Annotated in this window: 48 protein-coding genes and 2 pseudogenes (1 of these 50 cut by a window edge); 33 read left to right on the forward strand and 17 right to left on the reverse strand. The window is 69.5% G+C overall.

The genetic code is table 11. The annotated features are described in order from the left end of the window. The 3 genes from DLJ58_RS15360 to DLJ58_RS15370 all read right to left on the reverse strand — a co-directional run. On the reverse strand, positions 1–219 hold a 219-nt coding region (locus DLJ58_RS15360; protein WP_208741112.1), incomplete at its 3' end, for a hypothetical protein. A 227-nt stretch (positions 220–446) separates the two neighbouring features. Beyond that, the gene (locus DLJ58_RS15365; protein ID WP_124857017.1) at positions 447–1,685 is read right to left on the reverse strand and encodes an MFS transporter; all 1,239 of its coding nucleotides are present in this window, start codon (positions 1,683–1,685) and stop codon (positions 447–449) included. A 74-nt stretch (positions 1,686–1,759) separates the two neighbouring features. Beyond that, positions 1,760–2,425, reverse strand: coding sequence for a DNA alkylation repair protein (locus tag DLJ58_RS15370; RefSeq protein ID WP_208741114.1), 666 nt, complete (start codon positions 2,423–2,425; stop codon positions 1,760–1,762). 110 nt (positions 2,426–2,535) lie between these two features. Here DLJ58_RS15370 and DLJ58_RS15375 point away from each other — a divergent pair, with 110 nt between their 5' ends. Beyond that, positions 2,536–3,249 carry an alpha/beta fold hydrolase gene (locus DLJ58_RS15375; protein WP_124857019.1) on the forward strand — a complete coding sequence of 238 codons (714 nt, stop codon included), beginning with the start codon at positions 2,536–2,538 and terminating at the stop codon, positions 3,247–3,249. 66 nt (positions 3,250–3,315) lie between these two features. Here the strand turns inward: DLJ58_RS15375 and DLJ58_RS15380 are convergent, their stop codons facing one another. Next, on the reverse strand, positions 3,316–5,199 hold the full coding sequence (locus DLJ58_RS15380; RefSeq protein ID WP_158629592.1) for an alpha/beta hydrolase-fold protein: 1,884 nt from the start codon (positions 5,197–5,199) through the stop codon (positions 3,316–3,318). 225 nt (positions 5,200–5,424) lie between these two features. Here DLJ58_RS15380 and DLJ58_RS15385 point away from each other — a divergent pair, with 225 nt between their 5' ends. After that, positions 5,425–5,817 (forward strand): YybH family protein, encoded by a 393-nt coding sequence (locus DLJ58_RS15385; RefSeq protein WP_112588689.1) that lies wholly within the window; start codon positions 5,425–5,427, stop codon positions 5,815–5,817. 76 nt (positions 5,818–5,893) lie between these two features. Here DLJ58_RS15385 and DLJ58_RS15390 read toward each other — a convergent pair whose 3' ends face one another. Further along, positions 5,894–7,504, reverse strand: a complete 1,611-nt coding sequence (locus DLJ58_RS15390) for an alpha/beta fold hydrolase (RefSeq protein WP_158629593.1) — start codon at positions 7,502–7,504, stop codon at positions 5,894–5,896. Between the two features lie 69 nt (positions 7,505–7,573). Then, positions 7,574–10,402 carry an AfsR/SARP family transcriptional regulator gene (locus DLJ58_RS15395; RefSeq protein ID WP_158629594.1) on the reverse strand — a complete coding sequence of 943 codons (2,829 nt, stop codon included), beginning with the start codon at positions 10,400–10,402 and terminating at the stop codon, positions 7,574–7,576. 184 nt (positions 10,403–10,586) lie between these two features. Between DLJ58_RS15395 and wrbA the strand changes: the two genes are divergently transcribed. Next, complete coding sequence (gene wrbA / locus DLJ58_RS15400) at positions 10,587–11,195, forward strand: NAD(P)H:quinone oxidoreductase (RefSeq protein WP_124857027.1); 609 nt, start codon at positions 10,587–10,589, stop codon at positions 11,193–11,195. A gap of 92 nt (positions 11,196–11,287) precedes the next feature. Here the strand turns inward: wrbA and DLJ58_RS15405 are convergent, their stop codons facing one another. Further along, on the reverse strand, positions 11,288–11,890 hold the full coding sequence (locus tag DLJ58_RS15405) for a class I SAM-dependent methyltransferase (RefSeq protein ID WP_124857029.1): 603 nt from the start codon (positions 11,888–11,890) through the stop codon (positions 11,288–11,290). 53 nt (positions 11,891–11,943) lie between these two features. On the opposite strand from DLJ58_RS15405, the gene DLJ58_RS15410 reads away from it, so the two are divergent. The 4 genes from DLJ58_RS15410 to DLJ58_RS15425 all read left to right on the forward strand — a co-directional run bounded on the left by DLJ58_RS15410 (position 11,944) and on the right by DLJ58_RS15425 (position 14,668). Then, positions 11,944–12,741 (forward strand): hypothetical protein, encoded by a 798-nt coding sequence (locus DLJ58_RS15410; protein WP_124857031.1) that lies wholly within the window; start codon positions 11,944–11,946, stop codon positions 12,739–12,741. A gap of 77 nt (positions 12,742–12,818) precedes the next feature. Then, a complete protein-coding gene (locus tag DLJ58_RS15415) occupies positions 12,819–13,655 on the forward strand; it encodes an alpha/beta fold hydrolase (protein ID WP_124857033.1) in 837 nt (278 codons plus the stop codon). After that, positions 13,648–14,238: a TetR/AcrR family transcriptional regulator gene (locus DLJ58_RS15420; RefSeq protein WP_124857035.1), complete on the forward strand. Its 591-nt coding sequence runs from the start codon at positions 13,648–13,650 to the stop codon at positions 14,236–14,238. Before DLJ58_RS15415 ends, DLJ58_RS15420 begins: the two co-directional genes overlap by 8 nt. Before the next feature lie 115 nt (positions 14,239–14,353). Further along, on the forward strand, positions 14,354–14,668 hold the full coding sequence (locus DLJ58_RS15425; protein WP_124857037.1) for a chorismate mutase: 315 nt from the start codon (positions 14,354–14,356) through the stop codon (positions 14,666–14,668). On the opposite strand, the gene DLJ58_RS15430 is transcribed toward DLJ58_RS15425, so the two are convergent. Further along, entirely contained in the window at positions 14,629–15,528 is a 900-nt protein-coding gene (locus DLJ58_RS15430; RefSeq protein WP_124857039.1) for an IclR family transcriptional regulator, read from the reverse strand. The two genes, DLJ58_RS15425 and DLJ58_RS15430, sit on opposite strands and share 40 nt — an antisense overlap. A gap of 111 nt (positions 15,529–15,639) precedes the next feature. Here DLJ58_RS15430 and DLJ58_RS15435 point away from each other — a divergent pair, with 111 nt between their 5' ends. The 8 genes and pseudogenes from DLJ58_RS15435 (at position 15,640) to DLJ58_RS15465 (ending at position 24,362) form a co-directional block, all read left to right on the forward strand. Beyond that, on the forward strand, positions 15,640–16,887 hold the full coding sequence (locus DLJ58_RS15435; RefSeq protein WP_158629595.1) for an ABC transporter substrate-binding protein: 1,248 nt from the start codon (positions 15,640–15,642) through the stop codon (positions 16,885–16,887). Positions 16,888–16,963: 76 nt separating this feature from the next. Next, positions 16,964–17,917 carry a carbohydrate ABC transporter permease gene (locus DLJ58_RS15440; protein WP_124857043.1) on the forward strand — a complete coding sequence of 318 codons (954 nt, stop codon included), beginning with the start codon at positions 16,964–16,966 and terminating at the stop codon, positions 17,915–17,917. Then, positions 17,914–18,744, forward strand: a complete 831-nt coding sequence (locus tag DLJ58_RS15445) for a carbohydrate ABC transporter permease (protein ID WP_091399805.1) — start codon at positions 17,914–17,916, stop codon at positions 18,742–18,744. Before DLJ58_RS15440 ends, DLJ58_RS15445 begins: the two co-directional genes overlap by 4 nt. An 8-nt stretch (positions 18,745–18,752) precedes the next feature. Then, complete coding sequence (locus DLJ58_RS15450) at positions 18,753–19,934, forward strand: mandelate racemase/muconate lactonizing enzyme family protein (RefSeq protein ID WP_124857045.1); 1,182 nt, start codon at positions 18,753–18,755, stop codon at positions 19,932–19,934. Next, a complete protein-coding gene (locus tag DLJ58_RS15455; RefSeq protein ID WP_124857047.1) occupies positions 19,931–21,139 on the forward strand; it encodes a fumarylacetoacetate hydrolase family protein in 1,209 nt (402 codons plus the stop codon). Before DLJ58_RS15450 ends, DLJ58_RS15455 begins: the two co-directional genes overlap by 4 nt. Positions 21,140–21,141: 2 nt before the next feature. Next, a pseudogene (locus tag DLJ58_RS35145) lies at positions 21,142–21,556 on the forward strand (aldehyde dehydrogenase family protein); the annotation flags it as partial. A 30-nt stretch (positions 21,557–21,586) separates the two neighbouring features. Then, positions 21,587–22,465 (forward strand): aldehyde dehydrogenase family protein, encoded by an 879-nt coding sequence (locus DLJ58_RS34580; RefSeq protein ID WP_244218949.1) that lies wholly within the window; start codon positions 21,587–21,589, stop codon positions 22,463–22,465. A gap of 322 nt (positions 22,466–22,787) precedes the next feature. Continuing rightward, positions 22,788–24,362, forward strand: coding sequence for an alpha/beta hydrolase-fold protein (locus DLJ58_RS15465; RefSeq protein ID WP_124857049.1), 1,575 nt, complete (start codon positions 22,788–22,790; stop codon positions 24,360–24,362). A 109-nt stretch (positions 24,363–24,471) separates the two neighbouring features. Here DLJ58_RS15465 and arfA read toward each other — a convergent pair whose 3' ends face one another. After that, entirely contained in the window at positions 24,472–25,995 is a 1,524-nt protein-coding gene (gene arfA, locus DLJ58_RS15470; protein WP_124857051.1) for an arabinosylfuranosidase ArfA, read from the reverse strand. 726 nt (positions 25,996–26,721) lie between these two features. Here arfA and DLJ58_RS15475 point away from each other — a divergent pair. From DLJ58_RS15475 to DLJ58_RS15505, 7 genes are all read left to right on the forward strand, one after another. Next, positions 26,722–27,717 carry a LacI family DNA-binding transcriptional regulator gene (locus DLJ58_RS15475; protein WP_244218958.1) on the forward strand — a complete coding sequence of 332 codons (996 nt, stop codon included), beginning with the start codon at positions 26,722–26,724 and terminating at the stop codon, positions 27,715–27,717. A 171-nt stretch (positions 27,718–27,888) separates the two neighbouring features. After that, positions 27,889–30,072, forward strand: a complete 2,184-nt coding sequence (locus tag DLJ58_RS15480; RefSeq protein ID WP_124857055.1) for an alpha/beta hydrolase — start codon at positions 27,889–27,891, stop codon at positions 30,070–30,072. A 104-nt stretch (positions 30,073–30,176) separates the two neighbouring features. Further along, the gene (locus DLJ58_RS15485; RefSeq protein ID WP_124857057.1) at positions 30,177–31,517 is read left to right on the forward strand and encodes an ABC transporter substrate-binding protein; all 1,341 of its coding nucleotides are present in this window, start codon (positions 30,177–30,179) and stop codon (positions 31,515–31,517) included. Positions 31,518–31,680: 163 nt separating this feature from the next. Continuing rightward, entirely contained in the window at positions 31,681–32,535 is an 855-nt protein-coding gene (locus tag DLJ58_RS15490; RefSeq protein ID WP_244218950.1) for a carbohydrate ABC transporter permease, read from the forward strand. After that, positions 32,535–33,419, forward strand: a complete 885-nt coding sequence (locus DLJ58_RS15495; RefSeq protein WP_124857061.1) for a carbohydrate ABC transporter permease — start codon at positions 32,535–32,537, stop codon at positions 33,417–33,419. The genes DLJ58_RS15490 and DLJ58_RS15495 overlap by 1 nt, the downstream gene beginning before the upstream one ends. An 87-nt stretch (positions 33,420–33,506) precedes the next feature. Next, the gene (locus DLJ58_RS15500) at positions 33,507–35,234 is read left to right on the forward strand and encodes an IlvD/Edd family dehydratase (protein ID WP_124857063.1); all 1,728 of its coding nucleotides are present in this window, start codon (positions 33,507–33,509) and stop codon (positions 35,232–35,234) included. 112 nt (positions 35,235–35,346) lie between these two features. Continuing rightward, positions 35,347–36,333, forward strand: coding sequence for a LacI family DNA-binding transcriptional regulator (locus DLJ58_RS15505; RefSeq protein ID WP_124857065.1), 987 nt, complete (start codon positions 35,347–35,349; stop codon positions 36,331–36,333). 100 nt (positions 36,334–36,433) lie between these two features. Here the strand turns inward: DLJ58_RS15505 and DLJ58_RS15510 are convergent, their stop codons facing one another. The 3 genes from DLJ58_RS15510 to DLJ58_RS15520 all read right to left on the reverse strand — a co-directional run bounded on the left by DLJ58_RS15510 (position 36,434) and on the right by DLJ58_RS15520 (position 39,887). After that, positions 36,434–38,149: a cellulose binding domain-containing protein gene (locus DLJ58_RS15510; protein WP_124857067.1), complete on the reverse strand. Its 1,716-nt coding sequence runs from the start codon at positions 38,147–38,149 to the stop codon at positions 36,434–36,436. A gap of 175 nt (positions 38,150–38,324) precedes the next feature. Then, positions 38,325–39,260, reverse strand: coding sequence for a hypothetical protein (locus DLJ58_RS15515; protein ID WP_124857069.1), 936 nt, complete (start codon positions 39,258–39,260; stop codon positions 38,325–38,327). Between the two features lie 111 nt (positions 39,261–39,371). Beyond that, positions 39,372–39,887 (reverse strand): V-type ATP synthase subunit E family protein, encoded by a 516-nt coding sequence (locus DLJ58_RS15520; protein ID WP_124857071.1) that lies wholly within the window; start codon positions 39,885–39,887, stop codon positions 39,372–39,374. A 134-nt stretch (positions 39,888–40,021) separates the two neighbouring features. Between DLJ58_RS15520 and DLJ58_RS15525 the strand changes: the two genes are divergently transcribed. Beyond that, positions 40,022–40,924 (forward strand): SAM-dependent methyltransferase, encoded by a 903-nt coding sequence (locus tag DLJ58_RS15525; RefSeq protein WP_244218952.1) that lies wholly within the window; start codon positions 40,022–40,024, stop codon positions 40,922–40,924. Positions 40,925–40,996: 72 nt separating this feature from the next. Here the strand turns inward: DLJ58_RS15525 and DLJ58_RS15530 are convergent, their stop codons facing one another. After that, positions 40,997–41,521: a MarR family winged helix-turn-helix transcriptional regulator gene (locus tag DLJ58_RS15530; RefSeq protein WP_124857072.1), complete on the reverse strand. Its 525-nt coding sequence runs from the start codon at positions 41,519–41,521 to the stop codon at positions 40,997–40,999. A 144-nt stretch (positions 41,522–41,665) separates the two neighbouring features. Between DLJ58_RS15530 and DLJ58_RS15535 the strand changes: the two genes are divergently transcribed. Beyond that, positions 41,666–43,945 carry an LLM class flavin-dependent oxidoreductase gene (locus DLJ58_RS15535; protein WP_124857074.1) on the forward strand — a complete coding sequence of 760 codons (2,280 nt, stop codon included), beginning with the start codon at positions 41,666–41,668 and terminating at the stop codon, positions 43,943–43,945. A gap of 35 nt (positions 43,946–43,980) precedes the next feature. Here DLJ58_RS15535 and DLJ58_RS15540 read toward each other — a convergent pair whose 3' ends face one another. Then, positions 43,981–44,691 carry a DNA alkylation repair protein gene (locus DLJ58_RS15540; protein WP_124857076.1) on the reverse strand — a complete coding sequence of 237 codons (711 nt, stop codon included), beginning with the start codon at positions 44,689–44,691 and terminating at the stop codon, positions 43,981–43,983. A 264-nt stretch (positions 44,692–44,955) separates the two neighbouring features. Between DLJ58_RS15540 and DLJ58_RS15550 the strand changes: the two genes are divergently transcribed. Further along, positions 44,956–45,159 carry a hypothetical protein gene (locus DLJ58_RS15550; protein ID WP_099853302.1) on the forward strand — a complete coding sequence of 68 codons (204 nt, stop codon included), beginning with the start codon at positions 44,956–44,958 and terminating at the stop codon, positions 45,157–45,159. A gap of 237 nt (positions 45,160–45,396) precedes the next feature. Here the strand turns inward: DLJ58_RS15550 and DLJ58_RS15555 are convergent. The 3 genes and pseudogenes from DLJ58_RS15555 to DLJ58_RS15565 all read right to left on the reverse strand — a co-directional run. Next, a pseudogene (locus DLJ58_RS15555) lies at positions 45,397–45,498 on the reverse strand (alpha/beta hydrolase-fold protein); the annotation flags it as partial. Then, the gene (locus DLJ58_RS15560; RefSeq protein ID WP_124857080.1) at positions 45,499–47,550 is read right to left on the reverse strand and encodes an N-acetylmuramoyl-L-alanine amidase; all 2,052 of its coding nucleotides are present in this window, start codon (positions 47,548–47,550) and stop codon (positions 45,499–45,501) included. It abuts the pseudogene before it with no gap. Positions 47,551–47,569: 19 nt separating this feature from the next. Further along, positions 47,570–48,550 carry an FG-GAP repeat domain-containing protein gene (locus DLJ58_RS15565; protein ID WP_208741118.1) on the reverse strand — a complete coding sequence of 327 codons (981 nt, stop codon included), beginning with the start codon at positions 48,548–48,550 and terminating at the stop codon, positions 47,570–47,572. 244 nt (positions 48,551–48,794) lie between these two features. On the opposite strand from DLJ58_RS15565, the gene DLJ58_RS15570 reads away from it, so the two are divergent. The 8 genes from DLJ58_RS15570 to DLJ58_RS15605 all read left to right on the forward strand — a co-directional run. Then, on the forward strand, positions 48,795–49,922 hold the full coding sequence (locus DLJ58_RS15570) for a DUF4185 domain-containing protein (protein ID WP_124857082.1): 1,128 nt from the start codon (positions 48,795–48,797) through the stop codon (positions 49,920–49,922). A gap of 211 nt (positions 49,923–50,133) precedes the next feature. Continuing rightward, positions 50,134–50,667, forward strand: coding sequence for a hypothetical protein (locus DLJ58_RS15575; protein WP_124857084.1), 534 nt, complete (start codon positions 50,134–50,136; stop codon positions 50,665–50,667). Between the two features lie 63 nt (positions 50,668–50,730). Continuing rightward, the gene (locus DLJ58_RS15580) at positions 50,731–51,615 is read left to right on the forward strand and encodes a pyridoxal-phosphate dependent enzyme (RefSeq protein ID WP_124857086.1); all 885 of its coding nucleotides are present in this window, start codon (positions 50,731–50,733) and stop codon (positions 51,613–51,615) included. 189 nt (positions 51,616–51,804) lie between these two features. Next, positions 51,805–51,948, forward strand: coding sequence for a hypothetical protein (locus tag DLJ58_RS15585; RefSeq protein WP_208741120.1), 144 nt, complete (start codon positions 51,805–51,807; stop codon positions 51,946–51,948). Positions 51,949–52,046: 98 nt separating this feature from the next. Then, entirely contained in the window at positions 52,047–53,237 is a 1,191-nt protein-coding gene (locus tag DLJ58_RS15590; protein WP_124857088.1) for an MFS transporter, read from the forward strand. 65 nt (positions 53,238–53,302) lie between these two features. Continuing rightward, positions 53,303–53,932 (forward strand): VOC family protein, encoded by a 630-nt coding sequence (locus DLJ58_RS15595; protein ID WP_124857090.1) that lies wholly within the window; start codon positions 53,303–53,305, stop codon positions 53,930–53,932. A gap of 311 nt (positions 53,933–54,243) precedes the next feature. Continuing rightward, entirely contained in the window at positions 54,244–55,068 is an 825-nt protein-coding gene (locus DLJ58_RS15600; protein ID WP_124857092.1) for an AfsR/SARP family transcriptional regulator, read from the forward strand. A 33-nt stretch (positions 55,069–55,101) separates the two neighbouring features. Continuing rightward, on the forward strand, positions 55,102–57,265 hold the 5' portion of the coding sequence (locus DLJ58_RS15605) for a type 2 lanthipeptide synthetase LanM family protein (RefSeq protein WP_124857094.1). 1,154 nt of this gene lie beyond the right edge of the window; 2,164 of the gene's 3,318 nt are visible here — the first part of the coding sequence; it begins with the start codon at positions 55,102–55,104; its stop codon lies off the right edge, out of view.

The following is a 57,265-nucleotide window of genomic DNA, read 5'->3' on the forward strand; positions in this document are numbered from 1 at the left end:
CGGGTCCGTCGACGGTAGGGGCACGGGCAGGGGGACGACTGCGGTCGGCAGGGGAAGGGGGACGGTCGGCCGCACCGTGACCACGTCGGCCACCGAAACCTTGGTGGCCTCCGTCGAGGTGGTGACCCCCACCAGCGGGAGCCGCGACGGCGATGGGGTGTCGGCGTGGGCGGGGTCGGCACCCAGAGCCGCGCCGAGCGCCACCGCGCCGAGCGCCACCGGGGGGAGGCTGTGCCTCAGCCGCATCAGAGGGAGGCCGCCGGCAGCGGTGTCGCCAGCTTTGCCCGGTCCGGCTCACCGGCCCGGTGCCGCTGACCGAGCAGTCGGCCCTCGCACCCCGCCGGTCCCTCCATGCGAGGGTTCTTGCCCCGGCAGATCGCGGGCTACACCTCCCGTCGATGTCTCGACCGAGCGATGTGGACAGACCGGGAGCGCGCCCGGCCGGGTCACACCCGAGCTTCGGTGGGTGTCGGCGTGGGGTCGAGTGGCAGGTCACGCAGCCGGCGGATCGGCGTCGACAGGTAGATGATCGGGGACAGCACGGTGAGCGCCCCGAAGATCAGCAGGGTGGTACGGGCACCGAGTGGCCCGGCCAGGACGCCGGCGAGCAGGCCGCCGACCGGGATGGCACCCCAGGAGACGAACTTGACCGTGGCGATCACCCGGGACAGCAGTTCCGGTGGGCTGGCGAGCATCCGGTAGGTGCGGGTGGTCACGCTGAGCACCACGTTGGAGCTTGCGAAGATGAGGTTTCCGACGGCGAAGGCCACGAACGCGGCGGTGCCGGTGCCCAGCGGGATGATGAGCGCGCCGGCCACACCGACGGAGGCCGCGATGATCAGGCCGCGTGCGGTGCCGAACCGATCGGTGAAGCGGGTCGTCAACGCCGCGCCGATGAGCGCGCCGAGGCCGTCGGCGGCGATCAACAGCCCGACCATGAGCGGCGGTGCGTGCAGCTCACGCACCAGGTAGAACGGGAACAGGGCGAGCATGCCACCGTTGACGAAGTTCGTCGCGGTGGCGTCCCACATGGCCGGTCTGATGATCGGGTGCCGGATCACGAAGTGCCAGCCCTCGCGGATCATCGTGGTCATAGGCGGCCGCTCGGCCGGTCGCTGCACCCGCCGGGCCGGCAGGGTGCGCAGCAACGTGGCGGAGAGCAGGTAGCTGACGGCGTCCACGAACAGCGTCGGCACGGCGCCCAGCAACTGCACCGCGAGACCGCCCAGGGATGGCCCGCCCAGCGAAGTGGCGGCGTGCGTGCCGGAGGTGAGGCTGTTGCGGGCCTGCAACTGCGCGGCCGGCACGATCTCCGGCAGGAAGGTCTGGTTCGCCACGTCGAACAGCACGTTGGCGAAGCTCACCACCAGGGCGACCGCGATCAGTTGGGCCACCGTCAGCATGTCGAACCACCAGGCCAGCGGGACCGACGCGATGGCGAGCGCCCGGACCAGATCCAGGGCGACCTGCATGCCGCGCAGCGGCAGGCGCTGCACGATCACGCCCGCCGGCAAACTGATCAGAAGGTACGCCAGATAGCTCGCCGCCGTGATCAGACCCATCTCGAAGGCCGACGCGTGGAGCACGGTCAACGCGGTCAGCGGTAGGGCCAGCGTGCCGACCGCCGAGCCGAGTTGGCTGGTCGTGCCGGCGACCCACCACCGCCAGAATGCAGTAAGTCTCATAATGGAACTCACTATAGGGGTGCACGGGAGACGCCGTCGACCCCGCCGATGCGGGATCGACCGGCATTCGCTGCCTATCGCGCTCGGCGCACCATCTCGCTGATCCAGGTGGGCGCGAACGGAGACGTACAGCCGGGGGAGGTGGGGTAGTCCTTGAGCACCTCGAGGCGTTCGCCGATGTCGATCGCCCGGGTGCGGTGCTCGGCGTGCTCGATGCCGATCTGCGCCAGGCAGTGGTTCATCGCCCACTGGAGGCGATCCGGCGCGTCCTTCATCTCGGTCTCGATCACATCGAGCAGTCGCGGGAGGTCGAGACTCTCAGGCTTCTTCGTCACGCGCTCGGTGGTCAGCGCCCAGCCGGCACTCGCGACCACGGGATCCGGGTCGGCGAACCAGGCCAGCCGCAGCTCTTCGGAGTGCGGGCTCTTCTTCACCACGTAGTTCACCAGCCAGTCGTGCACCTTCGGGGTGCGCGCCTCGCGCAACATGACGTCCACCTCGTCCCGCTCGAACGCCCGGGGACGGCAGATCAGGATTGCCAGCAGCCGCGCCGAGACGTCACCAGTCGCCCAGAGCTGGCGGGCGAGATCGTGCTGCGTCTTCAGCCGCTTCGCGAGCGCCCGAAGCGCGCCGAGGTTCACACCATGATCGTCACCGTGCCTGGCGTTCACCTCACGTGCCTTCGGGTCCTCCAACCCGGCCAGCTCGGCCATCACGTCGGTCACCGTCGTCGTATCCATCGCAGCCTCCTGCCACATCGGGGCCGGACGTTTCACACTCGCGTAACGGGTATCCAGGCGTACCAGTGCGACCGCGGTGAACAGCTTCACGGAGTGAGGGGGCACCTATCATGCCTGATCCACAGCCCACGCTCGTGCTCGTGCACGGCGCGTTCGCCGAGTCGGCGAGCTGGAACGGTGTGCTTGAGCGGCTGGGTTCGGCGTACAACTCGGTGGCCGTCGCGAACCCGCTGCGCAGCGTCGCGGGCGACGCCGAGTACGTGCGAGATGTCGTCCGCGGGATCGGCGGCCCGGTCATCCTGGTCGGCCACTCGTACGGCGGCATGGTGATCACGCAGGCCGCAGCCGGCGACACCTCGGTGCGGGCCCTCGTGTACGTCAACGCCTTCGCCCCGGACACCGGCGAGTCGGCGCTGGCGCTGTCCGCGAAGTTCCCCGGCAGCACCCTCGCCGACACGCTGGTGCAGTACCCGGTGTCGAGCGGTGGGAACGAGGTGGCGATCGGCCAAAACCAGTACCACGCGCAGTTCTGCGCGGACGCGTCGAACGACATGGCCGCGCTGATGGCCCGGACCCAGCGGCCGATCACCGAAGAGGGCCTGGGCGGCAAGCTCACCGGCGATCCCGCCTGGCGATCGCTGGCCAGCTGGTTCGTGTTCGGGGACGCCGACAAGAACATTCCCGTCGAGGTACACCGCTTCATGGCCGAGCGGGCCAACCCCCGGGGGCAGCGCGAGATCGTCGGCGGCTCACACGCGATGGCGGTGGCCCGGCCGGGCGAGGTCGCCGAGACGATCATCGAGGCGGTCCGGGGCGTGAGCTGACGGTCCGGGGCGGGCAGCTGACGGTGGGCCGACGACGAGCGGTCGCCGGCCCACCCGGTCGGCTGGTTAACGAACCCGCAGCTGCTGGTGGACCGCTGCGGTGGGAGCGTGCACCGGGTCACCGGAGTAGGCGACGTGCACCGGGTGCACCCCTGCGGGCAGCCCGTCGGTCGGCAGCGTGACGACGGCCGCGCCGGCGCGGAGCGGAACCACCTGGGTGGCACCGCCGAAGGTGACGGCGACGTCGCCGGTCACCTGCGGAGCCTTCCGGTGCGGAGACTGTGCCCGCACGTCGACGGTCAGCGTGAACGTGTCACCCCGGACGACCGAGGCGGGCGCCGCCTTCGCCTTCACCGCGACCCGTGCCGTGCCCGGAGGCGTCAGGGTGACCTGGGCCGAGCGTGACTTGGTCGGATCGACCACCGAGGTCGCCACGACGGCGAGCGACGACGCGGTCTCCGTGGCGGCGACCGAGAGCAGACCATTCGCGGAGATGGTGGTGCCGGTGGAGGTCGCTCCCCGGACCGACCACGTCACCGCTGGGCTCACGCCTGCGTTGGTCGTCACCTGAGCGGTGAACTGCCTGTTCCAGTTCCAGCCCTTCGTCAGGTTCACCGTCGCGGGCGTCACCGACACGGAGTCGACCCCCGACCACAGGTGGTCCCGGGCGAAGATCGTGAACAGCTGCCCGGCCGTCATTCCGTCGTGCGCGCCGGGGACCTGGGTCGTCGCGGCGGCGTACCCCCGGGCCCGGAAGTTGTCCGCGATGGCGTTCTGGGCGTTGAGGTTGCCCTCGAAGACGCCGTTGCCGAGGAAGACGGTGAGGTCGTCGTCCCCGACCGCGTTCGCGATGGTGTCGTAGTCCTGGGTGGTGAGCGACGGGTTGCCGGAGAAGTGTCCGTAGAACGCGAAGGTGGTCGGGTAGTTCCTGATGACGACGCCGCCCGTCATTCCACCGTACGAGAACCCGGCGTAGGCCCGCCCGGAGCGCTCGGTCGAGACGTTGTAGCTGCTCTCGATGAGGGGCAGGATCGTCTGGACCAGGTTGTTGGCCGCGTTGGTCTGGTTGTAGGACGCGAAGCCGAGGCTGGTGCCCGTGAAGTGGTTGCCCATGGTGACGACCACCGTCGGCTCGATCTCGCCCCTGGCCGTCATGTTGTCCAGGATGTTCGGGACGTTCGCGGGGACCATGAAGTCGGTCTCGTCGCCGAAGATGCCGTGGGCGAGGTACGCGACCTTGTACGGCTCCGCGCGGTTGGCGTCGTAGTTGGCCGGCAGGTAGACGCCGAGGTAGTGGCCGCTGTCGCCCAGGATCGTGGTGTACGGGATGTACTTGACGGTTCCCCGCTTCGCGCGGTCGGCCACCGGCAACTCGTAGTCCGCACGCGCCTTGAGCCCCGGGTCGTTCTGCTTCTTGGCGTACGGCACGTGGACGGCATCGAGGACGTCGTTGTTCCTGACCCGGAACGAGGACTCGCCTGGCGGCCGAGGGTTCGTCGAGGCGGGGTCCCAGATGCGCTTGTTCTCCCAGCCCTGGGTCGGGTCCCAGACGCGGTACCAGTAGCTGAGACCTCCGGCGTGCAGCGGGACCGAAACCGACCAGTTCCCCTTCGGGTCCCGGGTCATGTCCCGGAGGAACTCGGTGCCGCCCGCGTGGTAGCGCCCCGGCTGCCACTCTTCCGGCTGGTAGCGCGTGGTGCCGGTGTCGACGTCGAGCAGGGTCAGGTCCCCGGCGAGCCGGACCTGGGTGGCGTGGGGATTGCGGTAGACGAACGTGACTGTGTATCCGGTCGGTGACTTGCGGTCCGCCTTGACCGTCGCACCCGGCGCGGGCGCGGGCCTGCCGGCGGCGGCAGCCGGCGCGGGGACGATGGCCCCCGCACCGAGTGCCGTGAACGTGAGAATCGAGATCGCAAGCCGGAGCCTGCGTCTTCCGGTCGTTTCCCTCATGCGCGAAGACTCCTTTGTGGTGGTCGCTCGTCGCGGTCTGGTCCGGTGCTGGAGTTGAGGGCTTCGATGGCAGCTAAATCGAATTAGCATCGGGAGTGTGGCTGGATACCCCTTTCGATGTCAAGGGTGTCCAGGGCCGAGGCCGGCCAGCGCCTCGACGGGTGCGCCACCCGCGGCCTGCGGGTTTTCCCAGCTGACCGCCGCTCGGATGGCAGGGTGAGAGCCATGGACAGGAAGCACGTCGAGGATTGGCTTGCCACCTACGAGCGGCTCTGGCGGACCCCGGGCACGGACGCGTTGGTTACGCTCTTCACCGAGGACGCGAGCTATCAGCAGGGGCCGTACTGGACGCCCGTCGTCGGCCTGCCGGCCATCGCTCGGATGTGGGAGAAGCAGCGCAAGGGCCCCGACGAGGTGTTCCAACTGACCACGGAGATCGTCGCGGTCGAGGGTGACACCGCCGTGTCGCGCCAGGAGGTCCGCTACGGCGACCCGGTCGACCAGGAGTACCGCGACCTGTGGGTCATGCGGTTCGCCGACGACGGACGGTGCCGCTCATTCGAGGAGTGGCCGTTCTGGCCGGGGCAGCAGCCGGCCGAGCCGTCCGACGGCTCCTGACCTGAAACGGTTGCGGTGGCGACGCCCCAGCCACCGGGTAGGGGACCTGACCGACACGCCGTCGGGGTGGGTCGCACTACCTACCGTGAGCTGGGGCGTCACCGTGACGATGTCGACCCGTCAGACCGGGGCGGCCGGGCAGCTCGCTCCGGTCGGCGGTGTGGTTCTGGTGATGAGGTACCGCTCCCACCTGACGACGGGTGCACTCGGTCCGTGGGTAGCTGGCGTGGCCCGACCCCTCGTAGGTGACGAGGTGGCCCCGGCTGCCGAGCTGGCGCACCACCTGCTGAGCCCCGTCGTACGGGGTGGCCGGGTCGTACCGCCCGTTGAGCACCAGCAGCGGCGCGCTCGTCCGTACCCGCAGCTGATGTTGTGGGTTGGTCGCCGTCCAGCCCAGGCAGATCGCGCCGAAGCGGACGGCCAACGGGGAGGCCCGCAGGTGCGGTGCCGCGGCGCGGGACAGGTCGAGATACCGGTTCCAGTCGGCGAACCCGTCGACCGGCAGCGACCAGTCCTGGCAGAACGCCGGTAACGCGTACTCGGTCAGGTCCTTGTCGCCGTCGACCGGCACCATCGGGGACGCGAGTGAGGCGGGCTCGCCCCGCTCCAGCGCGAGCAGCATGTTCGCGAGATCGGCCCAGGTCGCGTCGAAGAAGTTGACGAAGGTCGCGAACCCAAGCTCGAACCAGGTCAGCGGGGTGCCGGTGGCCGCGTCGAGCAGCGTGCCCGCATCGGCGCGGCGCATCAGTTGGTCGTAGAGTGCCGGCACGTCACGTCCGTGCAGCGCGCAACCAGGGTTCCGCTCGCACCAGGTCACGAACTCGTGGAACAGCGCCTCGTTACTGGCCGCCCCGCTGCGGAAGTATTCCCTGACCCCCTGGCTGTGGTCCATCACGCTGTCCATGACCAGTGCGCGGACACGGTCGGGAAACAGCTCGGCGTAGGACTGCCCGATCAGTGTGCCGTAGGACCACTGATAGAAGCTCAGCTGTCGCTCACCGAGCGCGGCCCGGATGGCGTCGGTATCGCGCGCGACGCTCACACTGTCCAGGTGGTCGAACAGTGGGCCACTGTGGGCGCGGCAGTCGTCGCGCAACTGGCGGTTGTAGGTACGGAGTCGCTCGAACTCCGCCGCGTTGGCTGGCGTCAGGGAGGGATGCTGACCCAGCAGCTCCGATGAGCAGCGCACCGGTGCGCTACGGACCGTGCCCCGGGGGTCGAAGCCGACGATGTCGAAGCGGCGTAACACGTCCGGCCCGAGCTGACTGGCGGCCGTCAACGCCACGTCCACCCCGGACAGGCCGGGCCCGCCGGGGTTGAAGACCAGAACACCGATGCGGGCGGCCGGATCGGTGGCGGGTCGCCGGGCCAGGGCCAGCGGGAAGGTCTCCCCGCCCGGTCGGGCCCAGTCGACCGGCAGGCGCAGGGCGCCGCACCGCGTACCAGGATCGTCGGGCTGTTCCGGGCACGCCTGCCAGTCGATCCGACCGTTCCAACCGCCGGTGGTGTCTGTGGCGACGGGCCCGGTGCCACCGGCCGTCGGCGTGGTGCCCGCGAGCGACGGTGGGGCGTTGAGCGAGAGGGCGACGAGGACCGCGACGACGGCCGAAAGGCTACCGAGGAGCCGTCGGCGTCGACGGGCGACCCCGCGGGGATGCCGGAAGGTGGTTCTCTTCGTGGTCAACATTCGTCCAGCCTGCCGACGCCCGGTCCACGTCGGATCCATGCCGGTCCGCAGACGCTCGGCGCAGGGCGATCATCGGTACGCCTCAAGCCGCTCGGACAGCATCGTGGCCTGCGGATGACCGACCCGGTCGAGGATCGCCAACGCCTGTCGCCACAGGTCGACCGAGGTGTCGTGGTCGCCCACCGCCTGATGGGTGTCGCCGAGGCGGACGAGTGTGTCCGCCCTTCCGCACGGGTCCTGGACGTCGGAATAGAGCGCCAGAGCGCGCCGGTAGCAGTCTGCCGCGGTCGGATGCTTCCCGAGGCCGTGATAGGCGAATCCGAGACTGTCCCAGGTGTGGGCCGCGCCGAGCCGGTCCTCGCCCTTCTCGTAGAGCGCCAGCGCCTGCTCGCAGTAGGTGATGGCGCGGGCGTGCTCGTCCAGCCGCGCGTGGCTCCAGCCGAGAGCGTTGAGCGCCGCGGCCTCGCCGAGCCGGTCGTCGGTGCTGCTGGCCAACGCCAGTGCCTGCCTGGCATGAGGAAGTGCCGCCCCGGCGTCGCCCTCGATGTCGGAGAGCCAGGCGAGGTGCAGGTGTGCGCTGGCCTGCCCCGGGAGGTCGCCGGCCTGGTCGTACCGTGCCATTGCGCGCCGGAGGTGATGGTGGGCCGCACCGAACCGGCGGTGCTGGATGTGGGCCAGCGCGAGGTCCCGGTGGGCCAGCGCCTCGGCCCGTGGATCACCGCGGCGCTGCGCGACCGTGACCGCGATGGCCTGTACGGCGGCCAGGTCGTGCCACTGCGAGAGCCGGCTGAGCAGGGGAGTGAGGGCCTGGGCGAGGTGCCCGGCGTGGGCGTCCGAACGGTGCGCGACCGCGTCGTCGACGGCGGCCAGCAGCACCCGCTGTTCGATGGTGAACCAGGCCAGCGCGGCCCGGTGGTCGGCGAACGCCGACGGTGACGCGTCGGCCGGCAGGGGCGGCGGATCGAGCGGCTGCCAACCAGCGTCGACCAGCCTCGCCGCGTCACGGGCGACACGCAGGTAGTGGTCGAGCACGCGCCTGCGGACGGCGCTACGGTCGGCCGGGCAGTCGAGCGCGTATGTCAGCTCCTCCCCGTAGGCGCGGAGCAGATCGTGACAGCGGAAGCGGTTGGGGGACTGCTCGGCCAGCAGGTTCGCGCGGGTCAACTCGTCGAGCGCCGGCCGGATCAGGTGCGGCGGGGCCCCGGCGAGGCTGGCTGCTGCCGCCGCGCTGACGTCGGCGGCGGGGTGCAGGCTGATCTGCCGGAACAGTCGGGCCGCGTCCGTGCTGAGCAGTCGGTACGACCAGGAGAGCACGGTGCGCACGTCGGTGGCGGCATCGTCGGTGGCCAGGGCGGCGAGCCCGCCCCGGCTCGCCGCGAGATCGTCGGCGATGGCCTGGAGCGGAAACGCGGGCCGGGCGGCGGCCCGCGCGGCCACGATGGACAGGGCCAGGGGCAACCGCGCAGTACGTCTGATCAGCTCGTCCACCGCTGCCGGCTGGGCGGCGGCCCGTTGCGCACCCAGTCGGCGAACGAGCAGTTGGCGCGCTTCGTCGTCGCTGGGCAGGTCCAGCGCGAGGGGATGGGCGCCATCGGTGGCGACCAGGCCGGGCAGGGTGTGGCGACTCGTCACGAGCACACCGCAGCGGGTCGACCCCGGAAGCAGCGGCCGCACCTGTTCCGCGTCGCGGGCGTTGTCGAGCAGCACGAGCAGCTGTCGGTCCGCGGTCAGGCTGCGGTACAGGGCGAACTGGGCCGCCGGCTCCGCGGGGATTTCCAGGGGTTTCACACCCAGGGCGGGCAGGAGCGAGCGTACGACGACGGCCGAGGGGGACGCCTCCTGCGTCGCGGTGCCGAATCCACCCAGGTCGACGTGGAGCTGCCCGTCGGGGAAGTGATGCAGGTTGTCGTGCGCCCAGCGCAGCGCCAGCCAACTCTTTCCGACGCCGCCCGTACCGGTGACGACGACGGTGCTGGCCGAGCGGGAGTCACCGAGCAGCAGCGTGGTGAGCCGGGCCAGCTCCGCGGCCCGGCCGGTGAACAACGTCGGTGGGGCCGGCAGCTGCCGGGGGGCGATTCGCGGCGCGACTCTTTCCGATGGCCGCTGATCGGATGTCAACAGCTCCCGCTCCGCTCGCAGGATGCGGGTGTGCAGGTGTTGGAGATCGGGGCCGGGCTCGACTCCCACCTCCTCGGCGAGGAGGTGACGGAGCTGCCGGTACGTCGCGAGCGCGTCGGCACGCCGGCCGGTCCGCGCCAGGGCCACCATCAGTTGCCCCCATGGGCGCTCGCGCAGCGGATCGTCGTCGATCTGGCTCCGCAGCGGTTCGATCAGCTCGTGATGCCGTCCGGCGCGCAGCTGGAGGTCCGCGACCTCTTCCGCCAGGCTCGACCGCTGCTCCTGGAGCCGCGCTCGGACGGAGAGCAACACCCCCCAGCCGGGGAGGCCCGCGAACGGCTCCCCACGCCAGAGCGCCAACGCGGCCTCGAACGACTCCTGGGCGGCTGACCAGTGACCCTGCCGCAGCGCGGAATACCCGCGCTGGGCCAGGTCGTCGAAGGCCACGCTGTCCACCGTCAGCCCGTCCAGGGCGAGGCGGTAGCCGGTGGGCCCGGCGAGGATGGCGGGGTCGGGGAAGCCGGGGGAGCGCAGCGCCCGGCGCAACGCCCAGACATAGGTCTTCACGTTGCCGGCTGCCGTCTTCGGTGGGCGCCCCTGCCACAGCTCGTCGACGAGGTGGTCGATGGACCACCCGGTGCCCGGCTGTGACATCAGCACGGCCAGGAGGCGCACCTGCATCGGTGTGCCGAGGACCAGCCGTTCCCCGCAGGCCGACCGCACCTCGACCGGTCCGAGCAGTTGGTACCGCGCCGCCGCTGGCGCCCCGGCGGGGTCCATCGCCTCATCGTAGGGGCCCGAACCATTCCGCCTCATCGGCTGGACGGCCGCGGCCGCGCCCGTCTCCTGGTGTGCTCCGTCACGCAGGTGGGCATGGTCAGGACGTTGGGGTGCCACGAGGTGGCTGCTACAGTCGAGATTGTTGCGGCCGCAAATTTATCAGCGGCAACTACTTTGGGAAAGGATGCCTCCGATGACCAAGCTCTCCGTCATCTACTACTCGTCCACCGGAACCCTCCACGCCATGGCCAAGCGCCTCGCCGAGGCCGGCGAGAAGGCGGGCGCCGAGGTGCGGCTGCGTCAGGTTCCGGAGCTCGCCCCGGCCGAGGCCATCGCCTCCAACGCCGCCTGGAGCCAGCACTTCGACGCCACGAAGAACGAGCCGAAGGCGACCGCCGACGACGTCGTCTGGGCGGACGCTGTGTTGTTCGGCACGCCCACCCGCTACGGCAACGTCGCCAGCCAGCTCAAGCAGTTCCTCGACACCCTCGGTCCGCAGTGGGCGCAGGGCCAGCTCGCCAACAAGGTGTACGCCGGCTTCACCGCCTCCATGACCGCGCACGGCGGCCAGGAGTCGACCCTTCTGGCGCTCTACAACACCATCCACCACTTCGGCGGTCTGGTCGTCGCCCCGGGCTACACCGACCCGCTGAAGTTCGCCGACGGCAACCCGTACGGCGTCTCGCACGTCACCGGCGGAAGCAACGACGCCCCGCTGGACGATGCCCAGTTCGCTGCCCTCGACCACATGGCCGAGCGGGTCGTCAAGATCGCCGGGAAGCTCAGCGCCTGAGCGCTCTGGCACCGTAACGCACGCCCGCGTCGACGCGGGTGCTCAGCTGGGCGAGGGTCGGTCTCCCTTTGGGGGGCCGGCCCTCGGCGGTCTCACACCGCGATCGCCGCGATGGCGGCAAGCAGCCGATGCTCGTCGGTGCCGGGCCGCCGGAGACGTTCCACCTCCCGGAAACCGGCTCGGCCGAGTCGTTCGGAGACCTCGTCGACCGGCCAGCGGTAGGCGGTCAGGACCTTGTGGTCGAAGGCACCTACCTCTTCGGCGTCGAAGACGCCCAGGACCAACCGCCCGGCCGGGACCAGCACCCGCCGGAACTCCTTGAGCATGCCGTCGAACTCCGGCGGCGGAAGATGAATCAACGAGTACCAGGCCAGGATGCCGTCGATGGAGTCCTCCGCCACGTCGAGGCGTTCCATCGAACCGATGTGGAACTCGACGCCCGGGTGGGACGCCCGTGCATGCGCGATGAACGCGGGGACCAGGTCGATCCCCATCACGTCGACGCCCAGCTCACGAAGGTGGCCGGTGAGGTGGCCAGGCCCGCACCCCAGATCGAGCACCCGGCCGGGCAGGTCACCCAGGTGTCGTTCGATGAGGGCGAGGTCGTCGGCGTCCACCTGCTGGCTCGTGCCGAACAGCTCGATGTAGAGCTCCGCGACCGACCCGTAAGCCTGCCGTACCGTGTCCGTTTGCATCTCGGCACTATATGGGTCACCAGACCTTGCTGAGGCGGCCTACCGTGATGGCCATGACACGTCGAGCCACAATGGCCGGCATTTCTGCGGGCCTGCTCCTGCTGGGTTGCTCGGTTGGCGCGCCGACGAAGAGCGAACCCAAACCTGAATCCGCCCCGGTGTCGGCCACCAGCGCCGATGCCGATGCCGATGCCGATGCCACCACGACGGCCGAGGCGATCGGTCTGCTGCGTGGGGGGACGGCGTTCGTCAATCAGACGAGTTATCGCAGCGACGTCGACATCGCCAGCCAGGTCACGTCGCTGTCGCACACCGACAACGTCCACAAGCGTCTGACCGCCAAGGTTGCGGCGCCGGGTGGGGCCATCGAGATCCGGATGATCGACGACGAGGTCTACATGAAGACCAGTCTGTTCCGCGGTGTCGGCGACGGATGGATGGTCCTCGACCCGGCCCGGGTGCCGTCGGACTTCGGCCTCAGCTTCGCGCCGGGCAAGAACGACTCCGGCGGCTCCGGCCGCCTCATCGACGCGATCGTCACGGCACGAGCGGACGGCCCGGAGATCTCCGGGACGATCGACGCGACCCGGATTGCCGCCGGTAACGGGATCAGCTTCCGCCCCGGTCCCGGTGGCGTCTTTCCGGACAGCGCGCGCAGGCACGCGTTCCGGGCATCGCTGGACACCGAGGGTCGGCTGGTCAGCTTCCTGATGCCGGAGGCCGGCGGGCTGCCGAACGCGTCCCTGCGCTACAGCGACTTCGGTACGACAGTCACTGTCGCTCGGCCGCCCGGAGCGGTCGCCGCCCCCGACGCCCTCTATCCCCAGCTCGGCCTGGGTGGAGGGAAGTAGCGGCGACCGGCGTTTGCCCTCTGCGGCTAATGCGGTTAGCCTCTAGCTAATCGCGTTAGCTTCAGTGGAGGGGCGTCATGACCGAATACCTGGACATTGCCGGCAACACCATCGCCTACGAGGTCACCGGGCAGGGCCCACTGGTCGTCCTGGCACACGGGATGGGCGACAGCCGGCACTCGTACCGGTTCGTCGCTCCGGCCCTGGCCGCGGCCGGATACCGGGTCGCCAACGTCGACATCCGTGGCTGCGGCGACTCCAGCCTCGGCTGGGGCGGCTACAGCCGCACCGACATCTCGGGTGATCTCGTCGCCGTCGCGCGCCACCTGGGCGGTCCGGCCGTGCTCATCGGCCAGTCGATCAGCGGCGGTGCCGCGACCATCGCGGCCGCCACCGCGCCCGACCTGATCACCGGCGTCATCGAGCTGGCGCCGTTCACCCGCGCACAGTCCTTCGACCTCGGCGGGTTGGTGCGGGTGAAGCGCTTCCGGGCCGGCTACCTCCAATTGGCGCAGGTACTCCTGCGGGGCAGCCTGGCGAGCTGGAAGAAGTACCTCGACGTGGCCATCCCCACCAAGCCCGCCGACTGGCACAGCGAGCTGGCGCGCATCGAGGCCAAGATGAGTGAGCCCGGTCGGATGAAGGTCCTCCAGGCCATGGCCAAGACCACCCCGGCCGACGCCGGTCGGCAACTGTCCAACGTCACCTGCCCGGTCCTGGTGATCCAGGGCAGCGCCGACCCCGACTGGGCCGACCCGCGGGCCGAGGGCGAACGCATCATCGCCGACCTGCCGCGAGGGCTCGGTGAGCTGGCAGTCATCGAGGGCGCGGGCCACTACCCGCACGCCCAGACGCCCGACGAGGTCCTCGGCCTGGCCCTGCCCTTCCTCGCCCGGACGCTCACCAATGCCTAAGGCCCGGCTCACCCCGGCATCTGTCACCGAAGCCGCAGCCGCGCTCGTCGACGAGGTCGGCTTCGACAACCTCAGCATGGGTCTGCTCGCCGAACGGCTCGGGGTCAGGACCCCCTCGCTCTACAAGCACGTCACCAGCCAGGCCGAACTGGCGCACCGGATCGCCGTCCTGGCCATGACCGAGGCCGGCGATGTCATCCGCGACGCCATTCAGGGCCGGTCCGGCAGCAATGCCCTCGCCGCGGGCGCCCAGGCGATGCGGACGTACGTGCGGGAACACCCCGGCCGGTACGCGGCCGCCAACGCCACCCGCCCGACCGGCCCCGACGACCCGTTCATCCCGGCCAGCGAGCGGGTGCTCGCCTCCTGGGCGGCCATGCTGAGCGGGTACGACCTGGATCCCGCCCAGGAGATCCACGCCATGCGGACGCTGCGCAGCGTCCTGCACGGCTTCGCCACCCTGGAGGCGGCCGGTGGGTTCCAGATCGACGCGTCCGTCGACGAGAGCTTCACCTGGCTGATCAACTTCATCGATCAGGGCCTTCGCGCCGGCGCCGCCAACGGCAGCGACGTCGGCCGCTGACACCGGGTTGCCTCGACCCGTACCGGCTGCCTCACCGTGCGGTGCCTACCCCTGGTAGCAGGTGCTTGGGTTCGGCAGGGCTCGCAGTACGTCGAGTTCGTGCGACGATTTCGGCGTGGCAGAGACTGCGGCGACGTTGACCGAGATCCGCGCTGGGATCGACGTACTGGATCGGGAACTGGTCGGCCTGCTCGCCCGGCGGGAGGCCCTGGTCCGGCAGGCCGCCCCGCTCAAGAGCGACGGCCAGGCGGTCCGTGCGCCGGACCGGGTGGCGCAGGTGGTGGCCCGGGTCCGCACGTTGGCCAGCGAGGCCGGCGCGGACCCGGATCTGATCGAGCGGATCTACCGGGGCATGATCCAGGCATTCATCGACATGGAGACCGACGAGCATCACCGCATCACCGGCGGGTCGGCGCCGAAAACGCGGTGATCGCCCGGGGCGTGCGCGCTCAGGTGGCGGAGCGCCTCACCGTCCGGGCTCGCCGAGGTGGGCGGCGCGTAGCCGAGCTCGTACGAGATCTTGTCGGCGGTCTCCAGGAGCAGCGGAAGGTTGCTCTTGAGCTGGTCGAGGCTTGCGATGACCTCGATCGCCGTGATCGAGGCGGCGGCGATGACCTGCCCCCGCGAATCCCTGACCGGCGCGGCCACGCACATCACGTACGCGTCGTGCTCGCCGTTGTCCACGGCCCAGCCGCAGTCGTGGATGCGGGCAAGTTCGGCTTCCAGGGCGTCGTGGTCGGTGAAGGTGGTGTCGGTGAATTTCTCGAAGACGACGTGGGAGAGAAGACGGTCGCGTTCCTGCCGGGGAAGGTAGGCCAGGATCGTCTTGCCCACGGCGCTCGCGTAGATGGACACCGCGCGTCCCACCCGCGAGGGCAGCTTGACGGCGTCGAACGCCGGGCTGTCCACCTTGTCGATATAGATGATCTCGTCGCCGGTCAGTTGCGCCAGGTGTACGGTGTGGCCGGTCGCGCGTTGCAGCGCACGCAGGTGTGCGGCCGCGGGCTGGCGGAGGTCCATCGAGCCGAGCGCGAGCTCGGACAACTCGATCAGGCCGCTGCCGAGCACGTAGGTGCCCGCGCCGGTGCGGCGGACGAAGCGCGCGGACTCCAGTGTCTGCAGGATGCGCAGGGCTGTGGACTTGTGGACGCCGAGCACGTCCGCAGCCTCCGTAAGGGACAGCGGGTGCTCCGCGGATCGACGGATGAGGTCGATCGCGCGACGGATTGATTGCGCCAAGGCTGTGTCTCCCCTCGCGCGACGGAAAGCGCCGTCGCAGTCATTGCACATTATGCAATGTAGATGACGCCATGCGCAATCGCCTCTTGACACCGTTGCGCATGGCGCTACGATCGTTGCAATTTAATCGGTTCGATGCCAATACGTAACAGTGGAGTAACGATGGGTAATAAGCGCGCTCATTTCGGCATCGCCAGGGCGACATGTGCCCTCGGCTTGGTCGCCACCCTCCTGACCGGTTGCGGGTCGGACGGCGATTCCGGCGGCGGCGTCACCAAACTGACCTTCGCCGCCTCGACCTTCGGCGACCCGGGTCGCGGGCCCCTGTTGACGAAGTGGCTCGACGAGTTCAACCAGAGCCAGACCAAGGTCCAGGTGTCCGCCGCCGCGGTGCCGTACCCGACCTTCGGCCAGACCGTGCTCACGCAGATGGGCAGCGGCAAGGGCCCCGACCTGATCCGCTTCGACATGCCCGAGTTCGAGGCGGCCTCTGACGCCGGCCTCGTCGCGCCGCTGGACAAGGTGATCGACGCCGGCAAGTACGACCTGCTCAAGCAGCCGGACCAGTTCATGGTCCACGACGGTGTCCGGCACGGCGTCATCTTCGAGGCGTCGAACTACGCGATGTTCTACAACGCGGACCTGATCCCGACGCCGCCGACCACCTACGAGCAGTTCACCTCCACCGCGAAGTCGCTGACCAAGGGTGACGTCTTCGGCCTGGCGTTCCGTCAGACGGAGGCCGAGGAGGCCGGTGTCTGGCAGGACATCTTCAACTACGTCTACGGCTTCGGCGGGGCGTGGTCCGACGGCAAGAACCTGACGATCAACTCGCCGGAGAACCTCAAGGGCCTGCAGGCGTTCAAGGACCTGTACGACGCGAACGTGATCCCGCGCGGCGCGGACGCGGCCACGTTCCGGCGGATGTTCGCCGAGGGCAAGGTCGGAATGGAGCTCAACAACGGCGGCTACGTGACCGCCACCCGCGGCCAGAACGCCAAGCTGAACTTCAACGTCGCGCCCATCCCGTTCCCCGTTCGCAAGCAGGGCGCGATCCTCGCACCGATCGTCATCAACGAGGCGAGCGAGGGCAAGGACGAGGCCGGCACCTTCATCAAGTGGGCGCTGGAGCCGCAGAACCAGGTCAAGCTGCAGGAGATCCTCGGTGCGAGCAGCGTGGCCACCACCACGCAGCGCAGCGCGGAGGCGCTCAAGGCGACCCCGTTCCTCCCCGTCTTCGACGGACTCACCGAGACCAGCCTGCCGCAGATCGTGCTGGGGTTCGAGGCCAAGACGCCGGACATCCGCAAGGTGGTCGTGCAAAACGTGGTCGCGGCGCTGCAGGGCAAGGCCGATCTCAAGTCGGCACTGGATCGCGCCCAGCAGCAGGCGAGCGAACTGGTCCGCTGACCGCTCGACAAGGCGACGCTGCCGGCGCAACGATCCGTGCGCCGGCAGCGTCCTTCCCCCAGAAGGATCGAACCCGATGACTGTGGTCGAGCAGACCGGAGCACCGAAGACAACAACCCCAGGCCGGCCCCGGCGTCGGCCCAGCCCGCTGGGTAGCAAGTGGACGCCCTACCTGTTCCTGGCACCCGCCGCCCTGTTCATCCTCGTCTTCCAGGTGGTACCCCTCATTCAGGAGGTGTACCTCAGCTTCACCAGGACGAGGCTGCTCAACCCCACCCGCAGCGAGTGGGTCGGGCTCGACAACTTCAACCGGATCTTCGGCGACCCCGAATTCCACCGCACCCTGCTGATCACAGTCGTCTACGTGATCACCTGTGTGGTCGTCGCGATCGGCGCCGGGCTCGCCGTCGCGCTCCTGCTCAACAAGAAATTCCGCGGCCGGGGCGTGGCACGGGCGCTGGTGACCGTCCCCTGGGCCGCACCGGGCATCGCGGTCGCGCTCATCGCCACCTGGATGCTCAACGCGCAGTACGGCATCGTGAACCGGTTCCTCGACGCGGTCGGGCTCGGCGTCCCGGGTGGCGCCATCCTGGACAGCTCGCGCTACGCGCTCCCGGCGGTGCTCGCCACGACCATCTGGCAGCTGTTCCCGTTCACCTCCGTGGTGCTGCTCTCCGCCCTGCAGTCCGTTCCGCAGGACCTCAACGAGGCCGCGACAGTGGACGGCGCCGGACGATGGGCCACCTTCCGCGCGGTCACCTGGCAGGTCATCAAGCCGACCGTGGGCCTGCTGGCCCTGCTGATGACGATCTGGTCGCTGCGGCGGTTCGAGCTGATCTGGCTGATGACCAAGGGCGGACCGGTCGGTGCCACCGAGACGCTCGTCATCGACCTCTACTCGCAGGCGTTCGACTCGAAGGAACTCGGATCGGCGGCGGCCATCGGAATGGTCGGCGTCGTCATCTCGCTCATCGTCATCATTGGCAGCCGCCTGGTCGCCCGTGCCGTGGAGAAGGGGGACGTCCGATGAGGCGCTTCCGATTCGGTGTCACCGCACGGATCGTCGCCGTGCTCGTCGTGCTGGGCGTCGCGGTGTTCCCGCTGTACTGGATGTTTGTCACTGCGCTGTCCAGCAACAGCGACCTCTTCGCCGATCAGCCCCGGCTCACACCCGACCTCGGCCAGTTCGGGGTCTTCGTGGACGCGCTCGCCGAGGGCAAGGCGGCCGGGTGGCTGCTGAACAGCCTGATCATCGCCGTCGGCACGATGGTTCTCTCCGTCGGCCTGGGCATACCGCTCGGCTACGCGCTGTCCCGGTTCTCGTTCTGGGGCAAGGCCGTGCTGACCGTCGTGCTGCTGTTCACGCAGATGCTCCCCGAGGCGCTCATGGTCGTCCCGCTGTTCGCGCTGTTCCGCCGCTTCGAACTGCTCGACTCGCTGACCGGCCTCGTCCTGGTGAACTCCGCCTTCGTCCTGCCGATCGTCGCGCTGATCCTCAAGGGCGCCATCGACGGCATCCCGAAGGAGCTGGAGGAGGCCGCGCGCGCCGACGGCGCCCGGCCCTTCACCACCCTGACCCGGATCAACGTGCCGCTCATCGCGCCGTCGATCGCGGCCACCGCTGTCATCGCCTTCTTCCACGCCTGGAACGAGTACGTGTTCGCGGTGACGTTCATCTTCAACCCCGATCTGCAGCCCGCCTCCGTCGGAATCGCGAACTTCATCGGCGAACTGGGTACGCCGATCCAGACGGTGATGGCTGTCGCCTTCCTGTTCACGCTGCCCGCCGTCGCCTTCTATCTGTTGGTGCAGAAGTACGTGGTGTCCGGCATGACCGCCGGTGCGGTGAAGGGTTGAGCCGAAAGATGAAGATCGTCTCTGTCGACACACTGGTCGTCGACTTCTACCGTACGAACCTCGTCATCGTGCGGGTCCACACCGACGAGGGGATCATCGGGCTCGGTGAGGCCACCCTGGAGGGCAAGGAACGCGCCGTCCAGGGTGCCATCGCCGAGCTGGCCGAGGCGGTGGTGGGCCTGGATCCCACCAGCATCTCGAAGATCCTCTACGAGACCGCGCGGGACTGGTACTGGCGCGGCGGGCCGGTGATCATGACGGCGTTGAGCTCGCTGGAAATGGCCCTCTGGGACATCTCGGCGCGCGAGCTCGGCGTACCGGTCTCCCGGCTTCTCGGCGGCGCGACCCGCGACCGGGTCCGGGCGTACGCGAATGGTTGGTTCTCCGGTGCCGTCACGCCGGAGGACTACGCGGCCGCCGCGCGCCGGACGGTGGAGTCGGGCTTCCGGGGCCTCAAGTGGGACCCGTTCGAGAACTACGACCTGACCATCACCACCGCGCAGTTGGACCGGGTGCTGGCCCAGATCGACGCCGTCCGTCAGGCGGTGGGCCGCGAGGTGGAGCTGTTCGTCGAGGGGCACGGCCGCTTCGACGTCCGCCACGCCATCAAGGTCGCCAACGAGATCGCCCAGTTCGACCCGGTGTGGTTCGAGGAGCCCTGCCCACCGGACAACCTCGATGCGCTCGTCGACATCCGTCGCGCGTCGCCGGTGCCGATCGCCGCGGGGGAGCGGTGGTACGGGCGACAGGGCTTCGCGCCGGCGCTGGCCCGCCAGGCGGTCGACTTCGTCCAGCCCGACGTGACGCACGCCGGCGGCATCGCCGAGCTGGCCTTCATCTCCACGCTCGCCGCGACCAGCTACGTGGGCTTCGCGCCGCACAACCCGAGTGGTCCACTCAGCACCGCCGCGACGCTGCAACTCGGGGCGACGTTGCCCAACTTCCGGTACCTCGAGATCATGGCGACCGATGTGCCCTGGCGTCCCGAGATCACCAACGAGCGGCTGGTGCTGACCGACGACGGCGACATCCTCATCCCGACCGGGATCGGCCTGGGCATCGATGTGGATCTCACCGCAATCGAGCAGCATCCGTTCACACCGCACCCGCTGCGGATGTTCCAGGACGCCGTCTTCGACATCCGTCCCCGCGACGAGCGGTCCTTCTTCAACCTGGAGAGCGACTCATGACGCTGCCACGGCCCCGGGGGTCGGCCGCGGCCGCGGACTGGGTCGGTACCGCCGCCGAAGCGTTGCCGGACGATGCCGACAGCGTCCTCATCGGCCGGATCTGGGACCCGTCCGGCGACGGCCCCTCACCGGTGACCGTCCGCGACGGCGCGGTCATCGACATCAGCCACCGGTTCCCGACCGTCCGCGACATCTGCGAGCTGCCCGATCCCGCCGCGACGGTGGCCGGGCTCGACGGGCCGAGGGTGGGCGACTTCGGGGAGATGCTGGCCAACACGGGGGCCGCGACCCGGGACCGCAGCCGGCCCTGGTTGCTCGCCCCGGTCGACCTCCAGGCGCTCAAGGCCGCTGGCGTGACCTTCCCGATTTCCATGATCGAGCGGGTGATCGAGGAACGGGCGCGGGGTGACCTGGCGCTGGCGGCGGACATCCGGCACCGCATGCTCGCCGACGTCGGCGTCGACCTGCACAGCCTGGAGGCGGGCTCGCCGGAGGCGGATCGGCTCAAGAGTCTGCTGGTCGCCGAGGGCATGTGGAGCCAGTACCTGGAGGTGGGCATCGGCCCGGACGCCGAGATCTTCACCAAGGGACAGATCCTCTCCGCCGTCGGCACCGCCGTTCCGGTCGGCGTGCTCGCCGCGTCGACCTGGAACAACCCGGAACCCGAGGTCACGCTCATCGTCCAGTCCAGTGGCCGGATCGTCGGCGCCACCCTCGGCAACGACGTGAACCTGCGCGACATCGAGGGCCGCTCGGCGCTCCTGCTTCCCCTGGCGAAGGACAACAACGCCTCCTGCGCCCTCGGCCCCCTGATCCGGCTCTTCGACGACCGGTTCGGCATGGATCGGGTACGCGAACTCGCGGTGCGCCTGGAGGTTCGCGGCGAGGACGGTTTCCACCTGGAGGCGGTCTCGGAGATGACCCAGATGTCGCGCGATCCCGAGGAGCTGGTTCGGCAGCTGATCGGGCCGCACCACCACTATCCCGACGGCGCCGCCCTGATGCTCGGCACCATGTTCGCGCCCATCCAGGACCGGGACCGCCCTGGTGAGGGCTTCACCCACAAGGTCGACGACGTGGTACGGATCAGCTGCCCAGCGCTCGGCACCCTGGTCAACCGGGTGCGGCACGCGGAGGAGTGCGAGCCCTGGCACTTCGGCGTCCGCGATCTCATGGGCAATCTGGTAAGGAGAGGACTGCTGTGAACGTGGTCAACACTGTCGATCCGCGCGACGGTAAGAGTCGCGCGACGGATCTCACCGAGACCGACGAGTCCCGGCTGGAGGTGATCGCCGGTCAGACGTCGGCGGCGGCGCAGTGGCTGGCCGCGCGCGGGAGGCTCGGCCGCGCGGAGCTGCTGGACGCGATCGCAGCGTCGCTGGAGTCCCGCAGGGAGGATCTGGTCGCTGCCGCGGAGGCGGAAACCGGGCTGAGTCATGCGCGACTCGACGGGGAACTCACCCGGGCGGCGGTCCAGTTCCGGATGTTCGGCGATGTGCTGCGCGACGGAGCGTACGTCGAGGCCGCCATCGACCACGCCGCCGACACACCACTCGGACCGGGACCGGACCTGCGGCGGATGCTCGTACCCCTCGGACCGGTCGCGGTCTTCGGGGCCAGCAACTTCCCGTTCGCGTTCTCGGTCGCCGGCGGTGAGCGCGGCCGCCCTGACCGGCTCGGTCAACGCCGCCCGTGCCATTCAGGAGGCCATCGACGAACGACCCGACCCTATTCCCCTGTACGCCGAACTGAGCAGCGTGAACCCGATCGTCGTCCTGCCCGACGCGGCCGCCACCCGAGCAGACCAGATCGCCGAGGGGCTGTTCGGCTCCTTCACGAACTCGGGCGGTCAGTTGTGCACCAAGCCCGGCCTGGCGTTCGTTCCGTCGGATCCGGGTGGCGACGGCCTGGTCGAGGCGCTGCGGGCGAGAGTCGACGCGTCGGGCGGCACGGTCCTGCTCAACGAGCGCATCCGGGACGCGTACGAGAACCGGTCCACCGAGTTCGAGCGGGCCGGCGCCCGGGTGTCGGCGCGGCCCACTGTCGAACCCGGCGCGGGCTTCACAGTGGCCCCGACCCTCCTGGAGGTCGGCCTCGCCGGCCTGACCGCCGAGATCGCCGACGAGTGCTTCGGCCCGCTCCTGATCGTGGTCCGCTACGACGACGCCGCCGACCTCGACGCCGCGCTGGCCACCGTCCCGCCGTCGCTGACCGGCTCGCTTCACCGCGGGCAGGACGACGACGTCGACGTCGTTCGCCGACTGGTCGACGTGCTCGCCGCCCGCGCGGGTCGCATCGTCTTCGACGGCTACCCCACCGGTGTCCGGGTGTCGTGGGCCCAGCACCACGGTGGACCGTGGCCGTCGACCAACGCCGTGCACACGTCGGTGGGCGCCACGTCGATCCGACGGTTCCTCCGCCCGCTGGCGTGGCAGGACGCCCCGGCCTGGGTCCTCCCCGAGGAGTTGCGCGACGAGTACACCGTCATCTCCCGGCGAGTCGACGGGAGGTTGCGGCCAGCGGTTGAATAACCGCGTCTGCCGGTCTCTTCCGGGCGCGTTTCCGGCCACCTGAGACTGGCGCACGAATTCCTTGACGAAATTGACCCGACAGAGAATTCGCGCGCCAGTTGTCCTGGTGCCGCTGAAGCGCGCCCGAATTGTTTGGACGCGATTCTCCGCTCCGATTTCCGTCTTGACCGTCAATGCAATTCATGGTTCTGTTTTCGACAGGGAACGATGTTAGCGCTCGCATGGCTGCATCGCTCGTCACTGGTATCCCTTCACCTCACCATCGAATGGTCGGTCGGCCGCTCGGTGCGGTCTGACCACACGCCGAAGAGGGAGCAGGAACATGCCCGTCGCACCTCCCCGTCCCCCGAGGCCGACACCGACACGCCGGCTGATGCTCGCGCTGCTCGCCGCCGTCACCGTGACGGCCGGAACGCTCGCCGCCCCGGCGGCCTCGGCGGCACCGCCCGCGCCGCTGGGCCCGACCGTCACCCGCACCGACAAGCCCCCGACCGGATACACGGTCACCTTCCGGTACCGGGCGCCCGAGGGTGTCCAGCAGGTCCACGTCTACGGCGACTGGTTCTACTCCCGCCCGGAGACCATCACCTGCCAGGACTGCGGCGACGCGCGGCCGCCGGCCGAGTGGCAGCCCGGCGACGTGGCCGCCACCCCGTGGCACATCCAGGCCATGCGGAAGGGCCCCGACGGGGTGTGGACCTTCACCACTCCGCTGCCGGCGGGCACCTTCCGCTACGCGTTCACCCACGACTGCGCCAACGAGCTCGCCACCGGCTGTGCCCTGTACGACGACCCGGCCAACCGGTGGCAGATCCAGCCGCAGTACCCCGGAGCGCCCGGCGCGGTACGCAGCACGATCTACGTCCCGACCAGCAGGAAGTTCCCGACGTACGACACCGGTTACCAGGCGCCGGTCGCCAAGGTCGGCCGGCTGGAGTCCCGGCGGTACACCTCGCCGCTGTCGACCAACCCGGCGGGAGTCCACGACATCGTCGTCTACCTGCCGCACGGCTACGACCCCAACCGGGCCACGCCGTACCCGACCCTCTACCTGAGCCACGGCAGCGGCGACCACTCGACCGCCTGGACGATGCAGGGCGTGGCCCACCTCATCCTGGAGAACGCCATCAAGGACCGGGCGGCGCAGCCCATGGTGATCGTGTCCACCGACTTCAACGGCCTCCCCGGTGGCAACGAGGGCTACGTCGACGAACTGCGGAACAACATCTTCCCGTTCGTCGAGCAGAACTACCGTGTCTCGACCCGGGCGCAGGACCGCGCGTTCGCCGGCTTCTCCGCAGGTGGCAGCCGGGCGTACACGATCATGTACAACCACACCGACCTGTTCGGCTACCACGCGGCCTGGAGCGCGGGCGGCCCGGCAGCCACCCAGGCCCAGGTCGACAGCATGAAGTCGGTGGCCGGCGGCATCATGATCGGCACCGGGCTGCAGGACCGGCTGGGCAACATCGCCGAGAACTCGCAGCGCAACGCCGCCGCCCTGCGGGCCGCCGGCGTCGAGCTGGACGAGTACAACGTGCCGGGCGTGCACACCTGGCACGTGTGGCGTCCGCTGCTGAACCACTACCTGCGCACCCTGACGTTCCGGGCCACCACCACCGATCTCGACGTCACCACGTCACCGGCGGGCCTGTCGCACCACACGAAGGTCACCGCCACCGCGACGGTCGGCACGGTCAGCACCAGCACGTCGGCACCCTCCGGCACTGTCGACTTCTACGCGGGTGACACGCACCTCGGGTCGGCCCCGGTGCACCACGGTGTCGCCCGGCTGAAGAAGACCGTCCACGGTGAGCTGAACGCACCGGTGGTCGCCCGCTACCAGGGCGACAAGCTCTTCAACGACTCCCGCAGCGATCCGGTCGACGCCCGGTAGTCCCGGGCTGGACCCCGTACTCCCTGTGGTGGGGAAGCCCCGGCCGCGCGCCCCTGGTGAAGTCAGGGTGTGCGCGGCCGGGGCACGTCCGGGACCGTTCGTCAGCCGATCACGGGGTCGTGTCGGTGGCGCGCAGGCGCAGCATGGTCCAGGACGCCGGCGGAAGAGTGAGCTGGACGCTGGCGTCGGCGCCGCGTGCCGTGCCGTTGGAACGCGGGGCGGCGTGGTCCGGACCGTCGGCCGTGTTCTTGGCGTGCAGGTCGGTGCCGCCGACGGTGACGCACTCGATGATGTCGCTGACCTGGGCGCCGGCGACGTCGATGGTCACTTCGGCCGGGGTTTCGAGGGCGCGGTTGACGAGAAAGACGGTCATCTCCCCGGTGGTGTCGTCCCAGGTGGACACCGCGTCGACCGCGTCGATCTCACCGTAGCGGCCGGTGGTCGTCGTGCTGCCCTCGCGCAGCACGTCCAACACGGTGCCCTGAGCGTGCCGGGCGGTGCGGGCGAAGGGGTGGAAGATGGTCTGTCGCCAGGCCGAGCCGCCCACCTCGGTCATGATCGGTGCGATGACGTTGACCAGTTGGGCCTGGCAGGCCGCGCTCACCCGGTCGCTGTGCCGCAGCAGGCTGATGAGCAGGCCGCCGACGACGACCGCGTCGGCCACGCTGTAGTGGTCCTCCAGCAGCGGCGGCGCGACCGGCCAGTCCTCGCCGCTCGGCGGTGTGGACGGGGCGGCGGACTGGTACCAGACGTTCCACTCGTCGAACGCGATCATGATCTTCTTGGTCGACCGACGGATCGCTCCGACCGAGTCGGCGATGGCGGTGACGGCGTCGATGTACCTGTCCATGTCCTCGGCCGAGGCGAGGAAGCTGGCCAGGTCGTCGTCGACCGGCTGGTAGTACGCGTGCAGCGAGATCAGGTCCACGTCGTCGTACGCCTCGGTCAGCACGTCGCGCTCCCAGCTGCCGAAGGTCGGCATGCCGAGGTGGGAGGAGCCGCAGGCGACGAGTTCGAGGTCGGGATCGAAGCGGCGCATGGCCTTCGCGGTCTGCGCCGCGAGCCGCCCGTACTCGGTCGCGCTGCGCTGACCCACCTGCCACGGGCCGTCCATCTCGTTGCCCAGGCACCACAGCTTGATCCCGTACGGATCGACAGCGCCGTTGTCGCGGCGCTGGTCGGCGAGGTGGCTCCCACCGCGGTGATTGGCGTACTCGAGCAGGTCGACGGCCTCGGCGGTGCCACGGGTGCCGAGGTTGACCGCCATGATCGGATCCACACCGGCCTTGCCGACCCACCGCATGAACTCGTCGAGCCCGAACGCGTTGGTCTCCAGGCTGTGCCAGGCGAGGTCGAGCCTCGCCGGTCGTTCGTCGACCGGGCCAACGCCGTCCTCCCAGCGGTAGGAGGAGACGAAGTTGCCGCCGGGATAGCGGACCGTGGTGACGCCCAACTCCCGCACCAGCGCGAGGACGTCGGCCCGGAAGCCGTCGGCGTCGGCCGTCGGGTGCCCCGGCTCGTAGATTCCGGTGTAGACGCAGCGACCCAGGTGCTCGACGAACGAGCCGAAGAGTCGACGTGGCACCGGAGCGACGCGTCGGCGGGGGTCCAGGGTCAGGCGGGCCGTGTTCACGCCGTTCTCCGGCGCGCTGTCGAGGTGGGTGTTCAGGGCTGGCTCCCTTCGTGCAGGTCAGACGCGGGCAGCACTGCCCGAGCGCCGGGACCGAGGGGTGGTGGAGGCAGTGTGAGCTCTGGACAAGGTGATCGTCTTCGTCTACGTTCTCGATCTATGTAAACGTTACCGATTACGTTTACGTAAGGGAACACGGTGCCTGGATCAATGTCCGGCCGACAGGGCCCCAGGACCATGCCGCCCAGCGCGCGGCCAGGCGGGTGACCGACGAGGCCGAAAGACCAGCTTGTCGCGGTGATTGGGGTGACCGGGTGACCACTGTTGAGCCGAAGACCGAGGCGACCTACACGGATGCGACCGCGCCCGTCGACGGGGTCTTTACCGGGACGGCCGAAGTTCGGCAGCTGTGAGCGTTCACCCGGATCCGGGGAATGGCTCTTGACGGAGCGTGCCGTCCTGTTGCCAACGGGTGGCACCGGCGCTGAAATCGGGCCCCACTTCGACCTCGGCAGAGGATCCCGATTGCGTTATTCGCAACGGCGTCCACAGGTCAATCGCGCCCTTGCGATCATCCAAGTAGGACGTTCTGTTGGACAGTCGGGTAAGGACCGAGAGGTCTTGTGTTCGTAATCGTTCTCAGTTACGTTGGCAACATCCTGGAAACGTAACCGATAACGATTGCAGTCCAGAGAGAGCGGCATGATTGAAGTCAATGCGCCGGTAACAATGAGTGATGTCGCCCGAGCTGCTGGCGTTTCCACCGCCACCGTCTCGCGCGTCGTCAACGGGCATTACGGCGTCAGCGCTCGCACAGTCGCTCAGGTGCGTTCCGCCATCGAGCAGCTCGGCTACGAGTCGAGCCTGGTGGCCACCAGCCTCCGGCGCAGCCGCACCAACGTTCTGGGCCTCGTGGCGCACAGCTTCCAGTCGTACACGGCGGAAGTGCTCAAGGGCGTCATGAAGGCACTGAGCCGCTCGGGCTTCGATCTGATCATCTACGCCAACAGCGACCTCTACGGGTCGTATTCGGAGGGTTGGGAGCAGCGGCACCTGACCCGCCTGTCGGGCACCCTCACCGACGGGTGCATCGTCGTCACGCCCTGGGGTGACATCCGGAGCCGGACGCCGGTCGTGGCCATCGACCCGGTGCGGGGCTCGACGGCACCCTCGGTGGTTTCCGACAACCTCGCGGGCGCCACCACTGCGGTCGAGCACCTGCTCGGCCTGGGCCATCGGCGCATCGGGTTCATCGCCGGCCGCGACAGCCTGGCCTCGGCCTGGTCCCGGGAGGAGGGCTACCGGGCCGCGCTGGCCGCCGCCGGGGTTCCGGTCGACCCGACGCTGATCGGCCGGGGAGATTTCAACCCCGAGTCGGCAACTCCGCTGGCGCGCGTCCTGCTGCAACGACCGGACCCGCCATCGGCGATCTTCGCGGCGAGCGACGGGATGGCCCTCAAGGTTCTGGAGGTCGCCAGGGAACTGGGGTTCTCGGTGCCGGGGGACCTGTCCGTGGTGGGGTTCGACAACATCCCCGAGTCGGCGTCGACCCAGCCGAGTCTGACCACTGTGGACCAGTCGATGTATCAGCTCGGGTACGAAGCCGCGCGGATGCTGAAGTCACTGGTGACCGGCGAGTGGGACGAGCCGAGCCAGATCGTGCTTCCGACCAGCCTCGTCGTGCGCGACTCGACCGCACCACCGAAGAGCGCGGCACGACCATGACATCAGCCCATTGGCGCGCGAGCCTGATCGCTCCCGACACAGCGATCAAGGCAGGTGTGCCGGTGGCAGCAGCCTGAAGGAGGTGCACGCAGCACGCACGGCCAGATCCACCGTTGAGTTGGGCCGGTCAGACGGGTCGCATCCGCTGCCGGCGCATGGAGGGAGTGGAGTGTGGTTACCGAACAGTATCACGGGCGTTTACGCCGTCTGGGCGTACGCCGGCGGCTCTCGGCGGCGTTCACCGTCGGGGTCATCGCCGCCGCGGCCGTGCTCATCGCGCCGCAACCAGCCGCGGCGGACACGCCGTGGCTGAACGTCTCCGCGGACCGCTACGCCACGTTCGCCGTCCCGGCGGCGTACGTCCAGGAGAACCTGGGCACCGTCTCGCAGGTCGTCGTCGAGGGAAACTTCGGTCCGTCGGCCAGCTGGGCGGAGTTCGGTCTGACCCGTCGGGGTGACGTGTGGTCGGGTGTTCTCGGCGCGTTGGAGCCCGGGCTGTACAACTACCAGTTCACGGCCGACGACACCAAAACCATCAAGGATCCGACGAACAGCACCAGTGTCGCGTCCGACCCGCTCCTGAGCACCTTCCTCGTCGCGGGTGACTCGGCACGGTGGCTGCTCGACGCGCCAGCCGGCACCGGCGGAAAGATCGAGACGCTGACCTATCGGGCGAGGAACGCGCAGCGCTCCGCAGTGGTCTGGACGCCGCCGGGTTACGCGGCCAAGGGCCCGAAGGGATACCCGGCGCTCTTCCTGCAGTCGGGTGACGGTTTCGCCGCCACCGACTGGCTCGACCTCGGCCGATCCAAGCAGATCCTCGACAACCTCTCGGCCGCCGGCGCCATGAGCCCGATGGTGGTGGTGATCAACAACGCCAACGCTTCGGACGGCAAGGAGTTGAAGGACCTCCGGAAGGCGGTCACCGACAACTACCGGGTCCTTCGCGATCCGGCGCACCAGGCGATCGCGGGTGTGTCCGACGGCGGCACGCAGGCGCTCCGGGCCGCGCTCACCAAGCCGGGTCAGTTCGGTTACGTCGGTTGGTTCTCGGGCACGTCGGCTCCGGAGATCGACCGGAAGGACGCCAAGGCGATCAACCACGGCGTCAAGCTGCTCCGCCTGTACACGGGCAACGTCACCGATCCCGCGTACAACACCACCTACCGCCTGACCAAGGCGTTGGGCCGAGCCGACGTCCGGTTCGAGTTCGACGGGGTCAACCCGGACGGCGGCGCAACCTGGACCACCTGGCAGGAGAACCTCGTCGACTTCGTGCCGCGGTTGTTCCGGCACGTGGCCGACCACGGGCCGAGCCCCGGTCACCAGCCGCTCAAGCGGGAGTTCACTCCGCCGCCGGCCGGCACCACCCCGACGCCCTTCGTCACCGAGGACGGGTTCGTCACCTTCGAGACCACCACGGACTTCACTGACGCTCAGCACGTCACGGTCTGGGCGAACGTTGCGCCGGGCGGCAGCTGGCTGCGACTGCCACTGACCCGCGACGGTGACCGGTGGCGGGCAACTGTGGGCCCACTGAAGCCCTGGTTCTACTACTACCGGCTGATCGTGGACCGGGTCGCGGTCAAGGACACCTCGAACCCGACGAAGGTCACCACCGAGCCGATGTGGAGCACCTTCCTCATCCCCGGGCCGGGTGCCCGACTGCTGTCGGACGTACCCGCCGGTCGTGGCGGGAAGGTCGAGAGCATGACCTACACCAGCACGGTGGCCGGCCAGGACCGCACCGCGCTGGTGTGGACCCCACCCGGGTACGACCCCGGCAGGGCGCAGCCGTACCCCGTCCTCTACCTCCAGCACGGCGGCGGCCAGAACTACACGGACTGGGTCGAGATGGGCCGCGCCAAGCAGATCCTCGACCATCAGTTCCTCGACGGCGACCTCACGCCGATGGTCGTCGTGATGGGCAACGGCAACTCGTCGAACTTCAACAGCGAGTTGCGGGAGAACATCGTTCCGACGGCCCGTGCCCGCTACAACATCTCCAGTGATCCGTCGCAGCAGGCCCTCGCCGGCCTGTCGATGGGCGGCGGGCAGGCGTTCGGGGTGCTGCGGGCCTACCCGGGCGAGTTCGCCTACGTCGCCGCGTTCTCGGCCGGTTTCGGCAGTGGCACCGGCGTCGACGTGGCGGCGATCAACAACGGCACCAAGATGCTGCGCCTCTACGTCGGTGACCAGACCGACTTCGTGTACCCGAGCTTCATGGCATCGCTGACCACGTTGGACAACCTCGGTATCCGCTACGAGTTCGACGGGGTCACCCCCGGGCCGCACGGCTGGGACGTGTGGCAGAAGAACCTCATCGACCTGGCGCCCCGTCTGTTCAAGCGCTAGGAGCCTTCGCCGGCGACGCCACCGGGAGCAGGGCTTCCTGGCCCCGGTGGCGCCCGCCGACGCATGGATGCAGTGCACCGCCATCGCCGAAGGGAACCATCTCAATGAAGAGAAGACGAATACTCGCCACGGTAGCCATGCTCGCGGCGGGGACCGGCCTCGTCGCCTGCTCCTCCGACGAGGGCGGCAGCGACGCGAGCAATTGCACGAACACCATCACCAAGCAGAACGTGCCGGTCGTGACGATGTGGGGCTGGTACCCCAACACCCAACTCGTCGTCGACAACTTCAACAAGCAGCACGACGATGTGCAGGTCTGCTGGACCAACGTCGGGCAGGGCGGGGACGAGTACGACAAGTTCCAGACCGCCATCTCGGCGGGCACCGGGGCGCCCGACGTGATCATGGTCGAGGCGGACCGCATCCCGACCTTCCAGATCCAGGGCGCGCTCGTCGACATCAAGCAGTACGGCTTCGACGCGGTCAAGGCCAACTACGGCGAGGGCGCATGGAAGGACGTGTCGGTCGGTGACGCGGTCTACGGCGTCCCGGTCGACGGCGGCCCGATGGGCATGATCTACCGCAAGGACATCTTCGACAAGTACAAGGTCACCCCGCCGAAGACCTGGGCCGAGTACGAGCAGGCCGCGCAGAAGGTCAAGGACGCCGGCGGTCCGCTCTTCGGGGACTTCGGCGCGAACGTCCCGGCGGTCCTGATGGCGCTCCAGATCCAGAAGGGCGCCACGCCCTTCACCTTCGATCCGGCGCAGCCGAAGGCGATCGGTGTGAAGCTCAACGACCAGGCGTCCAAGGACGTGCTGGACTACTGGGGAGGCCTGGCCAAGAAGGGCCTGGTCGGCACGCAGAACCAGTTCACCCCGGAGTACATCACCGGCGTGATCAACGGCAACTACGCGACGTACATCTCGGCGGCCTGGGCACCCGGCTACCTCACCGGCGCGGGCGTCGGCAAGGGCCAGGACACCGGCAAGTTCGCTGTGGCGCCGCTGCCGCAGTGGGACTCGGCCAACCCGGTGCAGGTGAACTGGGGCGGGTCGGCGTTCTCGGTGACCAAGCAGGCGAAGAAGCCGGAGCTGGCCGCGAAGGTCGCCTACGGGCTCTACGCCGACAAGGAGTCGCTCACCGACGGCTGGACCAACCAGATCATCTTCCCGCTGAACCTCACGGCGCTCAAGGATCCCGCGTTCGTCGACCTGAAGGTGGCGTTCTTCAACGGCCAGCAGGCGAACAAGGAGGTCTACCTTCCCGCCGCCGAGGCCTACAAGGGCGTCGCGTACGCCCCCTTCGGTCAGTACTACCTCGACGCCATGGAGAAACAGGTCAGCGAGATCATCAAGGGCTCCGTCACCGGTTCGCAGGCTGCCGACCGGCTCCAGGAGGACGTGGCGAAGTACGCCAAGGAACAAGGCTTCACCGTTCAGTGACCGGATGGGTGGGCCGCGCCGGCACTGCGCGGCCGGCCCACCCTCCCCCCTCAGCGTCCACGTCCCGGAGACCAAGATGACATCTCTGACCGAGAAGCGCGCAGCGCGTACACAGCCTGCGACGCGCACGATCCGTGGCAAGGTACACCTTCGCGAGCACCTGATGGGATGGCTCTTCGTCGGGCCGTTCGGGATCGTGTTCCTGGCGTTCCTCATCGCGCCCCTGGCGTACGCGCTGTACCTCAGTCTCTTTCAGAAGAAGCTGATCGGCGGCACCAGCTTCGTTCTCTTCGACAACTACGTGAAGGCGTTCACCGACCCGAGCTTCCTGTCCGGGGTGTGGTTCGTCATCCGCTTCTCGCTGGTCTCGATCCCGGTGCAGATCCTCATCGCGCTCGCGCTGGCCCTCATCCTGGACGCGGTGACCACGGCGTTCGCTCGCTTCTCCCGCCTCATGATCTTTCTTCCGTACGCGATCCCCACCGTCATCGGGGCCGTGATGTGGGGGTTCCTCTACAGCAGGGGCTTCGGCCCGCTCACCGACATCTTCGGGCTGTTCGGCGCCACCGCACCCGACTTCCTGAGCAGCGACCTGATCTTCTACGGGCTGCTCAACGTCGTCACCTGGCAGTGGGCCGGCTACTACATGATCATCCTGTACGCGGCGTTGCAGGGCGTCGACCCGACGCTCTACGAGGCGGCCCGGATGGACGGCGCCGGGCGGTGGCAGATCGCGACGCGCATCAAGATCCCGCTGATCGCGCCCGCCCTGATCCTCATCCTGGTCTTCTCGCTCATCGGCACCCTGCAGTTCTTCAACGAACCGCAGATCCTGCGATACCTCGCCGCGGGCACCATCGGCTCGGACTTCACACCGAACATGTACGCGTACCAACAGGCGTTCTCGCTCGCCAACTTCAACTACGGGTCGGCGATCTCCTTCGCCCTCGGCGGCGTCGTGTTCATCTGCGTGTACGCCTTCCTGTTCTTCACCCGCAAGCGGAGGAGCTTCCTCTGATGACCGACCACACCAGCGTCCGCGCCGGCGCCCGCCGATCGCAGCGCTATCTCCCGATGCAGATCCTGCTCGGCTTCCTGGTGATCTACTTCCTCGTACCGTTCTGGTGGGTCATCGTCAACAGCTCCAAGGACGCACCGGGCCTGTTCGGCGGCGGCAACACCCTCTGGTTCAGCGACCAGATCGACTACCTCGGCAACCTCCGGCAGCTCTTCACCTACGACGGTGGCATCTATCTGCGGTGGATGCTCAACTCCACGCTCTACGCCATCGCCGGCGGCGTCGGCGCCACCGTCCTGGCGGTGATGGCGGGCTACGGGTTCGCCAAGTACCGGTTCGCCGCCCGACGCTTCAGCTTCGCCGTCGTGCTCGGCGCGCTGATGGTGCCCGCCACCGCTCTGGTCATCCCGACCTTCATCATGTTCTCCCGGCTCGGCCTGACGAACACGGTCTGGGCGGTGATCCTCCCGTCGCTGCTCAACCCGTTCGGGGTCTACCTGATGCACGTGTACGCGCGCGACGCGGTGCCCGACGAACTCCTGGACGCGGCGCGGGTCGACGGTGCGGGGGAGCTGCGGACGTTCTTCCAGATCGCTCTTCCGCTGATGCGTCCCGCGGTGGTCACCGTGCTGCTGCTGTCGGCGGTGGCGTCCTGGAACAACTACTTCCTGCCGCTGGCCATGCTCTCCGACAACCGGCTCTTCCCGGTCACCGTCGGTCTTGGCCTCTGGCAGGGAATCGCGTCCGCGAACAACGCGGGAACCACCTCGCTGTGGAGCCTCATCATCCTGGGTTCCCTGGTGTCCGTGATCCCGCTGATCATCGCGTTCTTCAGCCTGCAACGACACTGGCGCGGCGGCCTCTCCGTCGGAGGTCTGCGGTAGGCCGCGCCGACGCCACCAGCCAATCCACCACACGCGCATTGATCGCCGCGCAGAACGCGGCCGGACGGATGACAGAGAGGTGTGCTGATGTCGACGACGAATCGACCGCTGCGCAGCGGGGAGTGGTTCGGTGCGGAAGGCCGCAACGGGTTCATCCATCGGTCCTGGATGCGCAACCAGGGGTTCGCGGACGACGTCTTCGACGGTCGCCCGGTGATCGGTATCGCCACCACCTGGTCGGAGCTGACACCCTGCAACGCCCACCTGCGCGACCTCGCCGAGTCGGTGAAGCGGGGCGTGTGGGAGAGCGGGGGCCTGCCGCTGGAGTTCCCGGCGATGAGCCTGGGCGAGCCGCTGATGCGACCCACGACAATGCTCTACCGCAACCTGCTGGCGATGGAGCTGGAGGAGTCGGTCCGCGCCAACCCGCTCGACGGGGTGGTCCTGCTCTCCGGCTGTGACAAGACCACCCCCGGCCTGCTGATGGGAGCGGCGAGCGTCGACCTGCCGACCCTGATGTTGACCGGCGGCCCGATGCTCAACGGCAAGTTCCGTGGCCAGGACATCGGCTCGGGCACCGTCGTCTGGCGCTTCACCGAGGAGATGCGGGCCGGTCGGATGACCGCGGCCGACTGCTCCGAGGCGGAGGTCGGCATGTCCCGGAGCCGAGGCCACTGCATGACAATGGGTACCGCCTCCACGATGGCCTGTGTGACCGAGGCGCTGGGCGTGCAACTGCCGGGGGCGGCCGCCGTGCCGGCGGTCGACTCCCGGCGGTACGCGCTCGCGCACGCCGCCGGACGCCGGATCGTCGCCATGGTCGAACAGGATCAACGGCTGTCCTCGGTGCTCACCAGGCAGGCGTTCGAGAATGCCGTCCGGGTCAACGCCGCCATCGGCGGCTCCACCAACGCGGTCGTGCACCTGCTCGCGATCGCCGGACGCCTCGGCGTCCCCCTGTCGCTGGAGGACTTCGACACCCTCACCGCCGACGTGCCCATGCTCGTCAACCTCATGCCGTCCGGGACGTACCTGATGGAGGACTTCGCCTACGCCGGCGGCCTTCCGGTGGTGATGAAGGAGCTCGCCCCGCTGCTGCACATGGACCACGTCACCGTCAGCGGCAGGAGCGTGGCGGAGAACGTCGACGGCGCCCAGTGCTGGAACCGGGACGTCATCGGCACCATGGAGGAGCCGTTCCAGCCCGCCGGCTCGGGCACCGTGGTGCTGCGCGGCTCGCTCGCCCCGTCCGGGGCGGTGCTGAAGGTCTCCGCCGCCTCCGCCCACCTCCTCACGCACACCGGCCCGGCGCTCGTCTTCGACCGGATCGAGGAGTACGTCGTCGCCGCCGACGATCCGGACCTCGACGTCACCCCCGACACGGTGATCGTCGTCCGCAACGCCGGCCCACGGGGCTACCCCGGGTTCCCGGAGGTGGGCAACGTGCCCATGCCACGACGGTTGCTCGCCGACGGCATCACGGACATGGTGCGGATCTCCGACGCTCGGATGAGCGGCACCGGCTACGGCACCTGCATCCTGCACGTGGCACCGGAGGCGTCAGTGGGTGGTCCGCTCGCGCTGGTACGCACCGGTGACCTGGTCGCCGTCGACGTCGCGACGCGCCGTCTGGACCTCCTGGTCGACGACGCGGAGCTGGCCCAACGCCGCTCCGGCTGGCAACCGCCGAAGCCGGTGGCCGACCGGGGCTGGGTGCGGCTCTACAGCGAACACGTGCTCCAGGCCGACAGCGGCGCGGACCTCGACTTTCTGGTAGGTGGCAGCGGCAGTGCGGTGCCCCGTCACTCACACTGACGGCCACCGACGGACGAGGCCCACGAAGAACTGATTCCACGGAAGAACGGACGGCCCGCCAGTGCGAGTTCACGCAAAGGCCGCTGTGACAGCGGCCGACCGGCCACCGGTCATGGCCGACGTCGCTCGCCTGGCGGGCGTGTCACACCAGACGGTGTCCCGGGTCATCAACGGGGCCCCCAGCATCAGGCGCGAGACGCGGGAGCGGGTCCTCGAGGCGATCCGACGGCTCGACTACCGCCCCAACACGGCCGCCCGCGCGCTGGTGCGCGGACGGTCCGGGATGATCGGCATCATCGGCACGGCCAGGACGCTGTTCGGTCCGACGAGCATCCACCGCAGCGTCGAGGACGCCGCCCGCGCGGCCGGCTACTTCGCCACCTCGGTGAGCCTCTCCGAGGTGACGGTACGGGCGCTCAGCGACGCCACCGAACACCTCATGCGCGTCGGCGTGGAGGGCGTCGTCATGATCGCCGGCAACGACGAGGCCCTCGAGGTGGTCCGGATGACGCGCTCGGGTGTCCCCTTCGTCGTCGTGGAGGGCGATCTGTCCAGGGCCAGCGTGACCGTCGGCGTCGACCAGGTGCTCGGCGCCCGGATGGCCACCGAGCACCTCCTCGACCTCGGGCATCGGGAGATCGTGCATGTGAGCGGTCCGCTCAACTGGGCGGAGGCCCGCGCTCGCCTCGAAGGTTGGCGTCAGGCGATGAGCGCGGCGGGCCTACGCCCGCCGGAGCCGGTCGAGGGGGACTGGAGAGCGCACAGCGGCTACGCCGCCGGGCTGCGGATCGGTGCGATGCGCGCGACCACCGCGGTGTTCGCCGCCAACGACCAGATGGCCATCGGTGTACTGCGCGCGTTGCACGAGCGTGGACGGCGGGTGCCGCACGACGTCTCCGTCGTCGGATTCGACGACGTGCCCGAGGCGCCCTACCTCATCCCGCCGCTGACGACGATCCAGCAGGATTTCGACGCGGTCGGTCGGCGGGCCATCACCGCCGTCACCCAGGCCATCGACGACACGGTGCCGCAGCGTCTGCCGCTGGTCGTCCCCAAGCTCGTGGTGCGGCAGAGCACGGCGCCGCCGACCGCTACCTGAGCAGCGGACGATCTGCACCGGCTGCCCGCCGACGGGCGGGAGCCCCAGCGTGTGGCCGGGGCTCCCGCGCAGTCGATGGTGCTCGGGGCGAACGAGGTGTTCAGAGGGTGAAGACGAGCGTGGAGATGCTGCGGGCACCGACGTTGATGGTGGCCTGGCCGCCGTTCACGCTGGTCGGCTGGCTGGCCGCGTTGGCGTTCTGCGAGGTGAGGTAGTGCTCGGCCCGGCTGACGTTCTGCGGGGCCTGGATCACGGCGTTGTTGACCGCGCTGTTCGAGCGGTTGAGGATCACCAGGGTGATCTTCCCGTCCCCCTGGTAGGCCGTTACCTCCAGCGGTGCGGCCTTCGAGCTCTTCGTCAGGGCGACCCGCTGGTAGCCGGGGCGGACGTACTTCGCGTACTGCGAGAAGGCGTACCCGCGCTTGAGCGGAGCGCCCGCGACGGTGCCGAACGCCGACTCGCCGTCACCGATGAAGGAGTAGTAGCGCTTGCCGTACCACCAGATGTAGGCGTTCCAGTTGGCCTCCATCGACTTGTGCACGGTGCGCATGATGTCGTCGAGGGTCTCGTTCCAGACCGCCGCGTTGGCGGGGTTGCCCCAGATGTTGGAGCCGCCACCGTCGGCGGCGTGCAGGTTCCACTCGGTCATCCACACCGGCTTGTTGTGCTGCTCCGCCAGCGAGTACGGCCGCAGTCGGCCCGACTCCTCGGTGCCGTACAGGTGCCCGCCGATGTAGCCGATGTTGTTGCGGGCGGACGCGTCGTTGAGGGTCGGATCGGTGTAGCCGTAGTTCATGTTGACCGCCTCGGCCACCATCAGCTTGGTGTTCTGCACCTTGCTGCCCTGGTCGCGGACGAAGGTGCGCAGCTCGGTGCCGCTCCAGTCCATCGAGTCGTAGTCCGGGTGCCAGTCCGGCTCGTTCTGCACCGACGTGACATCGATGGGTACGCCCTGGCCACGCATGTACTGCACGTAGCTGTTCAGATGGTTGGCGTAGTCGTCGTAGTAGTCGGTCTTCAGCTTGCCGCCGTTGACCCGGCTGTTGTTGGTCTTCCACGCCGCCGGCGCGGTCCAGGGCGAGGCGAGGATCTTCACGTTGGACCCGTACGACTTCGCCGTCTTCAACGAGTTCACGTGCGTCGCCCACTCGCTGGACACTGGCGACAACCCGGTCCGCACGATCGACAGCCCCAACTGGTTGGCACCCATCCCGACCAACGTCTGGGTGTCCGTCGTCGACCAGGCGCTACCCCAGATCGACTGCGCGGCCCCGAACCCGTCGACCGTCTGGTACCTGGTCGCGCTGTTCACGGTGACGTCCGCCGGCCCGTTCGGCGGCGGAGTCGTGGGCGGTGGGTCGGTCGGCGGCGGAGTCGTCGGCGGCGGAGTCGGCTCGGTGCCACCGGTGCAGCCCACCCCGTTCAACGCGAAGGTGGTGGGATCGGGGTTGCTGCCGGTCCAGGATCCGTTGAAGCCGAACGACACCGTCCCGTTGGTCGGGATGGCCCCGTTGTAGCTGACGTTCCTGGCGGTGACCGCGGTGCCGCTCTGCGTCAGCGTCGTGTTCCACGCCTGCGTGACGGTCTGTCCGGCGTTGTAGTTCCAGGTCAGCGTCCAATTCGTCACCGCGTCACCGAGATTGGTGATGGTGACGTTGGCGCCGAAGCCGCCCTGCCACTGCGACGACACGCTGTACTTCACTGAACAGCCGGCGGCTGCGGCCCCCGCTGGCATCGCCACGGCGACCGCTGCCGACGCCAGCAGGACGGCACCGGCCGACACCAGGGCGGCGTTGGTCACTCTTCTTCTTCTCATGAAACTCCTCCTGAGGTGGTGGTGGCTTCCAGGCCTCGGGAGGGCTCGTCTGCGGCGAGATTCAGCGATGGCGTGGGCGGGGGAAGGGTTGGGAGCGCTCCCAGGTACTGATTCCAGCAAGTTAATTCGTCCAACGATTCCTGTCAATGCAATCGGCCCACGATCAGTGGTGCCGTCACCGGCCGCAGGTGCCGCACTGCCGCCGATTGCGCAGGTGGTAGTCGGCGGACGCGATTACCAGACCCACCCCCATGACGAGGTACGCCGACATCGCCACCCACAGGAACGCGTCGGAGAACTCGCTGTGCGAGCCCGACGTCACCTGCACCATCCCCATGCCGAAGTAGGCCACGATGCCCGCCCCGAGCCCGAAGCCGGGCACCAGCAGCAGCGGACGAGGAATGGTGCGCCCGGCGAGCAGCGGCACCCACCCCGGCCAGACCTCACCCCAGTGGTACACCAGCGCCAGCGGCAACAGCACTCCGGCCAGCACCAGGCCGATCTCCAACCCCAGCAGGGAGGCGCTCTGGTCGACGTGGTCGAACCCCACCACGAACTGGGCCGCGAAGCGGGTCACGAGACCGCCCACGGCGGCCCACGCGGCCCAGCGCGCCCATCGCGCGGGTGCCGAGCGCCGCGTGCCCGGTCGGACCGTCCGGCAGCAGGCTGGGCAGTCGCCCCGGGTGCGCCGCTGATAGTGAGCGGTGGCCAGAGCGAGCAGTACCGCTCCGGTGACACAACCGAGCCGGCTGACGAACGCCAGCGGGTCGAAGAACGGGCCGACGGTGAACAGCAGGAAGCCCACCAGCTCCGGCAGCAGGATCGCGGCGGCCGCGACCAGCGCTCCGGCGACCGTCCAGGCGAGCCCCGCGAGCGCCGGCCGCCAGGTCGTCACCCGGTCCAGGGCAACCGCCAGCCCGCCCGCTGCCGCACACAACGCCACCGACCACCAGCCGGTGAAGCCGAGCAGGTCCAGCCCGAGCCGCCCGAACTCCGGAGCCTCGCCGACCGTCCAGGCCAGACGCACGCCCCCGTATGCCACGGCCCAGCCGAGCACTGCGTACGTCAGGCCATGGAGGCTCCGCCTGACGATCCGTGTCGATGTCGTCATGCACCGATCCTGCCGGCGAGCCGCAGTGGGCGGACCCCGCTGACAGGGGAAGGCGCTCCCTCGCAGGAGGGACGTACCGACGGCGCCGGCGGCGATCGGCGTGGGCAGGCCCTAGCCGGACTGGGTCGGGTCGTCGGACCCGAACAGCGCCGAGGTGGGCGGTGCCGAACGCGGATCACGGACGGTGTGAGTGATGCCGGCTGCCTGTTCGTGCGCCCGGTTCACGATCGCCTCCGCCTCCCGGCGAGCGGCGCTCACCGTCTTCTCGGCGTCGAGCTTCGCGGCGTTGAGGTGGTCTTCGCCTTGCTTCTCGGCGAGTTGGAGGATCTGCTCCACCCGGTTGCCCAGGCCGCTGAGTGTCGGCCTGTCCGGGCTCGATCGCTGCCGTTTCGCGACGCCCGAGGTGCCCGCCCCCGTTCCGTCGCCGGACACGCCGGTCGGCTCGTCGCGGTTGGCCAGGCCGTCCTCCACCAGGTCGGACTCTGTCGTGCCGATCAGGGAGAGCCCGATTCCGAGCGCGGCGACCGCGACTCCGGGCCAGACCGCGTCCGGCCCGAGGGAGGGTCCGACCGCGACGCCGACGCCCAGCCCGAAGAGGGCTGTCGCGGTCTTGACCGGCTTACGCATGGGGTCCTCCTGAGGTGGTACGGGAACCGGGCCTCCCGTTCCAGCATGGCGAGCGAGTCAACCAGGCTCGGTCTCGTGTGGAGTGACGGGTGTGGTGAGGATCCTCGGCCTTCTATACCGTGGCACGGTCACGGGTGGCCACTTCCTCGACCGGGCCGTCCCGCGACGACGTCGCTTACGCGTTCGACATGGGGGGTTTCGTCGTGACCATGGAATCGCCGACGACCGGCCGGCACGAGGCCGGTGAGGCCGATGTGCAGCAGAAGATCGACACCTCGGTGCCGCATTCGGCGCGGATCTGGAACTACTGGCTCGGTGGCAAGGACAACTTCGCTGTCGACCGCGAGGCCGGGGACCAGTATCGCCAGGTCTTCCCCGGCGTCGTCGACGTGGCCCGGGCCTCTCGGCAGTTCCTGGTTCGCTCGATCATGTTCCTCGCTGCCGACGCGGGCATCCGCCAGTTCCTCGACGTCGGCACCGGGCTGCCGACCGCCAACAACACGCACGAGGTGGCCCAACGGATCGCCCCGGACGCGCGGATCGTCTACGTCGACAGCGACCCACTGGTGCTGGTGCACGCCCGCGCGTTGCTGGTGGGCACGGCCGAGGGCAGGACCGCCTACATCGACGGCGACCTGCACGACCCGGCCGCGGTCATCGCCGAGGCCGGCAAGACGCTGGACTTCGCGCAGCCGATCGGTCTCATCCTCAGCGGCGTCATGGGTCACGTGCCCGACTACGAGGCGGCCCGTTCGGTCACACGGCAGCTGGTGGCGGCACTGCCGAGCGGCAGTTACCTCTCGCTGAACGACGGCACGAGCCTGATCAGCGCCGAGATGCAGCAGGCGCAGGACGACTACAACGACACCGGCGCGACCCCGTACACCCTGCGCTCGCCCGACGAGATCGCCGGCTTCTTCGACGGCCTGGAGCTGGTCGAGCCCGGCGTCGTGCCGTGCCCGCAGTGGCGCCCGGACGACGCGGTCGACACGCCGGCCGACATCGACGCCTTCGGCGGGGTGGGCCGTAAGCGCTGACGCTGTCTCGCGGCGGCGTCGCCACCAGGGTGGGTCGTTCCTGGTGGCGACGCCGCCGCGCGGTACGGACGGTCAGCTGGCCTGGTCGGCTGGCGGAAGGACGCTCTGCACCGCCACGCAGGGGTCCGTGGCGGGTGCGGCGGCGTGGATCGCTTCGGCGGCCCGGGCGGCGAGGTCGCGAAAGACTCTGCGCTGCTCCTCGGGTAACCCGCCCAGCACGTGGTCCTCGGCGTGGGCGACCCGCCGCTCGGCCTCGGCGAGCGTCTGGCGTCCGCGTTCGGTGGCCACGACCCGTCGGGCCCGCCGGTCCTGGGGGTCAGGCCTGCGCTCGATGAGACCGGCGTTCGCCAGGTCGTCGATGACGTAGGTCAGCACGCTGCGGTCGATGGCCAGGCGAGCGGCCAGGGCCCCCTGCGTGGGCACCTCTTCGTGCACGACGACGGCCAGGATGTGGTACCCCCGACTGCCGTGCGGCAGGTCCTTCAGCAGCTCCTCGACGCGCTCGTGCCAGCGGCGCAGCACCATGCCCAGCGACCAACCGAAGTTCGAACCGCGCTTGCGGTCGGCCGGCAGTTCGCACGGATCGGTCACGGACATGTCCCGATGCTAGTGGCCGATACGTTGATCATGATCCGACATTGCGGCAGCCCAGGAATGATTGGCGGCGAAGATAGGTTGTCTGACAAACGATAGGCGTAGAACATGATAGGTTGATCAAACGATCGCGTGGATGGTGAAGCAATGTCGGACTACGGGCACGAACTCCGGTTTGGGTCGTTCCTGACACCCAGCGTGCACGACCCGGATCAGGTGGTGGCGCTCGCCGAGCTGACCGAGGCGGCGGGGCTGGACCTGGTCACCTTCCAGGACCACCCGTACAATGCGGAGTTCCTCGACACCTGGACCCTGCTGAGTTGGGTCGCCGCCCGCACGGAGCGGCTCCGGATCTCCGGGAACGTCCTCAGCCTGCCGCTGCGTCCGCCGGCCGTTCTGGCCCGGGCCGCGGCGAGCCTGGACCGGTTGTCGCACGGCCGTTTCGAACTGGGCCTCGGCGCCGGCGCGTTCTGGGACGGGATCGAGGGCATGGGCGCACGTCGGCTGACCGCGGGGCAGGGAGTCGCGGCCCTGCGGGAGGCTGTCGACGTCCTGCGCGGCGTCTGGGACGACACCGCCACCGGACCGCTGCGGCTGGACGGGGAGTACTACCCCGTACCCGGCATGCAACGCGGCCCGAAGCCGGCACATGACATCGACATCTGGCTCGGCGCGTACCAGCCGAAGATGCTCGCCCTGACCGGCCAGAAGGCCAACGGCTGGCTGCCGACGCTGGAATACCTGCGATCTCCGGACCGGGTGACCGCCAACCGGCTCATCGACGATGCGGCCATCGCCGCGGGCCGCGAGCCCCGGGAGATCCGGCGGCTGCTCAACCTGTTCACTGTCGACGTCTCGTCGCGCAGCCGCGGCTTCCTCCAGGGGCCGGTCGAGCAGTGGGTCGACCAACTCCTTCCGCTGGTCCTCGAGGAGGGGTTCAGCACCTTCCTGATCGGGCGCGACGACCCACGCCTCATTCAGACCCTCGGGCAGGAGATCGCCCCCGCGCTGCGGGAGGCGGTCGCCAAGGAGCGCACCGGGGGTCAGGTCGGCACCGGGCCGGTCCGCACGACCGTCGCGCTGGCCGAGCGGCACCCTGGCCTCGACTACGACGCGCTGCCGCCGTCGCTGACCGCCAGGTCCGTCGAGCCCGGTGACCAGGAGTACGAGCGGGTACGCCACACCTACAGCTGGCACGGCTCGCCGGCCCTGGTGATCCGTCCGCAGAACGCCGCCGAGGTGGTCGACGCCGTGTCGTACGCCCGGACGCAGGATGTCCCACTGTCGGTGCGCAGCGGCGGGCACGGCATCAGCGGCCGGTCGACGAACGACGGGGGAGTCGTCATCGACATGTCGAGGATGAACAAGGTCGAGGTGCTCGACCGGGCAACCCGTCGGGTGCGACTGGAGCCGGGTGCCCGGTGGGGCGACGTGGCCCAGACGCTCGCCGCGTACGGCCTGGCCATGAGCTCGGGCGACTACGGAGACGTGGGCGTCGGTGGTCTCGCCACCACCGCCGGCGTCGGCTACCTGGCGCGCAGGCACGGCCTGACCATCGACCACGTCGTCGCCGCCGAGATCGTCACCGCGGATGGGCGTCTGCTCCGCGTCGACGACGAGCATCATCCCGACCTGTTCTGGGCCATCCGCGGAGCCGGTGGAAACTTCGGTGTGGTCACCGCGCTGGAGCTGGAGGCGTACGAGGTCGACAAGGTCGTCCACGCCCAGCTCGTCGCGGACGCGACCGACACCGCCGGTCTGCTGCGCCGGTGGGGCCGACTGGTCGAGGACGCGCCACGGGAGTTGACGAGCTTCCTCTCCCTCTTTCCCGGCCGCCGTGGCAACCCCCCGGCTGCCCAGGTCACCCTCGTGTACGCCGGTGACGACGTCGAGGCGGCGCAGTCCGCCCTGAGCCCCTTCCTGGAGATCGGGCCGATCCTCGACCAGCAGGCGCAGCTCGTGCCGTACCCGGCGATCGTCGTGCCGCCGGGCAACCAGCATCGGGGGCAGGGGCTGAAGGACACCCGCAGCGGCCTGTTGCACCACGTCACACCGCAGGCGGCCGACCTCATGGAAAACATGATCCATTCCGGCGATGTGATGATCATGCAGTTGCGATCCGTCGGTGGGGCGGTCAACGACGTCGCCCGTGACGCGACCGCCTACCCGCACCGCGAGCAGAACTTCTCGGTGCTCGCCGCCACGGTCCCGGACCGCCGGCCCCAACTCGACAAACTGTGGGCCGAGTTGTACCCGTACCTCGACGGCCTGTATCTCAGCTTCGAGAGCGGCACCGATCCAGCTCGACTGCTGGATGCCTGGCCCGAGCCCACCCTCGGCCGGCTGCGCGCCATCAAGGCCAGCTACGACCCGGACAACGTCTTCAACCGGAACTTCCCCATCCCACCCGCTGAGCCGGTCGACTAGGAAGTGTCGGCCGGCCAGCACTTCCGGAAGGCACCCTAAAGGGCGCCGGACAGGTAGTCGCGGCGACGCTGCGGTTCGAACTTCTCGATCGCGTACCGCAGCATGACCCGTGGCATGACCCGGTAGCGGCGGGCGAGGAACTCCTCCTCCGCCGCTCTGTCCCGGTTGCCCACCTCGCGCAGCATCCAGCCCACCGCCTTCCGGACCAGGTCGTGCGGGTCGTGCAGGAGCCGGTCGCCGAGTCGGAAGGTCCACTCGAAGTCACCGGCCTTGATGAAGGCGAAGGTCGCCATGACGGCGATGCGCCGCTCCCACACGAGGCTCGACTCGGCCAACCGGTCCAGGACGCTCCGGTCCCTGTCGAGCAGCCAGGGGCCGACGATGTACGGCGCGGACGAGTCCACCAGGTCCCAGTTGTCGATGCGGGCGGTGTTGGCCAGGATGGTGTCGAAGATCGAACCCCGCTCCTGTTCGTCGCCCTTGGCGAACTTCCGCGCCAGGACGAACAGCGCGGTCAAGCGCTCCTCGTGCGCGCCTTCGATGAGCAGCTTCGTCGTCTCGGCCAGCGAGAGGTCGCGCCAGAACCGGGCGGCCACCGTGCGCTGGTCGGGCACGGAGACACCGAGGGCCCGGTCGCCCTCGCCGTACCCACCGGGGACCATCTGGAGGAACCGGCTCGACGCCTCGGCTCGACGTGGATCGGCGAGGCTGGCGAGTGCCCGACGCACGTCGACGCTGGTGGCCATGACCGTCGACGCTACCGGGGGTCAGCCCGCGCGGCGTAGGCGTCCGAGCATTCCGTCGAGGTTCTGGACGAACAGGTCGTGGCGGAAGAAGTGCCCACCCGGCGCCTCGCGCCACGACGGCGTCCGGGTTGGGTCGTAGTACCAACTGACGAGGCCGTTCTCGTTCCCCGTGTCGATGGCACGGCCGACATTCGGGGCCAGAGTGGATGCAGCGTCGCCGCACGGTCGGCGGGGTCCTGGCACCAAGGTCGAAGAAGGTCATCCGTGAGCGGGGAAGAGCAGCAGAACGGCAAGTGGGCGCCCTGGTGGATCTATGTGCCCGTCATCCTCGGCAGCAACTACGTCAAGCAGTACCTCGTACAGGACCTGCCCGTGGCGGTCAACGCCGTGATCACCCTCGTGCTCGTCGGCACGCTCTTCCTGATCATCACCGTGGTGTATCGCAGCATGAGGCGCGTCGACCGGTAGCGACGTGGAAGCGGGCGCGGTGGGGGTTCTGGCTACGCTCAGGGCATATTCCGGGCGGCTCGGCCTGACGACCTGGCGCAGATCATGGCCGACACACACTCTGGGCGGCATGGGATGCCGGCTGCCACAAGGCGATGCTGATGACGGGTTCGCGCAACCCCGCGACGCACGGATTCTACCGCGCCTGCGGGTTCTCTCCCGACATCAAGACCGCGTATCTCGCCCGACCAGCGGCCTTGCCGGCCCGGAGTGCGAGCTGACCGAGCAGAAGTGGCCGTAGTACTTGGCCGCGTATTTCAGCGCACCGAAGCCGCCCATCGAGAAGCCGGCCACCGCGCGTCAGAAGGTGGTCTCGTTGGGCAGGCCGAAGAAGTCGTGCCATTTGGTGGCGCCGAGGAAGTTGGTGCCGGTGGAGAGGCCGACGTGGACGTCGTTGAAGCTGCCCTTGGTGAAGGCGACGATGTCGTCCTTGCCGTCGCCGTTGTAGTCGCCGAGGTAGGGGAACTCCCCGGGCAGGCAGAAGAGGTCGTTCCACTTGACTGTGGTGCCGACAAACGAGGTGCCGGTGGAGACGGCGGCGTAGACGTCGGCGTCGGCGTTGCAGGTGAAGGTGACGATGTCGTCGCGGCCGTCGCCGTTGATGTCCCCGACGCGTGGCTGTTCTGTCCCGACGGCGAACAGGTCGTGCCACGTCTGTGCCGCCCCAAATCCGCTTCCTGTGGAGAGGGAGACGATCACGTCGCTCGCCGTGGGCGGCCCCTGCGTGAACGTGATGATGTCGTCGCGACCATCGCCATTGACGTCCCCGAGCGCGGGAAACTCGCCGGGGATGGAGAAGTAGTCGTGCCACTTGAGGCCGGGGCCGAAACCCGTGCCGGTGGACAACGCCACGTACACGTCGGCGTTGGTGTCGTGGGTGAAGGTGACGATGTCGTCGCGTCCGTCGCCGTTGACGTCTCCGACCGCGCCGACCTCCGCGCCCGGCGCGAACCACTCGTGCCACTTCTGACCGCCGCCGAAACTGGTGCCGGTGGAGAGGGCCACGTAGACGTCACCGAGAGTGCCGTGGGTGAAGGCGACGACGTCGTCCCTGCCGTCGCCGTTGACGTCGCCGCTGAGCAGGGTCTCGCCGTTGAGGCCGAAGAAGTCGTTCCACTTCACCGAGGTACCGGCGAAGGCGCTGCCGGTGGAGGTGGCCACGTAGACGTCGTTGAGGCTGCCCTGGGTGAACGCGACGATGTCGTCACGGCCGTCGCCGGTGAAGTCCGTCGGTGAACCGGCCAGGTACTGGCCCCCCGAGCCGCCGGCGTTGACCAGGGAGATGTAGTAGTTCCAGTTCCAGTTCGGCCCCGGGTCGGTGTGGTCGTTGCCGGGCAACTCGTTGTGTCCCTTGATCGACGCACGGGTCTTCGGCAGCCCGTACTTGTCGCAGAGGTAGCGGGTCAGCGCGGCGGACGACCGGTACATGGCGTCGGTGAACCAGGCCGGATTGTCCACGAAGCCCTCGTGCTCGATGCCCACCGCGTAGGGATTGGCCGAGCGCGCGTGGTAGGCCGTGTCGCCCTCGCGCACCATCTGCGTGATCTCGCCGTTGCTCGATTTCACCACGTAGTGCGCGCTCACCCCCGCCGACGGGTTCTGGAACCAGCTCACCGTGCCGGCGTACGACCCCTGGGTCACGTGCACCGCCACAGTGGTTATCCGCGCCGACCGGCCGGCCTGGTAGTTGCCGCCGTAGGCGGACACCCACCGGGCCGGCGCGTACTCCGGCACGGCCGCCGCGACGTTCGCGCCGGCGGCGCCCGCGGGGGCGACTCCCGCGTAGCGACCGAGTTCGGGTCGGAGCGGTCGAGGCGCGACCCGTACCGCTCCGGCGGCGATTCCGGTACGCAGCAGGTCGTAGACGTGGTCGGCGTAGAGCCGGGCGGTCGACGCGTCGACGGCCGCGCTGTAGCGCGCCACCACTGGATACCAGGCGGAGAGCCGGTCGCGTGCCCCGCCGGTCAGCCCCTCGTCGTCGGCCAGGTCGCGGAGCACCGCCGCACCGCCGCGGATGTTGGCGGAGGTGACCGAGCGCAGGCGGTCGACCGGTTCACCGGTGAGCGTGGCCGCCCGCTCCAGGCTGTGCTGGGTGGGGTTGCTGACCAGGTGCATGACCCCGTACCCGTTGGCCTGACTGGGCAGGCCGCCGTGCCCGTCCAGCCGGGACTCCCCGTAGGCGACGGCGACCAGCAGGTCCCGGGGTACGTCGAACTCGGCGGCTGCCCGGGTGAAGTCAGCGGTGAGCGAGCCGGGTGCCGCGGGTCCGGCCGCGCCGGCCGGCGCGACCGCCACCTGGCCGGCCAGCGCCGCCGCCAGTAAGAGGGTGCACGTGCGCCTGGTCAGTCGCATGAGATCTCCAATCCACTGATCACAGCGTCGTCTCGCCGTTGAGGCCGAAGAAGTCGTGCCATCGGGTGGCGCCGAGGAAGCCGGTGCCGGTGGAGAGCGCGACGTGGACATCGTTGGTGGCGCCCTTGGTGAAGACGATGAGGTCGTCGCTGCCGTCCCCGTTGGCGTCGCCGAGGTAGGGGAACTCGCCGGCCAGGCAGAAGAAGTCGTGCCACTTCACTGTGGTCCCGGCGAAGCCGGTGCCGGTGGAGGTGGCGACGTACACGTCGGCGTTGGGATCGCAGGTGAAGGTGACGATGTCGTCTCTGCCGTCGCCGTTGACGTCACCGACCCGGGGTAGTTCGGCGCCGACGGCGAAGAGGTCGTGCCACTTCTGCGCCGCGCCGAAGGAACTGCCGTTCGACAGGGCGACGACGACGTCGCTGGCGGTGGCGGGGCCCTGGGTGAAGGTGACGATGTCGTCCCGGCCGTCGCCGGTCACGTCCGTGGCGGATCCACCGGCGATGGCGTGGGTGCGGGCCGCCTCGTTGAGCTGGGCCCGGGCCGTGGCGGCCGCCTGGTCGTACCGGTCGGGGAAGCCGGACCGTTGGACGCACTGGGCGACCTGGCCCGCGCTGAATCCGGGGTTGTCACGGTCGCAGACGATGGCCCGGGTGACGTACTGGGTGCTGGCGTAGACCGGGTCCATGATCTGCTCCGGAGTGCCCCACCCGTAGTCCCAGCGCTGCTGGAACACCCCGAGCGACGACTTGTCGCCACACGGCAGGTTGTTCATGCGTGACTCGACCCAGCCCGCCTCGAAGGCGGACAGCGTCACCTTGTCGTTGGCGTTGTAGGCCCGGGCGACCCGGTAGACGACCAGGGTCACCGCCGGGTCGCGGTTGGCGGGGATGGAGGGGCAGGCCAGGGTGCCGACCGGGTCCGCGTGCGCCGGCATGGCCGGGACCGTCGTGCCGGCGACGCCGAGGGCCATCAGCAGGGCCAGGAGAATACGTCTCACGCTGCTCCTCGTCGGGTCGGGGATGGCCGACGATGGCGTCACGGGACCGCCAACGACCGGGGACCGATTGCTGAGAGTTTCTTCAGCGCGCTGATGAGAGTCAATGTTCTATGAAGAATTCCTTCAGAGCATCGTTCAAGGCGGGCAGGTATTGACAGCGGTTGTCGTCGGCGGGTTTACTCGCCCGCAACCGCTGTCCAATCACGCGGCAGGGCCATGACGAGTGCGACAGGAGGGGGCAGCCATGGGCATACGTCGTCGCTCGTTGCTCGGCCGCGCCGCCGCGATCGGGGCCGCCAGCGCGGTCGGTTCCGTAGGCGCGATCCTGACCACGGCCGCTCCGGCCCAGGCGGCGGTCTGGAAGAAGCGGCTGACCGGTGCGGACCTGGACACCAGTCGCCGATGGCGGGTAGCCGGCACCGATCTGGGCATCCCGTACGTGCTGGAGAACGGATCCATCGGCTACCTCTTCGGCGACACCTTCGACACGCCGTGGCCCGAGGGCCCGCCCCTGCCGAACGACTGGCGGTCGCCGGTCATGTTGCGCTCCGCCGTCCACCCCGGCGCGCCGGGCGGAATCGTCTTCGACAGCGCCGCACGCGTCGCCGGCAACGGACGGGCACCGGAGCTGATGCACAACGGCCACTACGGCATCGGCATCGACGGTCTTCCCGAGGTGACCGTCATCCCCAACGACGGCATCAGCTTTCCGGAGACCGGTCGCCAGCTCATCTCCTACATGAGCATCGAGAACTGGAACTCCGCCGGCCCGGCCGGGCCGCAGTGGAAGTCCCGCTACGCGGGGCTGGCCTACTCCGACAACGGCAACGACTTCATCCGTACGCCGCTGAAGTGGTGGAACAGCCCGGACAACAAGGACCCGTTCCAGATGTGGACCATGCAGCGCGACGGCGAGTACGTCTACGTCTTCTCGGTCCGGTCCGGGCGGCAGGACGGTCCGATGATGCTGCGACGCGTCCGGTGGGATCGGCTGTTCTACCCCGAGTCGTACGAGGGCTGGGGCTGGAACGGCACCAACTGGGGCTGGGGGAGACCCTGCACACCCATCCTCACCGGCCGCTTCGGCGAGCCATCGGTGCGCCGGCTGGCCGACGGGACCTGGGTGATGTCCTACCTCAACTGTCAGAACGGGTGTCTGGTCACCCGTACCGCGTCGGGACCCGACCGGGCCTGGACGGGGGAGAAGATTCAGCTGACGGGCTGGCAGGAGCCGGCGCTCTACGGTGGGTTCATTCATCCCTGGTCGAGCCGGAACGCCGACGACCTGCACCTGATGGTCTCGAAATGGACCCGCACCCCGGACGGCCGCAGCACCGCCTACCACGTCAGTCAGTTCACCGGATCGGTGTGACGGGCCGCCGAGCCGCCTTCGTCGTGGCCTCACACTCGCGTCTCTGAACCGTTGGACGCGCGTGCACGGCAGGGCTGACATCTGGAGGGGGCATGTCTTGACCTGATTGGGCGGTACCCGCCCTGAACGGTGGCGCACCAGGCAGTCGTCCGGAATGAGGTCCGCTGACGATCGCGAGTGTGGGTGCCTGATCGCTGGGTAGGGCTGAACCATGCTGAAGCGAGCGGTGTGGCAGGGACTGGTGGCGGGCATGGCCGGGGCGGTGGTGATGACGGCCGCTGAGAAGATCGAACAGCGGGTGACCGGTCGGCCCGACTCCTACGTGCCCGCCCAGGTTCTGGCCAGGCTTACCGGCCTGCCGGAAACCTCCGGGCAGCAGCCCCGGTGGCAGAATTTGGCGATGCACTACGGCCAGGGCGCACTGGTCGGCGTGCTGCGCAGCGTCATGGCGCAGGCCGGGCTGCGCGGCCCCTGGGCCTCAACGATGTTCACGGCGGTGCGTTTGACCAACGACCAGATCCTGGAGAACGCCACCGGCGTGGGGGCGCCTCCGCTGACCTGGCCCCGCCCCGAGCTCGCCATCGACGTGTTGCACAAGTCCATCTACGCGTTCGCCACCGGAGCGGTGGCCGACGTGCTCGCCGCCCGCGACGGAGCGGGACCCGGGCAGCGGCACGCGGCGCTCCGTCCCGGTCGCCACGCTGACGTCGGTCCGCTGCCCCGGGCAGCAGCACGTCGGGCATAGCCGCGGAGGTGCGCCCACGGCCAGGAAGCTGCGTGCGGGGCCGGGGAGTGTTTAGCTGCACGGATGAGTACACCCGTTCCCCTCGGTATCTGGCCAACGCCGTTGGAGGCCGCGCCCCGGCTCGCCGCCCGGCTGGGGTTGGCCGAGCTCTGGTTCAAGCGTGACGATCTCACCGGCCTCGGCGGGGGCGGCAACAAGATCCGCAAGCTCGAGTACACCTGCGCGCAGGCGATAGCCGACGGCGCCACCACTGTCATCACCTCGGGGGCTCCGCAGAGCAACCACGCCCGGCTCACCGCGGCCGCGACCGCGCGGCTCGGCCTCTCCTGTGTGCTGGTGCTCGCCGGCCCGCCCCCGGAGAGTCGGCGAGGCAACCTGCTGCTCGACGGGCTCGCCGGCGCTGAGATCGTCTGGAGCGGAGAGCGTCCGCTCGCCGAGGTGGTGGCGGCCGAGGCGGAGCGACGATCGGCGTACGTCATCCCGTTCGGCGGCACCGCTCCCGCGTCGATCCAGGGTTATGTGGACTGCGGTCGGGAGCTGCGGGCCCAGTTGCCCGACGCCGACGGGGTCGAGGTCGTCGCGGCGCTCGGTTCTGGCGGGACGATGGCCGGCCTGGTGCGGGAGTTGGGCGTGCAGCGGGTGATCGGCGTGGATGTCGGTGCCGTGCCGGACCCCCGGGCGACCGTCGCCGGGCTGCTCGTCGGCGAGGTCGAGCCGGACGCCCTGCGGATCGACGGCACCCAGGTGGGTGCGGGGTACCGCACGCTGACCGACGCCGTCCGGGCGGCGCTGGAGGTGACCGCGCGTACGGAAGGGATCTTCCTCGACCCGACGTACACCGGTCGGGCGATGGCGGCATTGCTGGCCGGCAGCTTCCCGCACGGCGACCGGGTCGTTTTCCTGCACAGCGGGGGGCTGCCGGGGCTCTTCGGTCACCCTGAGCTGTAGGGGCACCGGCCGGGCACGCGCGGCGGTGCCCTCCGGCGGAGTCGCGTCGGAGGGCACCGCGCCGAGCTGTCGGCGGATCAGACGCTGGCGAAGTGCTCGCGGTGATCGCGAACGAACTCGGCGAAGGTCCGCGACCCGGCCGACCGCCGGGCAAAGTTGATCGTGCCGACGGATCGGGGTCTCAGCATCATGGCGGCCTCCGACGGCTTCGTGCACCTGATCGAGCAGAAGCTCGCCGACACGCTCGGCCCCGACCGGTACCGCGACTTCAGGGACGCGCTGGCCCGTGTCGTGGCGAGCCTCCCGGCTACCGGCGACGACACCGAGGGCTGAGCTGGCATGTGCCGGCGCCAACCGGGTACGCCGCCGTGGCCCCGAGGGCCGGCGGAACGCCCAGGCTGACCGCTCTCACGCTGCCGAGGAGCACCGACATGCCTATCGCCGGGCGGGCCCGACTCACACCGACGGTCTCCCTGGTGCTGCTGGCGTCGATCCTGGTGTCGTTCCTGGCCGCGTCGGCGGCCCCGACTCCGCTCTACGGCGTGTACCAGGAACGCTGGCACTTCTCGCCGGTCACCACCACCGTGGTGTTCGCCGTCTACGCCCTCGCGGTGCTGGCGTCGCTGCTCACGTTCGGCAAGTTGTCCGACCACGTCGGTCGGCGGCCGGTGCTGGCCGTCGCGATCGCGGTGCAGATGCTCGCGTTGGTCGTCTTCATCTTCGCCAACGGTGTTGCGGCCCTGCTGGTCGCCCGCCTCGTGCAGGGGGTGGCAGCAGGCGCCGCCACCGGCGCGGTGGGCGCCGCCATGCTGGACATCGACCGGGCCCGGGGCACGCTCGCGAACTCGATCGCCCCCGGCATCGGAACCGGAAGCGGCGCCCTGCTCTCGGCGCTGCTCATCCAGTTCCTGCCCGCGCCGACGCGACTGGTGTACCTCGTGCTGCTCGTGATTCTGCTGATCCAGGCCGTCGGGGTCGCGCTGATGCCGGAGACGGTCACCCCGATGGCCGGGGCCCGAGGCAGCCTGCGGCCGGACATCACGCTGCCCCGCTCGGTGCGCCAACCGGTTCTGGTGGTCGTCCCGGTGCTCTTCGCGGTCTGGGCGCTGGCCGGGTTCTTCGGCGCGCTCGGCCCGGCGCTGATCCGCAGCCTCATGAACACGTCGATCGTGATCGGCGGTCTGGTCCTCTTCGTCTTCGCCGTCTTCGGGTCGATCGCCGTGCTGGTACAGCGCAACACCGCCGCGCGGACCGTGATCCTGACCGGAATCGTCGCGCTCATCCTGGGAATGATCGTCACGTTGGTGGCGGTCATGGCGCAGTCCATCCCGGTCTTCTTCGCCGGCCTCGCGCTCGGGGGCGTCGGCTTCGGCAGCGGCTTCCAGGGCAGCCTCAAGACAGTCATGCCGCTGGTCGAGGCGCACCAACGCTCCAGCGTGCTGTCCGTGCTCTACGTCGTCTGCTACGTCGGCTTCGGTCTCCCCACCGTGATCGCCGGCTTCCTCGTGGTCTACGCCGGCGGCCTGCCGAGGACCGCCGACGAGTACTCCGTCGCCGTCATCCTCCTCGCCCTGGTCGCCCTGTTGGGGGTGCGCAGGGCAACCCGGATGGCGTCGGGCTGATGCCGGGAAGCCGGCGCCGAGCAGGGACTCAAGCAGTAGCGTGGTGATCAGGAAGGGGGGCGGCGATGAGCCCGAAGGTGGCCCAGGGCGACGCGAGTTCGACGTCGCGGATCGAGAGCCTGGACGTCAAGCTTGAGGTGATCGTCATCCCGGTGTCGGACGTCGACCGGGCGAAGGCGTTCTACGAACGGCTCGGGTGGCGGCTCGACCAGACCCCTCCCGGCATCGTCCAGTTGACGCCGCACGGCTCCGCGTGTTCCGTACAGTTCGGCCCCGGGCTGACGTCGGCGGCACCTGGCTCGGCCATGGCGTACCTGATCGTCTCCGACATCGAGGCAGCCCACGACACCCTCGCCGCCGCCGGTGTCGAAGTCGGCGACGTCTTCCACGTCAGCCCGGACGGCCCGGTCGACGGGCCGGACCCGCAGCGGCGCAGCTACTTCTCGCGCGCCACGCTGCGCGACCCGGACGGCAACACCTGGCTGATGCAGGAGATCACCACCAGGCTTCCCGGACGCATCGAGGGCGGCCTCACGTCGTTCGGCTCCACGAGCGACCTGGCGAGCGCGCTTCGACGCGCGGCCGCCGCGCACGGCGAGCACGAGAAACGTACGGGCGAGCATGACGACAACTGGCCCGACTGGTACGCGGCGTACATGGTCAGCGAGCAGTCGGGGGCCAAGCCGCCCGAGTGAGCTACGCCCACGCGTAAGACCTGCTGATCGACGTGCTGTCGGTGAGTCACCTGATGACTCACCGGCAGCACCGTTTCCGTTTCGGAGTGCGCGTCGCTACCCCCTGCGCGCTGTTCGTACGGGCGATGTACGCGAGTTGTACGCCGACCGTCCTACCATCCCCTGGACACGATGATCTTCGATCCGTGCGGCACCGCCGGATTCAGCGCCGACCCAGGTGCGTGCCGTGCCTCGTCGCCTGTGTGCGGTCCCCCGGCCGCCGGTAGGGAGGAGACCTCGATGACGAGTCCTGGTGCGGGCGGTGCGATGCCGTGACGCGGGTACGGTTTCTCGCCCTCGGCCCGCTGCACGCCGAGGTCGGCAGAGAGTGGCTCGACCTCGGGCCCGTCCGGCAACAGGCGGTCTTCGCGATCCTGCTGTTCAACGCGAACCGCGTGGTCACACCGGCGTCGATCCTGCAGGGAGTCTGGGGCGGCCAGGCCCCGCCGACCGGCACGAAGCTGATCCCGCCGTACATCTATCGGCTGCGACGCACGCTCGAGGCGGCGTGCGTCGGCCACGACGGTCCCGCGATCGACAGTTCCCGGATCGGCTACCGGCTGCGTCTCGGTTCGGCCCGTACCGACGTCGCGGACTTCGACGAGGCGGTTGAGCGGGCGGCTGCCGCCGAGACGGCCGGCGACCTCGCCGGGGCCGCGGCGCTACTGGCCGAGGCCGAACAGAGCTGGGCGGGCGAGCCGTTGGCGGGCCTGACCGGTCCGTACGCGGAGAGCCGTCGGCAACACCTGCTCGAACGCCGCATCGTCTGCCTGGAACACCGGCTGGAACTGCACCTGCGGCTGGGCGACTGCCACCGGGCGATCCCCGCGCTGATCGCCCTGCAGGCGGAGTATCCCCTGCGGGAACGGCTGGCGATCATGCTGATGACCGCCCTGTACCAGACCGGCAGGCAGAGCGAGGCGATGGACGTGTTCGGCGCCTTCCGTACCCGTCTGGCGACCGAGTTGGGCGTCGAGCCGACCCCGGCGCTGCTCGCGGCGTACACCTCGATGTTGCGCGGCGACCTGGGCCCGCCCTGGGTGTCGGGCCGTTTTCCCGAAGGACCCGCCCGGGCACGGGCGGCCACCACCACGTGATGCGCGGCGATGCCGCGCGGTGAGGCGGAACAGATGGACGACGGCCTTGCCCCGGTGCAGCCGGGGGACGCCGGATGGTTTCTGGGTCACTCCCTGCGGGAGCGGCTGACCGGCGCGGTGCCGACCGGCCCCGTCGACGAGGATCTCGGCCGGATCCGGCTGAAGATGTGGCTGGACGAGCCGGTCCACGTGAGGCGGCCCGACCTGATCGCGCAGCGGCTGGCCCAGCACGGGCTCGACGAGGCCGGTCTGATCCGGGTCCTGGGCGAGCAGCCCGAGACCGTTCGGGCCCGGTTCGACACGGCACCGGATTACGCCCGTCGGCTGGTCGAGGCCGCGCGGCGGCAACCGGCCGCCACTGCGGCGCCCGGCCACGGCGCGGCCGGACACGATGACAGTGCGGGCTTCGCGGTGCTCGTCGGGCCACTGATCGCCGCCGCACTCGAACGGTTGGGCGCGCGGGTGGCGGCGCTGGTCGACGGCCACCCCCACCTCTCCGCCGAGGCGCTGACCACGCGGTTGGGCCCGGGGCCGGTCGACACCGTCAACATGCTGGTGGCCCGGACGATGGCGCTGGAACTCAACGTGCTGCGGATCCGGGGCGAGCTGTCCGGGAGCAGCCCGCACGAGCGCTTCCACGACTTCCTCCACCGGTTGGCGCAGCCGCAGCACGCGTTGCGCCTGCTGCGCGAATATCCGGTGCTGGCCCGGGATCTCGTGCGGGTCGTCGACAACTGGGAGGCCAGCCGGCTGGAGTTCGCCGAGCGCGTAGTCGCCGACCACGCGGAGCTGTCCGACCGGTGCGGCGGGCCGGACTCGCTCGGCGACCTGGCCGAGGTGAGCTTCGGGGCGGGGGACAACCACCGGGGCGGTCGCTCGGTGGCGGTCGTCCGCTTCGCGACCGGCGCGCGGGTGATGTACAAGCCCCGGCGCCTCCAGGTCGACGGTCACTTCCAACACCTGCTGGCCTGGCTCAACGAGCGCGGCGCGCACCCCGCGCTGCGGACCTTCTGGGTCGTCGACCGCGAGGTGTACGGGTGGACCGAGTTCGTCGGGAGTGGACCCTGCGCCGACCGCGACGCCCTCGGCCGGTTCCATCAGCGGCAGGGCGCCCTCCTGGCCCTGTTGCAGGCCCTCGGTGCGACGGATTTCCATCAGGAAAATGTGATCGCCTCCGGTGAGCACCCGATGCTCATCGATCTGGAGGCGATGCTGCACAACTGGCAGTGGGAGCGGCCGATCGGCGACCAGGCGGGCTACCTGCAGAGCGCCGGGGTCGGGTTGATGAGCAGGTCCGTCGTCACGGTGGGGCTGCTGCCGGCACCCGTGATCTGGACCGAGGGCAACCAGGTCAACCAGTTCGACATGAGCGGGATGTCCGGGGCCGGTGGGCAGTTGACCGCCCGGCCGGTCACGGTCTGGGACGGGTTCGGCACCGACGAGATGCGCCTGGATCGGCGGCGGGTCCCGTTGCCCGGTTCGGGGAACCTGCCCACCCTGGGCGAGCAGCGTCTGGACGTGACGGAGTTCGCGCCCGAGATCGGCGACGGATACCGCACGCTCTACCGGATCCTGCTGCGACACCGGGACGAGTTGCTGGGGCCGTCCGGCCCGTTGGCCGCGTTCGCGCACGACGAGGTGCGGGTGGTCCTGCGCGCCACCGAGTCGTACGTCCGGCTGCTCGCCGAGGCGCAGCACCCGGACCTGCTGCGTGACGCGTCGGACCGGGACCGGTACTTCGAGAACCTGTGGGCCGGGCACGAGCACCGCGAGGACCGCGACCTCCTCATCGCCGCGGAACTGGCCCAGATGTACGCCGGCGACGTGCCGATCTTCGTGACCACACCGTCGTCGACGGACCTCACCGGTGGCGACGGCACCGTGGTGCCGGGGGCACTGCGCCAGACCGGCCTGGACGCGGTCCGCGACCGACTGGTGGGCATGTCCGAAGACCACCTGGCCCAGCAGAGCTGGATCATCGAAGCCTCGCTCACCGCGCTGATCATGGGAGACCCGTCGCGGTGGCGTCCACCGAGCCGCCCGGGCGCGGTGGTCCTGCCGCCGCCGGTCGTACCCGCGAAGGTCGTGCACTCGCCTGTTGCCCCCGCGACGGTCGCACCTGAGCGCTTCGTCGACGCGGCGCGCATCATCGGGGATCGGTTGCTGGCGACCGCGCTCACCGAGGACGACCGAATCT

Origin of the sequence: Micromonospora arida, from assembly GCF_003857035.1 — a bacterium.
In the GTDB taxonomy this organism is placed as follows: Bacteria; Actinomycetota; Actinomycetes; order Mycobacteriales; family Micromonosporaceae; genus Micromonospora; species Micromonospora arida.

What these genes read in the sequence shown, in the direction of transcription:
- DLJ58_RS15475 (WP_244218958.1), top strand. Translation starts at nt 26,722, where the DNA reads ATGAGTGATGTCGCCCGAGCTGCTGGCGTTTCCACCGCCACCGTCTCG.
- DLJ58_RS15515 (WP_124857069.1), bottom strand. Translation starts at nt 39,260, where the DNA reads ATGACGACATCGACACGGATCGTCAGGCGGAGCCTCCATGGCCTGACG.
- DLJ58_RS15435 (WP_158629595.1), top strand. Translation starts at nt 15,640, where the DNA reads ATGGGTAATAAGCGCGCTCATTTCGGCATCGCCAGGGCGACATGTGCC.
- DLJ58_RS15495 (WP_124857061.1), top strand. Translation starts at nt 32,535, where the DNA reads ATGACCGACCACACCAGCGTCCGCGCCGGCGCCCGCCGATCGCAGCGC.
- DLJ58_RS15420 (WP_124857035.1), top strand. Translation starts at nt 13,648, where the DNA reads ATGCCTAAGGCCCGGCTCACCCCGGCATCTGTCACCGAAGCCGCAGCC.
- DLJ58_RS15485 (WP_124857057.1), top strand. Translation starts at nt 30,177, where the DNA reads ATGAAGAGAAGACGAATACTCGCCACGGTAGCCATGCTCGCGGCGGGG.
- DLJ58_RS15390 (WP_158629593.1), bottom strand. Translation starts at nt 7,504, where the DNA reads ATGTTGACCACGAAGAGAACCACCTTCCGGCATCCCCGCGGGGTCGCC.
- DLJ58_RS15535 (WP_124857074.1), top strand. Translation starts at nt 41,666, where the DNA reads ATGTCGGACTACGGGCACGAACTCCGGTTTGGGTCGTTCCTGACACCC.
- DLJ58_RS15445 (WP_091399805.1), top strand. Translation starts at nt 17,914, where the DNA reads ATGAGGCGCTTCCGATTCGGTGTCACCGCACGGATCGTCGCCGTGCTC.
- wrbA (WP_124857027.1), top strand. Translation starts at nt 10,587, where the DNA reads ATGCCTCCGATGACCAAGCTCTCCGTCATCTACTACTCGTCCACCGGA.
- DLJ58_RS15395 (WP_158629594.1), bottom strand. Translation starts at nt 10,402, where the DNA reads ATGGACCCCGCCGGGGCGCCAGCGGCGGCGCGGTACCAACTGCTCGGA.
- DLJ58_RS15505 (WP_124857065.1), top strand. Translation starts at nt 35,347, where the DNA reads ATGGCCGACGTCGCTCGCCTGGCGGGCGTGTCACACCAGACGGTGTCC.
- DLJ58_RS15465 (WP_124857049.1), top strand. Translation starts at nt 22,788, where the DNA reads ATGCCCGTCGCACCTCCCCGTCCCCCGAGGCCGACACCGACACGCCGG.
- DLJ58_RS15405 (WP_124857029.1), bottom strand. Translation starts at nt 11,890, where the DNA reads ATGCAAACGGACACGGTACGGCAGGCTTACGGGTCGGTCGCGGAGCTC.
- DLJ58_RS15595 (WP_124857090.1), top strand. Translation starts at nt 53,303, where the DNA reads ATGAGCCCGAAGGTGGCCCAGGGCGACGCGAGTTCGACGTCGCGGATC.
- DLJ58_RS15380 (WP_158629592.1), bottom strand. Translation starts at nt 5,199, where the DNA reads ATGAGGGAAACGACCGGAAGACGCAGGCTCCGGCTTGCGATCTCGATT.
- DLJ58_RS15510 (WP_124857067.1), bottom strand. Translation starts at nt 38,149, where the DNA reads ATGAGAAGAAGAAGAGTGACCAACGCCGCCCTGGTGTCGGCCGGTGCC.
- DLJ58_RS15370 (WP_208741114.1), bottom strand. Translation starts at nt 2,425, where the DNA reads ATGGATACGACGACGGTGACCGACGTGATGGCCGAGCTGGCCGGGTTG.
- DLJ58_RS15585 (WP_208741120.1), top strand. Translation starts at nt 51,805, where the DNA reads ATGGCGGCCTCCGACGGCTTCGTGCACCTGATCGAGCAGAAGCTCGCC.
- DLJ58_RS15415 (WP_124857033.1), top strand. Translation starts at nt 12,819, where the DNA reads ATGACCGAATACCTGGACATTGCCGGCAACACCATCGCCTACGAGGTC.
- DLJ58_RS15430 (WP_124857039.1), bottom strand. Translation starts at nt 15,528, where the DNA reads ATGTGCAATGACTGCGACGGCGCTTTCCGTCGCGCGAGGGGAGACACA.
- DLJ58_RS15490 (WP_244218950.1), top strand. Translation starts at nt 31,681, where the DNA reads ATGGGATGGCTCTTCGTCGGGCCGTTCGGGATCGTGTTCCTGGCGTTC.
- DLJ58_RS15455 (WP_124857047.1), top strand. Translation starts at nt 19,931, where the DNA reads ATGACGCTGCCACGGCCCCGGGGGTCGGCCGCGGCCGCGGACTGGGTC.
- DLJ58_RS15570 (WP_124857082.1), top strand. Translation starts at nt 48,795, where the DNA reads ATGGGCATACGTCGTCGCTCGTTGCTCGGCCGCGCCGCCGCGATCGGG.
- DLJ58_RS15520 (WP_124857071.1), bottom strand. Translation starts at nt 39,887, where the DNA reads ATGCGTAAGCCGGTCAAGACCGCGACAGCCCTCTTCGGGCTGGGCGTC.
- DLJ58_RS15450 (WP_124857045.1), top strand. Translation starts at nt 18,753, where the DNA reads ATGAAGATCGTCTCTGTCGACACACTGGTCGTCGACTTCTACCGTACG.
- DLJ58_RS15540 (WP_124857076.1), bottom strand. Translation starts at nt 44,691, where the DNA reads ATGGCCACCAGCGTCGACGTGCGTCGGGCACTCGCCAGCCTCGCCGAT.
- DLJ58_RS15365 (WP_124857017.1), bottom strand. Translation starts at nt 1,685, where the DNA reads ATGAGACTTACTGCATTCTGGCGGTGGTGGGTCGCCGGCACGACCAGC.
- DLJ58_RS15385 (WP_112588689.1), top strand. Translation starts at nt 5,425, where the DNA reads ATGGACAGGAAGCACGTCGAGGATTGGCTTGCCACCTACGAGCGGCTC.
- DLJ58_RS15575 (WP_124857084.1), top strand. Translation starts at nt 50,134, where the DNA reads ATGCTGAAGCGAGCGGTGTGGCAGGGACTGGTGGCGGGCATGGCCGGG.
- DLJ58_RS15500 (WP_124857063.1), top strand. Translation starts at nt 33,507, where the DNA reads ATGTCGACGACGAATCGACCGCTGCGCAGCGGGGAGTGGTTCGGTGCG.
- DLJ58_RS15580 (WP_124857086.1), top strand. Translation starts at nt 50,731, where the DNA reads ATGAGTACACCCGTTCCCCTCGGTATCTGGCCAACGCCGTTGGAGGCC.
- DLJ58_RS15410 (WP_124857031.1), top strand. Translation starts at nt 11,944, where the DNA reads ATGACACGTCGAGCCACAATGGCCGGCATTTCTGCGGGCCTGCTCCTG.
- DLJ58_RS15560 (WP_124857080.1), bottom strand. Translation starts at nt 47,550, where the DNA reads ATGCGACTGACCAGGCGCACGTGCACCCTCTTACTGGCGGCGGCGCTG.
- DLJ58_RS15590 (WP_124857088.1), top strand. Translation starts at nt 52,047, where the DNA reads ATGCCTATCGCCGGGCGGGCCCGACTCACACCGACGGTCTCCCTGGTG.
- DLJ58_RS15530 (WP_124857072.1), bottom strand. Translation starts at nt 41,521, where the DNA reads ATGTCCGTGACCGATCCGTGCGAACTGCCGGCCGACCGCAAGCGCGGT.
- DLJ58_RS15440 (WP_124857043.1), top strand. Translation starts at nt 16,964, where the DNA reads ATGACTGTGGTCGAGCAGACCGGAGCACCGAAGACAACAACCCCAGGC.
- DLJ58_RS15375 (WP_124857019.1), top strand. Translation starts at nt 2,536, where the DNA reads ATGCCTGATCCACAGCCCACGCTCGTGCTCGTGCACGGCGCGTTCGCC.